The sequence below is a fragment of the Streptomyces sp. NPDC002206 genome (genome assembly GCF_053593595.1).
Window position 1 is genome coordinate 337,618 of record NZ_JBSFCW010000003.1, and the last position, 57,671, is coordinate 395,288.

The following is a 57,671-nucleotide window of genomic DNA, read 5'->3' on the forward strand; positions in this document are numbered from 1 at the left end:
TGGTGAGCCGGGCGGCCGGGTCGCCGCCCGATGCGTCGTAGGGATGCACGGAGCGGTAGGCGTCGATGAAGGACTGGAGTCCGGTGAGATCCGGGGCGGTGTTCTGCTCGTAGTCGATCTCGATGCCGACACCGAGGTCGCTCGCGACTGCGGCGGCGTTCAGGCCGAGTTGGGTGGCGTTCTCGGCGAGCGCCGCGTCCCATGCGTCGGTGTAGGTGATGCCGCCGATGGAGAGCATCACGCGGATACCGTGCGAGGTGAAGTACTGCACGATCTCGCGGGTCATGCCCTTGGGCACGCCGCCCACGGTGGTCGCGTCGTCCGTACGGTGGAGCAGTCGCTGCGGTTCCACAAAGCTGAGTACCACCAGGTTGACGGAGGGGCGTCCGTCGCCGCGGTCGATCAGCCAGTGGTTCTTGGAGTCGAAGTCCGCGGCGCTGCGCACAGTGCCCCAGGTACAGGCGTCGTCGCTGCAGTGCCAGGCGCCGTAGATCTGCGGCGGTGTGGCGGCGGCGGCCGAGGCCGTGGGTGCTTGCGGAACCAGTAGGGCGAGGAGCAGGCCGAGGACGGCGAGCAGGGGCCGGCTGAGCGGCCTGGGGCGGAGTCTGCTGAAGCGGGGCACGTTGGGGCGCATACGGACCTCCGGGGAGGGAGCGGCCGACGGGACGCGGGGGCGGCGCTGGCAGCGTGGCAGGTACAGACCAATCCAGCAAGAGGACGTACGGCGTACTCCCTTCCCTGACGACATACCGACTGGTTAGTCTGCTGGGGAAGTCGGCTGAGAGAGGCGGGACCCGATGAGTACGGTGCAGGGCGCGGGCGTAGTGGTCACCGGAGCCGGAGGCGGCATCGGCGCCGCTCTGGCCCGCAGATTCGCCGCGGAAGGTGCCAGGGTCGTCGTCAACGACCTCGACGAGGCCCGGATCAAGACGCTTGCCGAGGAGATCGGCGGCACCGCCGTCGCCGGTGACGCCTCACGGATCGTGGACGCCGCCCGGGACGCCCTGGACGGCACCGTCGACATCTACTGCGCCAACGCGGGCCTTGCCTCGCCCGGCGACGTCTTCGCCGACGAGGAGGTCTGGGCGGCGGCCTGGGACGTCAATGTGATGGCCCACGTCCGCGCGGCCAGGGCGCTGCTGCCGGACTGGCTGGAGCGCGGCAGCGGCCGGTTCGTCTCCACCGCGTCCGCCGCCGGGCTGCTGACGATGATCGGCGCGGCGCCGTACAGCGTCACCAAGCACGGGGTCGTCGCCTTCGCCGAATGGCTCTCGCTCACCTACCGCCACCGCGGCGTCAAGGTCCACGCGATCTGCCCCCAGGGCGTACGTACAGACATGCTCACCGCCGCGGGTTCGGCCGGTGAGCTCGTGCTCGCCCCCAGTGCCATCGAGCCGGAGGCCGTCGCCGACGCGCTCTTCGACGCCATGGCCGAGGACCGCTTCCTCGTCCTGCCGCACCCCGAGGTCGCCGGTTACTACCGGGCGCGCACCAAGGACACCGACCACTGGCTCGCCAATATGAACCACCTTCAGCAGAAGTGGGAGGAGACCGGCGCATGACCGAGTCCAACACCGACGCCGGGTCCGTCGCCGGGTCCGTCTACGCGGCAAAACCCTGGATTTCCCTGCTCAGCGAGGCCCAGCGGGCCCCCGTCAGCCCTGCCGAGACTGTGGTGCACGCCTTTCGCGCCTCCGTCGCCCGCGCTCCCGAGCACCCGGCGCTCGCCTACTTCGACGGGCGCCTCAGCTACCGCGAGACCGATGCACTCTCCGACTCGGTGGCCGGTCATCTTGCCTCGAAGGGCCTGGAGCGCGGCGACCGGGTCGCGATCATGCTGCAGAACTCCCCGCAGTTCGTACTGGCGCTGCTCGGCGCCTGGAAGGCGGGGGCGACCGTCGTCCCGCTCAACCCGATGTACAAGTCCGGCGAGGTCGGTCACGTACTGAAGGACGCCGAGGTCACGGCGCTGATCTGCGCGGACCGGGCGTGGGAGTCGTATCTGCGGGACACCGCGGCCGCTGCCCCGACCGTACGGATCGCCGTCACCGCCTGCGAGCTCGACCTCCAGAGCCAGAACGACGACCGGGTCCTGAACTTCGAGCGGCTGCCGGCCCCCGAGGACGCCGACGACCTGGTGGCCGTCGCCCGCCGTGGGCTCGCCGCCCCCGGAGGCCGTGAGCTCACCGCCGCCGACGTGGCGCTGATCAGCTACACCTCCGGGACCAGCGGCACCCCCAAGGGCGCCATGAACTCCCACGGCAACATCATGGTCAACGCCGAGCGTCAGCGGACCGGACACCCGGTCGCCGAGGGCTCCTCGTATTTCGCGCTCGCCCCGCTCTTCCACATCACCGGCATGGTGTGCCAGCTGGCCGCCTGCCTCACCAACGCGGGCACCCTCGTGCTCGCGTACCGCTTCCATCCCGGTGTCGTCCTCGACGCGTTCGCCGAGCACCGCCCCGCGTACACCGTCGGCCCGTCGACCGCCTTCATGGCGCTCGCCGCCCACCCCGATGTGACCCGTGAGCACTTCGCCTCGTTCCAGGTGATCTCCTCCGGCGGTGCACCGCTGCCGCCCGCGCTCGTGGAGAAGTTCCGTGCGGGCTTCGGCCCGTACATCCGCAACGGCTACGGCCTCACCGAGTGCACGGCGCCCTGCGCCTCCGTACCGCCCGAGCGGGAAGCCCCCGTCGACCCGGTCTCCGGAACGCTCTCCGTCGGGGTTCCCGGCCCGGACACGATCGTCCGGATCCTCGACGAGAACGGCGACGAGGTGCCGTTCGGCGAACAGGGTGAGATCGCCGTCCGCGGCCCCCAGGTCGTCTCCGGCTACTGGCGGCTGCCCGACGCCTCCGCCGCCGCCTTCCCGGACGGTGAGCTGCGGACGGGCGACATCGGCTTCATGGACCGCGACGGCTGGCTGTACGTCGTCGACCGCAAGAAGGACATGATCAACGCCTCCGGCTTCAAGGTCTGGCCGCGCGAGGTGGAAGATGTCCTGTACACCCACCCGGCGGTACGGGAGGCGGCCGTCGTCGGCGTCCCCGACGCCTACCGCGGCGAGACCGTCCGGGCGTACGTCAGCCTGCGGCCCGGTGCGGTGGTCGAGCCCGGAGAGCTGGGCGCGTACTGCAAGGAGCGGCTCGCCGCCTACAAGTACCCACGCGAGGTCGAGATCCTGGCTGAACTCCCGAAGACGGCAAGTGGGAAGATCCTCAGGCGGGAACTGCGTTCAGCGCAGTAGAGCAACGGACACATCGTACGGAAGGCAGGTGGCGGCAATGGCCAGAACGACGGACGGGAACGATGCCCCGGTCCCGCAGCGGCTGCTGGCCGCCGCCACCCGGCTCTTCGCCGAGCAGGGTTACGACCGTACGTCGGTCCAGGAGATCGTCGAGGCGGCGGGCGTCACCAAGGGGGCGCTGTACCACTACTTCGGCTCCAAGGAGGATCTCCTCCAGGAGGTCTACGCCCGGGTGCTGCGGCTCCAGCAGGAGCGGCTCGACGCCTTCGCCGACGCCGAGGCGCCGGTCGAGCAGCGGCTGCGGGACGCGGCGGCGGATGTCGTCGTCACGACGATCGAGAACCTCGACGACGCGTCGATCTTCTTCCGGTCCATGCACCATCTGAGCCCGGAGAAGAACAAACAGGTGCGGGTGGAGCGCCGCCGCTACCACGAGCGGTTCCGGGCGCTGGTCGAAGAGGGGCAGCGGAGCGGGGTGTTCTCGACGGCGACGCCGGCGGATCTGGTGGTGGACTACCACTTCGGCTCGGTGCACCACCTGTCGACGTGGTACCGCCCGGACGGCCCGCTCAGCCAGCAGGAGGTCGCCGACCATCTGGCCGACCTGCTGCTGCGCGCGCTGCGCCCCTGACGTCGGATCAGAGGCACGGGAGCGGCGTCCGTCCGGTCGGCTCCGGGTTCCCGGTCGGACGACGTGATCTTGACGACGGGGCCGAGCGCTGCCCCGCACGTGCGCCGGGGGGTTCACCCGGGTTGTCGCCACTCCTGTCACAGCAGTCGCGTCCGGCTCGTTCCGCGGAGCGCTTGCGCGCGCTAGCGTGCGTGACCATGACAGTCGGAGCGATCATGGAGGTAGCCGAATGAGCCTGTCCAGACGTGGTTTGCTGGCCGCCGGCAGTGCGGTGGGAGCCCTCGCGGCGACCACTGCCGGAACCGGGACCGCGGCAGCGGGACCCGTGCCCGGGAAGGGGCAGGGCGCCGGGCGCAACCGGCTCCTCACCGGCTTCGACCGGCTGGCCGCGGACGGCTACGCACTGCTGAAGGGGCAGAAGGTCGGGGTCGTCACCAACCCGACCGGGATCACGTCCGATGTGCGCCACATCGTCGATGTGATGCACCCGGACGAGCGGGTGAACCTGGTCGCGGTCTTCGGACCCGAGCACGGCTTCCGCGGCACCGCGCAGGCGGGCGGCTCCGAGGGGCGCTACGACGATCCGGCCACCGGACTCCCCGTCTACGACACGTACTTGAAGAGCGGGCAGCCGCTCGCCGATGTCTTCACCGCGTCCGGCGTGGACACGATCGTCTTCGACATCCAGGACGCGGGCGCACGCTTCTACACGTACATCTGGACGCTCTACGACTGCATGCAGGCGGCGGCGCTCGCGGGCAAGCGGTTCGTCGTGCTGGACCGGCCGAACCCGGTGACCGGGCGGGCGGCGCTCGGGCCGGTCCTCGACCCGGCGTTCTCGACCTTCGTGGGGCGCCGGGAGATCGCGCAGGCGCACGGCATGACGGTCACGGAGCTTGCGCTGCTCTTCAACGCGGAGTTCCTGGCAGACCGGCCGGTCGAGCTGGACATCGTGAAGATGTCGGGATGGCGGCGCTCGGACTTCTTCGACGAGACCGGACTGCCGTGGGTCCCGCCGAGCCCCAACATGCCGACGCCGGACACCGCGCTGGTGTACTCCGGGACCTGCCTCTTCGAGGGCACGAACCTCTCCGAGGGGCGCGGCACCACGCGGCCGTTCGAACTGCTCGGCGCGGAGGGCATCGACCACCGGTGGGCGGCCGCCGCGAACGCGCTCGACCTGCCCGGAGTCGCGTTCCGCGAGGCGTACTTCGCGCCGACGTTCTCCAAGTTCCAGGGGAAGACGGTCGGCGGCGTGCAGCTGCATGTGCAGGACCGGGAGGTCTTCGACCCGGTACGCACGGGGATCGCTCTCCTGGTGACGGCGAAGCAGACGTGGAGCGGGTTCGCGTGGCGCTCGGACAACTGGATCGACAAGCTCACCGGCAACACGCGGGTCCGCACGATGATCGATGCGGGCGCGGACACGGATGAGGTGGTGGGGGCCTGGGCGGCAGATCTCGCCGCGTTCCGGGCGGTACGCAAGAGGTACTTGCAGTACCGGTGAGGCGGACCGGGCGGGTCCGAGGGTTCGGACCCGCCCGGCGAACCGGTTCCGCTCTCGAGCACCGGACGGAGTGGAATGAATGCCTACCGGTGGCCGGGGAACTCCACCACCTGCTGGTACGTCGGACGGTTCTGCCAGTGGATCGCCTTCTGGCTGATTCCGCCCAGCGGACGGTGGATGATCGAGTCCGTGCACCACTGCTCGCCGGCCCCGCAGCTGTCGTCACCGGGGTAGACGTCGGTGGCCGGTTCGGAGGCCGCCTGTTTCAGAGAGGCGAGCAGGGTGTCCCGGCAGCTGCTCAGGTCTCCGTTTCCGCAGTACGTCCTGGCGAGCGGCCCCTTGACCGGCCGGCCGAGGACCTGGCGCAGATCCTTGTCCACAAAGCCCCACCAGCCGTACTGGAACGCCGATCCGCTGTGCGCCCCGCTCGGGCCGTGGCTGGCCGCCGGTGACTCGTCGGTGGCGAGAGCGGCGGTCAGCGCCCCGTACAGGCTGTCGCCGAGACCCGGCTCGAACTCGGCCTCGACCAGCTTCGGCCACCACGCGTCCATGATCCGTACCGCGTCCGCGTCGGTGTACGTGTGCGAGCCGGGGCTGCTCTCCCTGCGCTGCGACCCCGAAGCCCGCCAGGACTCCAACTGCTGGATGACCGCGTCCAGTTCCGGGTCGGTGACCGGCCGGGAGCGGAGCACCTGCAGCAGTTCGGGCAGCAGCTGCTCGCCGCGCAGGTCGGTGAGTGCGGCTTCCGCCATGGCCCGGGTGAGCGAGGCGCGGGTGACGCCGCCCTGCTCCACCAGCTTCGCCACCCGGTCGTCGAGCAGATCGGCCCGGTGCACCGCGCCGAGGCCGAAGCCCGCGGAGGCGTACCCCTCGGCCTGCTTGTTGTTCCAGGAGACGTAGTAGTCCTGGCCGCTGGAGTGCGGGTGCGCGGCGAACGGGGTGTAGACGGCGGTATTGGTGACCGGGTCGTAGCCCTGCCATTCGTACGCCTTCTCGGCCTTGACGGGCAGGGCCGGGTCGACGCCCGCCGCGCGCACCGGGTTCATGCCGCTGTTGTAGTAGGCGGCGGTGCGGGAGTCGGCGTAGAACCAGTTGAAGGCGTAGTCGATGTTGCTCGCCGCCTGCTGGAAGGAGGCTGCGTCCTTCACGTACGCCGGGTCGTTGAGCATCTGGAAGCCGACGATCGAGTCGGCCTCGTGGCGGTAGGTGGTGCGCAGCGAGGTGTACGCGACGGGCTTGCCGCCCACTGTGGCGCGGTGGGTGACGATGCCGTACGCGGTCCGCCACACCTGCATCCGGTAGGAGCCCTTCGCCGTGGAGTCGGCGACGGTCGGTGCCCAGGAGTTGGTGCGCTCCAGCTTCTCCATCGCGGTGCAGGTGCCGTGGTGGAGGTAGTGCGTCGAGTCCTTGGTGGGCGCGGAACCGTCCGGCTCGCACAGCTCGATGGCGTACGTGTCGGTGATGTCCTGGCCGGCCGAGGTGGCGCTCCACGCGTAGTCCTGGCCGCGGCCCATCTGGACGTACATGCCGACACCGGCGAAGGCGACCCCGCGGGCGCTGATGCCGGGGCCCTGGAGCTCCTGGAGCATCATCAGCTGCGGTGCGAAGTAGCCGGTCTGCGGGCCGAAGACGGCGATCGGGTTTCCGCTCGCGGTGTGCTTGCCGGAGACCAGCAGGGCGTTGGACATGCCGCGCTTCTGGGCGCCGGAGCCGGAGCCGGGCAGCGAGCCCTCCGGGATGACGCCGTCGTCGTAGATGCCCTGGGCCTTCCTGAGCGCGGCCGGGGCCTTGACCGGGGCCTTCCTGTCGGTGCCCGCGGAGCCGGTGCGGTCGTGGACGAGCGGCTCGGGGGTGACCGAGCCCGGGTCGGGAAGGGCGGTGCCGCGCGCCTGGGCGGGCTTGCCGGCGTAGGGGAAGGAGGTGCCGTCGTGGACGGTCAGCACCGCCTCGGGGTCGTTCCGCTGCCGGAACGACTCCCAGACCTCGGTGCCCTCGGCGACCCCGTACTTCTGCTGGGCGGACAGCAGCGAGAGCGCCGCCTGCACTTCGCCGCCACCGCCGCCGCCGAACTGCCCGCCGACGACCGAGGCTATGGAGATCAGGTCGGTCAGCTTGAACGGCTGGATCTCACCGATGTTGGTGATCGCGTCGATCTTGCCGGTGAGGACGTACTCGCCGGGGAAGTAGCGGCCCTTCTTGGACTTGTCGCGGTACGCGTTGATGCCGTCGACATACGCCTGCGCGTCGGCCATGGCCTGCTCACCGCGGGAGCCCTCATGGGTCCTGATGTACGCGACCTGGGCTTCGAGATCCGCCTCGGTGTACGGGGCCTGCGGCCAGAACTGCTGCTCGAGCCCCTGGTTGGCGAGTGCGCCACCGGCGAACGAGGTCAGTTCGCCGCGCCCGATGTGCCGGAAGAGGTCCATCAGCCAGAGCCGGTCCTGCCCGGCCGCATACCCGGCGCCGAACTCGGTGCCGTAACGGGTGGTGCCCTTGATGTGCGGGACGCCTGACGCCCTGTCGCGGGTGATGGTGACGTCGTCGCGCGGCGAGGTGACGGACTCGACCTGGTCCTTCGGTACGCCGAACGAGGCGTCGTTGAAGAAGTCGGTCAGCTTCCGGTCGGTGAGTCCGGTGTAGCCGGCCACCAGGCCGTTGTAGCGGTCGAGTTGGTCGTCGCTGTGCGCGGGGTGCGTACCGAACGCCTGGTTGCCGAGGATCTCGACGAGCGTGGCGTTGCCGTTCTCGCCGGGCGGCAGGATGTCGTCGCACTGCCCCTGGCAGTAGTCGGCGACGGGGACGGGTTCCGCCGCCACGGCGCCGGACTGCGGCGAGGCTGCGAGGAGGGTGGTACCGAGGGTGAGAACCGCCGCAATGGTGGCGGCTCTGAACTTGACGGTGCGTGGGGGCATGCGTGCTCCTCCGGGTGGCCGATGCGCCGGAGGTTACTGGCGGTATGACCCGTCGGTAAGGTGAGCATCGGTCACCTTTTCCGAATCGCCACATGCCGCCGTGTGCGAGCCGGATTCGCGCCGGGTCCGGGCCCGTTCGAGCTGCGTCCGACCAGGCCGTCTCGGCCAATGGACGCGAATCGCCTTTCGATGGAGCCGAATCGGGCAGTCGTACGTCCATCCCTTGACGCCGAAGTACGAGCGACGGAGGTGGCAGTTCGATGGCCGGTTTCCGCAGTCTTGCGAGACAGGTCCGCGATCCGCGAAGTGACCTGGCGCTGCGGCGGTACTCGCTGCGCAAGTGCCTGGAGAGGTTCGCCCCCTACGGTCACCGGGCGACCTGGCACCATCTGTGTGCCCGGCACTGGATCGAGCCCGAGGACCGGGCCCCCGACCCGGTGCGGCTGGTGCACGCACTGGAGGAGCTGGAGGAGGCCCGGGCCGTCTGGCTGGGGTACGAGGCGGGGTTCGCCGAGCGCCGCAGGCGGGAGAAGCACGAAGGGCTGCGCCGGCCGGGCGCGTTCGACGACTGGCACCGGCGCACCTGGGGCGGGAACGGGGTGGCGCGCTGCGACGATCCGGCGGTCCATCCGTCCGCGCCGCTGGGCCAGGTGCTGGGCCGGCTGATCGCCGCTCTGGAGTCGGAGCCGGGCACGGCCTGCCCGGTGTGCGCGGGGACCGGGATCGCCTGGCGCCAAGAGCTCAGCCACGAGCCGTGGTCGGGGCCGGTATGCACGGGCTGCGGGATCGTGGTGCCGCAGCCCGTGCTCACGCCGGGGGCGCTGGCGAGAGCGCGGCGCATACGGGCCAGGAACCTGACGTCCGCGGCATGAGGAGCGCCCGCTCCGCCCCGGCCCGCGACTCGCCTACGGGCAGCCCGCCGACCGGCGCTCCGGCATCAGCCGGGAGCCGCTGATCGTGTCCCCGGAGATGTCGTTCGGGTTGGAGAGCACACATGTCTCCAACGACAGACAGCCGCAGCCGATGCAGTCGGTGAGATGGTCGCGCAGCCGGCCCAGCTGCTTGATCCGCTCGTCGAGTTCGGAGCGCCACGCCTCGGACAGCCGCGCCCAGTCGTCGCGGTTCGGGGTGCGCTCCTCCGGGAGCTCGGCCAGCGCGTCGCGGATCGTGGCCAGCGGTATGCCGACCCGTTGCGCCGCACGGACGAAGGCGACCCGGCGCAGCGCATCCCTGCTGTAGCGGCGCTGGTTACCACTGGTGCGGCGGCTGCTGATCAGGCCCTTGGCCTCGTAGAAGTGCAGGGCCGAAACGGCGGCGCCGCTGCGCGCGGAGAGCTGGCCGACCGTGAGTTCATGGAGTGTCTGTGGGATCTGGGGCACCCCTCGAACCCTACGTGCACTCCTCCGGGCCGGTCCGTCGTTGACAGGAACGTCACGCCCAACCATGCTGAGCAAGCGCTTAGACAGTAGCGATGAATGACGGATGCATGACGATGCACGGTCGAGAGCGGGAAGGCAGGACCAGGGACATGGCAGAGCCGAGGATCTTCACGTCCGCGCAGGAGTTGCGCGACGGGGTGGGCGAGCAGCTGGGGCACAGCGACTGGCTGGAGATCGACCAGAAGCGGGTCGATCTCTTCGCCGATGCCACCGGGGACCACCAGTGGATCCATGTGGACCCGGAGCGGGCCGCGGCCGGCCCGTTCGGCACGACGATCGCGCACGGCTATCTCACGCTCTCGCTGCTTCCGGCGCTGGTCCCGCAGATCATGCGGGTCGAAGGCATGAAGATGGGCATCAACTACGGCACCAACAAGGTCCGTTTCCCGGCCACCGTGCCGGTGGGCTCGCGACTGCGGGCGACGGCCGCCCTCCAGAGCGTCGAGGAGGCGGGTGGCGGCGTCCAGGTCACCGCCGTCGTCACGGTCGAGCGCGAGGGTGGCGACAAGCCGGTCTGCGTCGCCGAGTCGGTGTCGCGCTACTACTTCTGAGCCCGCGGAGCGGCACCCGGTCGCGCTACCGCTGGGCCGCGACCATCCGCAGGACGAGGTCGGCGTAGAGCGCGCCGACCTCGTCGGGCGTCCGGCTCCCCTGCGCGCTGAACCAGCGCGCCACATCGATGCATAGCGAGAGCACGGCCAGCGTGGTGCCCGGGATGTCGGGGACGTCGAACTCCCCCGCCTCCACGCCTTCACTGATGATCCGGCGGATCACCGCGTCACTCTTGCGCCGCAGCGCGACGATCTCGGTGCGGTGCTCCGGGCCGAGGGCATCGAGTTCGTACTGGACCACGCGGGCGGTGGTGTGCCCTTCCGCGTGCCAGCGGACGAAGGACCGCACGGCGTGGGCGAGCCGCTCGGACGCCGTGCCTTCGCTGTCCGCGGCCGTCTCCAGAAGCAGCAGGGCCCGGTCGTGACCGATCCTGCTGATCCGGTGGAGCAGCTCTTCCTTCGTCTTGTAGTGGATGTAGAGCGCGGCGGGGCTCATCCCGGCGCGGCCCGCGATGTCACGGGTGGTGGTCGCGTGGTACCCGCGCTCGGCGAAGGCATCGACGGCCGCGACGAGGAGCCGTCTGGCCGCCTCGGGCGTCACCTCGCCCCACGGCGTACTGTCGCCGCCGGTATCCTCCGCCGTGCTCATCGTCACTGACCCCTTCCATTCACCAGGACGCACACCATACCCCGAACCTGAGCAAGCGCTTAGGGGTCCGGCGGCTGAGGGCGTCAGAGCTTCTGGAAGGGGTCGTGCTCGGCGAGGATCTTCTCCAGCCGGGCCTGGTCGACCCGGCTGATGAGCTGCCCCGCCTCCTGGCGGTCCCGGATGACCTTGGCGAGGGTGAAGCAGGACGTGACGAGATAGAGGACGCCGACGGCGAGGAACCCCCGCACCCAGGCGTTCGCGTCGAGGAAGTAGATGCCGAGGGTCACCGCGCCCATCGCCACCCCGAAGGATGCGACGGCCTGTCCGTAGAAGGCCGCGGTGCTCTGCTGCTTGACCGATGTCGTCTCACTCATGAGGGACAGCATCGGCCGCTGCGGCGCCCGGCACATCCGACCCCGTACTCAGTCCGGTACTCAGACGCCCGTTCGGGTGAGACGGCTCAGAAGGCGGAGACACCCGTCAGCGCACGGCCGATGATCAGCTTCTGGATCTGGCTGGTGCCTTCGTAGAGCGTCATCACACGGGCGTCGCGCAGCAGCTTGCCGACCGGGTACTCGTCGATGTAGCCGTAGCCGCCGAAGACCTGGAGGGCGTTGTTCGCTGCGCGGACGGCGGCCTCGGAGGCGAAGAGCTTCGCCTTGGACGCCGCGGTGGCGAAGTCCTCGCCGCGGTCGATCAGGTCGGCGACCCGCCAGGTCAGCAGCCGGGCGGCGTCCACGTCCACCGCGATGTCGCTGATCAGTTCCTGGACGAGCTGGTAGCTCGCGATGGACTTGCCGAACTGCTCGCGTTCGCCCGCGTAGCCCACGGCGGCGTCGAGGGCGGCCTGCGCTATGCCGACGCAGCCGGCCGCGACCGACATCCGGCCCTTGGCGAGCGCGGACATGGCGACGGAGAAGCCCTTGCCCTCGGGGCCCAGGAGCGTGGCGGCGGGGACGCGGACGTCCTCCAGAACCACTTCGGCAGTGGCCTGGCCGCGCAGACCGAGCTTGCCGTGGATGGTGCGGCGGGTGAGGCCGGGGGTGTCGGTGGGCACCAGGAAGGCGGATATGCCCTTGTGGCCGGGGGTGTCGCCGGTGCGGGCGAAGAGCAGTACGACGTCGGCCCAGGTGCCGTTGGTGATGAACATCTTGGTGCCGTTGATGACGTACGAGTCGCCGTCGCGGACGGCCTTCGTCGTCAGGTTCCCGGCGTCCGAGCCGGTGCCGGGCTCGGTGAGGCCGAAGCAGCCGATCGCCTCGCCCGCGGTGAGCCGGGGCAGCCACTGCCGCTTCTGCTCCTCGTCGCCCCAGGTGGCGATGGTCTTGGCGACCAGACCCAGGGAGACCGAGACGATGCCGCGGACCGAGGAGTCGCCGCGGCCGAGTTCCTCGGTGACCAGACAGTACGCCAGGTGATCGCCGCCCGAGCCGCCGTACTCCTCGGGGACGGTCAGTCCGAGGAAGCCGAGGGAGCCCAGCTTCTTGACGATCGACCTGTCGACATTCTCGGCGCGGTCCCATTCGACGACATGCGGCGTGATCTCGCGGGCGACGAAGTCCTTGGCGAGCTGCCGGACGGCTTCCTGCTCCTCGCTGAGCTCCAGGTTCATCCTTCGGTTCTCCCACTTTTAATTAGCACTGCTAGTTTTCCGTTCGCAGGCCCTACTATGTGCCGCATGGCCCGACCGCGCAAGCCCCTCCTCAGCAGAGACCGCATCGTCGAGGCGGCGAGCGCGCTCGTGGACGCCGAGGGGCTCGACGCCGTCTCCACCCGCCGGCTCGCGGCCGAACTCGGGGTCAGCGGACCCTCGCTCTACAACCACTTCCGCAACAAGGACGAGATCCTGGACGCGGTCGCGGACGCCGTCTCCGCTCAGGTCGATCTGTCGATGTTCGACGAGTCCGACGGCCGCGACTGGCGAGCCGCCCTGCACGACTGGGCGGTCTCCTATCGTGCGGCGCTCGCCGAGCACCCGCACATCGTCCCGGTGCTGGCCCAGGGCCCCGGCCGCCGTCCGGCCGGGCTGCGGGTCGCCGACGCGGCCTTCGGTGCGATGGTCCGCGCCGGCTGGCCGCCCGCCCAGGCCACATACATCGGCGCACTGATGCGGTACTTCATCACCGGCTCGGCACTGGGCTCGTTCGCGCGCGGCTTCGTCGACGACGAGACGGCGTACGACCCCGCCGACTATCCGCACCTCGGCCAGGCCCATCTGCTGGCCGACCGCCGTCAGCAGGTCGACGAGGGCGCGTTCGAGACCGGGCTGCGGGCGTTGCTCGACGGCCTCGCCCTGCAGTACGAGCAGGGGCAGGCCGCGGGCACGGTTCGGCCGGCGCCGAAGCATTCCTGACGCATCCTGGGTACATGGCACGCATGGCACCCCACGACCCGGCCGCACCCCGCCTCGCCGCCCTGGCCGCCCTCCTCGCCGACGAGACCCGCGCCTCCTTCTGTCTGGCCCTGCTCGACGGCCGCGCCTGGACGGCGGGGGAGCTGGCGCGGTACGCGTCGGTGGCGCCGTCGACCGCCAGCGAACACCTGGGGAAGCTGATCGCCGGGGGCCTGCTCACCGAGGAGCGGCAGGGCCGCCACCGTTATGTGCGGCTCGCCGACGAACGGACCGCCCATCTCGTCGAGGATCTCGCCGCCCGGGCCGCACCCGGTGACGGGGAGCGGCCACAGACCCTGCGGGCGGCAAGCACGAGCAGCGCACTGGCCCGCGGACGCACCTGTTACGACCATCTCGCCGGCCGGATCGGCATCGCGATCGCGGACGCGATGACCGTGCGGGGGCTGCTGCGGCAGGACACCGGCTTCGCGCTCACCGACACGGGTCTCGGCTGGTTCGCGGAGCTGGGCATCGGGCTGGACACCGGGACGCGGCGTCCCCTCGTACGCAGCTGTCTGGACTGGACGGAGCGCAGGCCGCATCTGGCAGGGGTCGCGGGCGCCGCACTGTGCAGGCACGCCCTGGACGCCGGCTGGTGCGTGAGGATCGGGTCCGGGCGGGCGGTGAAGGCGACCGGGGACGGGGAGCGGGCGCTGCGCGAGCTGCTCGGAATCGAGCCGGAAACAATTCGGTGAGGGCCGAACCGTTCCCCGTTTAGAGTCGGGCCCATGACGACACCCATACCCGCCTCCGCCGCGCCCGCCACCGCGCCCGCGGGCCGCGACCGGCGGGCGATCGCCGCGGCCGGCACCACCGTGGTGCTGTGGGCCTCCGCCTTTGTCTCCATCCGCAGTGCCGGTGAGTCCTACTCGCCCGGTGCGCTCGCGCTCGGCCGGCTGCTCGCGGGTTCGCTGACGCTCGGCGCGATCCTTCTCGTACGCCGCGAGGGGCTGCCGTCCAGGGCGGCGTGGCCGGGCATCGTCACGTCCGGGGTGCTCTGGTTCGGGCTCTACATGGTGGTGCTCAACTGGGGCGAGCAGGAGGTCGACGCGGGCACGGCCGCCATGGTCGTGAACATCGGCCCGATCCTGATCGCACTGCTCGGCGCCCGGCTGCTGGGCGAGGGGCTGCCGCGCAGACTGCTGACAGGGATGGCCGTGTCGTTCGCGGGCGCCGCGGTGGTCGGTCTCTCCATGTCGGGACACGGGAGTTCGTCGGTGCTCGGGGTGGTCCTCTGCCTGCTGGCGGCGATGGCGTACGCGGGCGGGGTGGTCGCCCAGAAGCCGGCACTGCGGCACGGCTCGGCGCTGCAGATCACCGCGTTCGGCTGCATGGTCGGTACGGTCGCCTGTCTGCCGTTCTCCGGTGTGCTGGTCTCCGAGGCGGCCGACGCCCCGGTGTCCGCGACGCTGAACATGGTCTATCTGGGCATCTTCCCGACCGCCCTGGCCTTCACCACCTGGGCCTATGCGCTCGCCCGCACCACTGCGGGACGGATGGGCGCCACCACATATGCCGTCCCCGCGCTGGTGGTACTGATGTCGTGGCTGCTGCTCGGCGAGGTGCCCGCACTGCTCACGGTCGGCGGCGGCCTGCTCTGTCTGGCCGGGGTGGCGGTCTCCCGGAAGCGTCCGCAGACTGGACGCACCCGAAAGAGTCGGGCACAGCCGGTGGAGGGACGCCGTCATGACCCGGAGCGCCAAGGATCCGAGCAGCCGCAGGAAACGGAAGAAGAGGAGCAAGGCTGCCGACGACGCTGACCACAGGGAGGCCGCCCTCGCCTGGGCGGCACGGCACGGCGGCGCCGAGCTCGAAGCCTTCGGCGTGACCGACAGCGGGGACGACGATCCGGTCCTGGTGATGCCCGACGGGCGGGCGCGCGACGCCTGGCGCGAGGACTATCCGTACACCTACAAGCTCGGCCGGAAGGCATACGAGAAGGACAAGCGCGCGCTGCAGATCGAGCTGCTCAAGTTCCAGCACTGGGTGAAGGAGCGCAACGAGCGGCTGGTCATTCTCTTCGAGGGGCGCGACGCGGCCGGCAAGGGCGGCACCATCAACCGCTTCACCGAGCACCTCAACCCGCGTGGCGCACGGGTCGTGGCGCTGGAGAAGCCCACCGAACGCGAACGCACCCAGTGGTACTTCCAGCGGTACACGGCACATCTGCCGAGCGCCGGGGAGATCGTGCTCTTCGACCGTTCCTGGTACAACCGGGCAGGTGTGGAGCGGGTGATGGGGTTCTGCACGACGCGCGAGTACCTCGAATTCATGCACCAGGCACCGGGCTTCGAGCGGATGCTCGCCCGGGACGGCATCCACCTGGTGAAATTCTGGTTCTCCGTCTCCCGCAACGAGCAGCGCAACCGGTTCATGATCCGCCAGATCGACCCGGTGCGGCAGTGGAAGCTGAGCCCGGTCGACCTCGCCTCGCTGGACAAGTGGGACGCATACACGGAGGCCAAGGAGGTGATGCTGTTCCACACGGACACGGCGGACGCGCCCTGGACCGTGGTGAAGAGCAACGACAAGAAGCGGGCCAGGCTGGAGGCGATCCGGCATGTGCTGCACCGCTTCGACTACCCGGACAAGGACACGACGGTGGTCCGCGAGCCGGACCCGCTGATCGTGGGTCGGGCCTCCCGGCTCTTCGAGCAGGGCGAGATGGATGCCCGGCTGCTCACCACGCACCGGTCGGAGGCCGGGCCGACGGCGTGAGCCCGGGCCGGAACACCACCACGAGGGCGCGGCCGCTGCTGCCCGCGATCATGCTGTCGAAGGCCGCCGGGATGCCGTCCGGCGCGATCCGTGCGGTGACCGTCGCGCTTCCTCCCCCGCGTGAGCGGGAGGGTTTCCCGTTACGCCGGTCGGCGTCTCCCCGCGAGGTGTTGCGGGGGTCCACAGCCATCACCTCCCGTCCGGCGCGCTCCGGCTCCGGCACCGGTCGGGGAGGCACCGGTGCCGGAGCCGGAGCAGGTCCGGGAGCCGCGATCAGCCTGAACTCGCTCGTCCCGCAAGGACCTTGATGGAGACAAGGGCGATGACAGCCAGGCCGATGATGTAGGCCGCCACCGCCATCGACGTGCCCGTCGCCTCCAGCAGCAGCACCATCACGAACGGGGCGAGGCCACCACCGAACACCGCCGCGATCTGGTAGCCGAGCGAGGCTCCGGTGTAACGCATCTCGGCCGTGAACAGCTCGGCGAACAAGGCCGCCTGCGGCCCGTACATGATGCTGAGGAAACAGCTGGTGACGAAGGTGCCGACGGCCATCCAGAGCAGCGACTCGGTGTCGATGAGCAGGAACATCGGCACCGCCCACACGGCGAGCCCGGCCGCCCCGAGCGCGTAGATCCGCAGCCGCCCGATGCGGTCGGACAGCGCCGCCGACGCCGGTATCAGGACGAGCTGGGTGAGGCTGATGCAGAGCGAGACCATGAGGACGGCCTCGCGCTTCATGCCGAGCTCACGGGTCGTGTAGTCCAGGACGCCGGTGATGATGATGTAGAAGGTCGCGGTGTTCACGGCGAACGAGCCGCCCGCGAGGAAGACCGTGCCGAGGTGCTCCCGCACGATGGTGCGCAGCGGGGAGCGCGCGGAGCGGCTCGCCTCCTGCTCGGCCAGTTCCTTCTCGGCCTCGCGGAACTCGGGGGTCTCCTCGACGCGCGTGTGGATGTACCAGGCGAGGACCAGCACCAGCAGACCGACCAGGAACGGCAGCCGCCAGCCCCAGGCGGCGAACTCGCTGTCGCTGGTGAAGGCTCCTGCGGCGAGGAAGACGGTGTTGGCGGTCACCACACCGATGGGAACGCCGAGTTGGACGAGGCTTCCGTAGACGCCGCGCTTGCCCTCGGGGGCGTATTCGGTGGCCATCAGCATGGCGCCGCCCCACTGGGCGCCGACCGCGATGCCCTGGGCGACGCGCAGGGTGACGAGCAGCACCGGAGCGGCGATGCCGATCGTCTCGTACGTGGGAAGCAGGCCGATGCCCGTGGTGGCCACGCCCATCAGGGTGAGCGCGAGGACCAGCATGGGTTTGCGACCACGCTTGTCGCCGAGCTGGCCCGCGATGATGCCGCCGAGCGGACGGGCCAGGAAGCCCACGGCAAAGGTCGCGAACGCGGCGAGGACACCGGCGGAGCCGCTGCCTGCGGGGAAGTAGAGGTCTCCCAGGACCAGGGCTGCGGCGATGCCGAAAACGAAGTAGTCGTACCACTCCACCGCGGATGCGAGCGCTGCGGCGGTGGCCACCTTGCGGCGGGCCCGCGTCTCGGTGGGGGTCGGGACGGTATCGGTGGTGCCTGGGGTGGCGGATGGTGACGTGTCCATGCGTGCACACTCCGGTGGGTGCGGGGGACGGGGTGCCCGGCGGGGCTGATCCGCCGGTCCGGGGAACGTACTGACCGGACGGTATGCGGGTCAACGGGTCGCGCAGCAGCAGTTTTTACCTGCATATGACACTCGGACGGCCGCGACGAGGAGGGGCCGGGCATGCCGAAATCCCCGGCCGCCACCGAGGGCGGCCGGGGTCTCTTCCGGGCGTCGGCTAGAAGACCACCAGGGCGCGGCCGCCCTTGCCCGCGATCATGTTGTCGAAGGCCGCCGGGATGCCGTCCAGCGCGATCCGTTCGGTGACCATCATGGCGAGGTCGAACCTGCCGGCCCGGATGTGCTCGGCGAGCACGGGCAGATCGCGAGCGGGGTCGCTGTTCCCGTAGACGCAGCCGGTCAGCGAGCGGCCCCAGTGGAAGATCTCCAGGGCATTGAAGGTCACCTGCTGGTCCTTGCCGCCGATGCCGACGACGGTGGTGCGGCCGCCGCGCCGGGTGGAGTCCCAGGCGCCGCGGATGGTCGCGGGCCGGCCGACGCACTCCACGGCGACGTCCGCGCCCTGTCCGCCGGTGAGCCTGCGGATCGCGCGCGGCGTGGTGTCGGAGGCGATGACGTAGTCGGTGGCGCCGGCCCGGCGGGCGAGCTCCTCCTTCTCCGGGGAGACATCGACGGCGATGATCTTCGAGGCTCCGGCGATGCGGGCGGACTGGAGCACGGCCAGCCCGACGCCGCCGATACCGAAGACGACGACCGTCTCGCCGGCCCGGACCTGCGCACTGTGGTGGACGGCGCCGTATCCGGTGAGGACCGCGCAGCCGAGCAGGGCGGCTTCGGTCAGCGGGATGCCGTCCGGGGCGGGAAGCACACAGTTCGCGGCGACGACCGTCTCCTGGGCGAACGCCGCGACGTTCAGGCCGGGGTGGAGTTCGGTGCCGTCGGCGGTACGGGCGTGGATGTTGCCCGCACCCGTCAGGGCGTCGGCGCAGAGCCAGACCTCACCGATCCCGCAGTGGTGGCAGCTGCCGCAGGACGGCGCCCAGTTGAGCACGACGCCGTCGCCGGGCGCGACATGCGTGACGCCCTCGCCGACAGAGAGGACGGTGCCCGCTCCCTCGTGGCCGAGGACGGCGGGGACGGGCACCCGCATGGTGCCGTTGGACAGCGACAGATCGGAGTGGCAGACCCCGGCGGCGGCGAGACGGATCCTCACCTGGCCGGGTCCGGGCTCCGGGAGTTCGATGTCGGTGACCTCCAGGGGAGCTCCGACGGCGGGCAGTACGGCGGCGCGGACCACGGACCGGCTCCTTGCTGATCGGGGGTGATCGGGGGGTGGTTCAGAACTGGAGGGACTTGGTCTGGAGGTACTCGCCGAGGCCGTGTGAACCGAGCTCCCGGCCGACGCCGGACTGCTTGTAGCCGCCGAACGGGGCGAGCGGGTTGAACCGGCCGCCGTTGATGTCGACCTGCCCGGTGTCCATCCGGCGGGCGAAGGCGACGGCCTCCGCGTCGTCGGCGGCCCAGACGGCGCCCGCGAGCCCGTACACCGTGCCGTTGGCGATCCGGAGGGCGTCGTCCTCGTCCTCGTACTTCAGGATCGAGATGACCGGGCCGAAGATCTCCTCCTGGGCGATGGTCATCTCCGGGGTGACATCGGCGAACACGGTGGGGCTGACGTAGTACCCCGTCGCGAGCGGCGCCTCGGGGCCGCCGGCGACGACGCGGGCGCCCTCCTCGATGCCCTTCTCGATGTAACCGCGCACCCGGGCCCGCTGCTTCGCGTTGACGACGGGACCGACCCGCTCCCCCGGCACGTATTTGGCGACGGCCGCGGCGGCGAGAGCGACGGCTTCCTCGTACCGCTCGGCGTCGACGAGCATCCGGGTCCAGGCGCTGCACGTCTGGCCGGAGTTGGACATCACGTTGGCGACGCCGACGTTGACGGCCTTGACCAGATCGGCCGAGGGCAGGATGACGTTGGCGGACTTGCCGCCGAGCTCCAGCGCGACGCGCTTGACCGCGCCGCCCGCGGTGGCGCCGATCTGCTTCCCGACGGCGGTGGAGCCGGTGAACGAGACCAGGTCGACGTCCTCGTGCGCGGCCAGGGCCTGTCCGGCGACCGGGCCGAGACCGGTGACCAGGTTGAAGACACCGGCGGGCAGGCCGGCCTCCGCGGTCGCCTCGGCGAAGAGCTGCGCGGTCAGCGGGGTGTCCTCGGCGGGCTTGAGGACGATCGTGCAGCCTGCCGCGAGTGCGGGAGCCACCTTGGCGACGATCTGGTGCAGCGGGTAGTTCCACGGGGTGATCGCCCCGACGACACCGACGGGCTCCAGCAGGACGGTGGAGTTGCCGTGCTTCTCCTCGAAGGCGTACGAGGCGGCCAGTTCGGCGAAGGACCCGGCGACCAGGATCGGCACGCCCGCGTGGACCATCTGCGACAGCTGGAGCGGTGCGCCCAGTTCGGCGGTGATCGTGGCTGCGATCTCGTCCTGACGGGCCACCAGGACGTCGCGCAGGGCGGCGATCCGTGCGGCACGCTCGACCGGCGGGGTGGCGGCCCAGCCGGGGAACGCGGCGCGGGCGGCCCGTACCGCGGCGTCTACGTCCTCGGCGGTTCCGGCCGGCACATGGGCGATGACCTGCTCGTCCGCCGGGTTCACGACCGCGATCGTGTCCGCGCCCGCTGCGGGGCGCCACTCCCCGCCGATGTACATACCGTCGTGGGCCTTCATGGCATTTCCTCCCGGGCAGGGGTACGGGCGATGTCGTCCGCCCCCAAACTAGCGGCGTTAGTTTTTTGGCGCCAGAGACGCCCGTCACGTGCGGCCCGACCATTCCCCCGGGGTTCGTCACGCGGTTCAGTAATTCGTCAGTAACGGCCTCCTCCTAGCGTCCCGGATCAGCCCGCCCCCTCCCGTACTTCCCCTGACAACAGGAGCGCGGCGGGCTCCCCCGTACCAGCCATGGAGGAGCACTCCGATGCATCTGCCCCGATCCCCGCGGCGCAGAACCGCCGTGTGGGCTGCGGCCGCGATCACGGCCACAGCCGCACTGTCCGGCCCCGCACCCGCATTCGCACAGTCCGCGGCGGACCCGAGCCCCGTCACCGCCAAGGTCGACTCCGCCGTTCTCGACACTGTCGCGAAGGGCAAGGAGTCGACCTTCTTCGTCGTCCTCGAGAGCCAGGCGGACCTGTCCGCGGCCAAGGGCAAGAAGTCCCACGCGGCCAAGGCGAAGTCGGCGTTCGCCTCGCTGCGCAGCGAGGCGAAGAAGAGCCAGAAGCCGCTGCAGTCCTTCCTCGACAAGGAGAAGGTCGGATACGAGTCGTACTGGATCGCCAACGCGCTCAAGGTGACCGGCGGCGAGAACCTCGTCGACGCCCTGGCGAAGCGCCCTGATGTGGCGAGCATCGTCAAGGAGCACACCTACACGCTCGACACGACCGAGTCGAAGGCGACCGACGCCGCCACCGACGCGGACACCTCCGCCGCCGAGTGGGGCGTCCAGGACATCAAGGCCGACCAGGTCTGGGACCAGTACGACGACCGGGGCGAGGGCATCGTCATCGCCAACGTCGACTCGGGCGTCCAGTACGACCACCCGGCGCTCGTCGGCAACTACCGTGGCAACAACGGCGACGGCTCCTTCACGCACGACTACAACTGGTACGACCCGACGGGCCAGTGCACGACGTCGGCGCCCTGCGACAACAACGGCCACGGCACACACACCATGGGCACCATGGTCGGCGCGGGCGGCGTCGGCGTCGCGCCCGGCGCCAAGTGGATCGCCGCCAAGGGCTGTGAGTCCAGCTCCTGTTCGGACTCCTCACTGCTCGCGGCAGGCCAGTGGATCCTCGCGCCGACCGACCACACCGGCCGGAACCCGCGGCCCGATCTCGCCCCCGACATCGTCAACAACTCCTGGGGCGGCGGTGACACGACCTTCTACCAGGACATCGTCGAGGCGTGGAACGCGGCCGGGATCTTCGAGGCGTTCGCCTCCGGCAACGACGGCGACGGCGTGACCTGCTCGACCGGCCACGCGCCGGGCTCGCAGGCGCCCGCGTACGGCGTCGGCGCGTACGACGTGAACGGGAAGATCGCGAGCTTCTCCGGCTTCGGCCCGTCCAGGCTCGACGGCTCGATGAAGCCGAACATCTCGGCCCCGGGCGTCAACGTCCGCTCCACCTGGCCGGGCAACACGTACAGGGCCATATCCGGTACGTCGATGGCGACCCCGCACGTCGCGGGCGCCGTCGCCCTGCTCTGGTCGTCAGCCCCCTCCCTCATCGGCAACATCGACGAGACCCGCGCGCTGCTCAACCAGGGCGCCGTCGACGTCGACGACACGCACTGCGGCGGCACCGCCGACGCGAACAACGTATGGGGCGAGGGCAAGCTCGACATCTTCGCGTCCGTGGACAAGGCCCCGCACACGGCGGCCGTCGTCACCGGCAAGGTCTCGGACAGGGCAAGCGGCTCCGCGCTCTCCGGCGTCACCGTGAAGGCCTCCGGGTCCGCCTCGACCCGCACCGTGACGACCTCGGCGGACGGCTCCTACCGGCTGACCCTGCCGGCGGGCTCGTACGACTTCGCTCTCAGCGGGTACGGCTACGCGAACGACACCTCGTCCGGTGTCACGGTCGCCACCGGCGAGCAGGTCACCAAGGACTTCACGATGGACGCGGTCGCCTCGCACGCCGTGTCCGGCACCGTCCTGGACGTCACCGGCAAGCCCCTCGCCAAGGCCACCGTCCAGGTCACCGGCACTCCGGTCGCCTCCGTCACCACGGACGCGAGCGGACGCTTCAACCTGCCGAAGGTGGCCGAGGGTTCGTACACCCTGACCGCCGCGCCCACAGCGCCCGTGCTGTGCAACGGCGTCTACAGCGGCAAGCTGACCGTGGACGGTGACGAGTCACTGACCGCCCAGGCGCCCGCCCGTTCCGACGCCGCAGGCAACAGCTGCGCCCCGGCGACGTACTCCTGGATCGGCGGCAGCAGCAAGGTCGCGCTCAGTGGCGACGAGGACGCGAAGACGATCGCGCTGCCCTTCCCGGTGAAGCTGTACGGCGTCTCCTACTCCCACGCGAGCGTCACCACCAACGGCCTGATCAACTTCCTCGAACCGCGGCTCGGCGACTACGACAACGTCGCGCTGCCGTCGGCCGGCAAGCCCAACGGCACGGTCGCCGCCTTCTGGGACGACCTGACCCTGGACAGGAAGTCCAGCGTGCAGACCGCGACCACGGGCACGGCCGGAAGCCGCACGTTCGCGGTCGTCTGGAACAACGCCGCCTTTGCCGACAACACCTCGGCCCGTGTCTCCTTCGAGGCCGTCTTCGACGAGGCCACCGGCTCCGTCACCTTCCAGTACCAGGGCCTGTCCGCCGCCTCGCCCGAGAACGGCGCGAGCGCGACCGTCGGCATCGAGAACCAGGCCGGCACCGACGCCCTCCAGTACTCCTTCAACGAGCCGGTCCTGGGGGACCGGTCCGCCATCCGCATCGCGCAGGGGACCAAGTGATGAGAACAAACTCCCGGCGGGCGCTGCGGCTCGCCTCCGCACTGGTCGCGGCAGGTCTGGCGCTGAGCGCCGCACCGCCCGCGCTGGCCGCCGACGACGGCAACAACCTGCTCACCCTCACGGACAGCCAGGCCGAGAAGCTGGCGGACCACGCCCAGCTGAACGCCTACGCGGATGCCGACCGCGAGACCATCGACCCGCAGGGCGCGAACACCGGATCCGGCACCTCCGGACCGGGCCAGGGCACGGACTCGGGCTCCCACCTGGACGAAGGCACCGGCACGGACGCCGGTACCGACGCCGCCGTGACCATCTCCCCCAAGTCCACGGTGGAAGGCGTACGCGGCCTGGCCGCCTCCGCCCCGGCGGGCAAGGGCGGCGACTACTTCACCCTGCACAGCCTCGGCAACGTCCAGCGCAGCAAGGCCGACGGCACCGCCCTGTGGCGGCGTGACAACGCCTCGCTGTACGCGGACTGGGGGGTCAAGAACTCCCGGCCCTGGCAGGTCGAGCCCTACCCGGCGCGCATCGTGATGGGCTACAACGCGGTGAGCCCGTTCACGCCCGCCTCCGACCAGGGGTACGTGACCGGCGACCTGACCGGTGACGGCGTGGACGACGTGGTGTTCTCGGCGAGCGTGGGCGTCAACCCGTACCGCCCCTTCACCTCTCCCGGCTCCTCGCTGCCCAACGGCACGTTCGTCACGGTCCTGGACGGCAGGACCGGCAGGACGCTGTGGTCGAAGCTGTACGCGTACGCCTACAACGTGAAGCTCGTCGGCAGGACGCTCGTCGTCACGGACGCGCCGTACTACAACCTCAACTCCCCGGCCGCCGCCACCGCCACCGTCTCGGGCATCCGCTTCTCGTACGCCGACGGGGCGCTGACCCCCTCCGCCACCTGGACGTACGACACGGGCGTGCGCGCCGGTACGGCGTGGGGCGCCCTGGAGGACCTCGGCGGCGGACTGGTCGCCGCGTCGTACAACCAGCGCAAGACCGCGACCGCCGCGGGACGCGGCCACACCCTGGTGCTCGACACCGAGGACGGCGCCGTCAAGTGGCAGACGGACAGCGCCCTCTACTCGCGCCAGCTGCACCTGGACACCACGCGCGGACGACTCGTGGCCCTGGAGCAGTCCGACCCCAACGACGGCGTGAAGTACGAGCTGGACTCCTACTCCCTCGCCGACGGCAAGCGCGCCACGCTCGACACCCGGATCAACGCGCTGCCCATCGACATGACGATGGGTGATCTGCGGGGCGACCGGAAGTCCGAGTACGTGGTCAGCGAGTCCACGCTCAGCCCTACGCTGTACATCAACGCCAACACGGTCCGGGTCGTGGACGGCACGGACCCCGGCAGCCTGCTGTGGTCCTCCACCGTCAAGCGCGACGCCGACAACGGCCACGACGGGCCGAGCGCCTGGAGCCTCGACGTCGTCGACGGCAGCCTCGTCACGGCCGCCCAGGACGACACCGGCATGAACACCGCCGAGAACCCCGGCGGCGGGCAGTACGCCTCGCTCACCGTGTTCTCCGGCAGCGGCAACGTGCGCTGGCAGGAGAAGGGCATCGGCGCCTCGCCGATGTTCAACCAGGTCTACCGCGACGCGGACGGCCAGCACATCCGCACCGTCGACCAGAACCAGAACATCCGCACCTACGGGTTCGGCAACGGCAAGCAGCAGAGCCTCCTGCCGCTCCAGGGCGACCTGTCGTCCGCGCAGTCGTCCGACATCGACGGCGACAAGAAGAACGACCTGGTCGTCGGCGGCAAGTCCAACGGCGTGTGGGCCTACTCCGGGCCCTCGCTGACCGCGGGCAAGCCCAAGCTGCTGTGGAAGGCCACCGTCCCCGGCCAGGTGCACGGGATCGAAAAGGGCGACGTCAACGGCGACGGCCACGACGACTTCGTGGTGGCCGCCGACACGGCCGTCGCGGTCCTCGACGGGCGCACCGGCAAGGTCATCGAACGCATCGACGGGGACGGGCAATTCGTCCGCTCCGTGACGGTCGCCGACCTCGACGGCGACAAGCGCGCCGACATCGTCGTGCCGACGGACAAGGTGCGGGCCTACCGCGGTGACGGATCGGCGCTGTGGACGTACGGTGCGCCCGACAGCGCGGGCAGCGTCGTCTTCGGCGACCTCGCAGTGGGCGAGGGGCGGGTGTACGCGCAGTACGCGAACACCGGCTCCCTCCACAAGGAGTCACCCGCGGTCGACGGTGTCGCGCTCGACGCCAAGACGGGCACCGTACGCTGGACCGCCGCGCCGAAGGCCCCGGCCGCGAGTGTGGACGGCAAGCTGTACGGAACCGTCCTGAACCGCGGTGTCTTCACCTCGCCGGAGATCCCGTACGCCGACGGGCACGCGGTCGTCTACACCTGGGTCGCTGTCACCTCAACCACCGCCGAGGGCACGCCGGATGCTTCCAGCCTGCGCACGGTCGTCGAGATCCGTGACAGCCGCACGGGCGAGGTCCTCCACCAGGGCCTGGCCGGAGGCCTCTGGACGGTGGGGAACTTCTTCACCGGGCCCGAGGGTCTCGTCCTCGCGGGGACGGCGTCGTTCCGCACCTTCGCGGCCGGCGGCAAGGACTACTCGATCTTCACGCTGCCGACGACGAACACCGGCGGGTTCCTCACCGGTCCGGGCGGACGGCGCCTCCTCGTCGGTGGCGTCGAGGCCGGCCTCGACCTGTGGGATCCGTCCGTCCTGACGGCCGACCACAACTACCCTGCCGACGTCGGCAGGATCACCTTGATGGGCGCCAGGAACTACTTCTCCGGCGACCTGGACGGTGACGGCGTCGACGAGGTCGTGAACCTCGGCTTCGACGAGACGGGCTTCGACCGCATGACCGAGCTGCTCGGCGGCCGGTATCTGCAGCAGTTCACCGCCATCTCCCAGCTGACGGTGTCCACGCTCTCCTGACGGACACCTCAACTCCGAAGGCCCCCCGGACCTCCGTGCGGGGGGTCTGTGGCGTGTCCGAAGAAGGGAGTTAAAGTGCGCCCTTATGGGTGCGGAAGACACGAACCACAGCGCAGAGCCCATTCCCCCACTGCTGCGACTGCACCTTTTCGGCGGGTTCCGGGTGACTCGCGACCGCGGGCCCGCGCTCGCCGACAAATGGCCCCGCCCCAGCGCCCGAGCCCTCGTGAAACTCCTCGCCGTCTCCCCCGGCCACAGCCTCCACCGCGAGCAGGCCATGGAGATCTGCTGGCCGGACTCCGACACCCAGGCCGCGCTCGGCAGTCTGCGGGTCGCCCTGCACGCCGCCCGCCGCGCCATCGAGCCGGAGCTGGCCCCCCGCGCCTCCTCGTCCTATCTGACCGGCGAAGGCACCCTGCTGCGGCTCGATCCGCACACCGTGGTGATCGACGCCGATCAGGCCGAGAACCTCGCCGAACAAGCCCTGGCCGGGGGTTCGACGGAGGCGCTGACCGCCGCACTCGCCGCGTTCACCGGCGAGCTGCTGCCCGAGGACCGGTACGCGCCCTGGGCCGAGGCCCGGCGCGAGGATCTCTCCGCGATGTGCGACCGGGTACGGCTGGCGCTTGCCGAGGCCCATCTCGCGGACGGCGAGACCGAACTGGCCACCGAGGTGGCGCTGCGTGCCGTGGCCGCCACGCCGGCCGAGGAGCGTGCCCACCGGGTGCTGATCGACGCCTACCTGCGCCAGGGCCTTCGCCGGCAGGCCGTGCGTCAGTACCACCTGTGCCGGGAGGCGCTCGACGCCGAACTCGGCGTGCGGCCCGGCCCGGCGACCGAGCAGCTGTATCTGCTGGCGCTGGACGCGTCCACGGCCGTGATTCCGGCCGCCGCCGTGCCCGTTCTCCCGGCTGCGATACGCACCCCGCCCGGGCCGCCGCTGCGGGGCCGGTCCGACGAACTCGGCGTGCTGCTGGCCGCTGACGGGCCTCCGGTGCGGCTCGTCGGCGGCGAGGCCGGGGTGGGCAAGACGCGGCTGACGGCGGAGGCGGCCCGGCGGGCGGCCGAGGCCGGGACGACCGTGCTCTGGGGCGCGGGTCACGACGCCGAGGGGCACACCCCGTACGGCGTCTTCGTCGAGGCGCTGGATGCCTGGCTGGCCGACCGGCCGTCCGCCGAACGGGCCAGGATCGGCGGCGAATACCCCGAACTCGCCTCACTCCTGCCCACGTTGGGGCAGATCGGGGCGGGCACGGAGCGCAGTCCCGAAGAGCAGCGCGACCGGTTGTTCCGGGCCACGGCCGGGCTGCTCGGAGATCTGGCGGCGGCCGGACCCGTCCTGCTGGTGCTGGACGATCTGCATGCCGCCGACACGGGGTCGTACCAGCTGCTGAGCCATCTGGCCCGGCGGGCGTCGGCCACAGGAGCCGCGTGGCGTTTCGTCGTCACGTACCGCGCGGAGGAGTTCGACGGGACGGACCCACGCCGCACCGCACTGGAAGCGCTGTCCCGCCAAGGGCTCGCCCGCTCACTGGAGTTGGGACGACTGGGACGCGAGGAGTGTCTGGCCGTCGCGGAGGACGCGGGTGCCAGGACCGGTCTCGACCGGGTCTGGCAGCTCTCGCTCGGTAATCCGCTGTTCGCCCTGGAGCTCGCCCGCTCCGCTCAGGACGGCGCGGACACCGCCGGGCTGAGCGCCCCGGAGGGCGTCCGTCAACTGGTGACCGCTCGCCTTGCGCGGCTCGGGCCCGCGGCACGCCGGGTCGTCGAGGCCATCTCCGTGGCCGGCGGCGGGGCCGCACTGGGCGAGATCCTGGATGTGGCGGAGCACGGCCTGCATCCGCCGCTCTCGTCCGCCGAGGCGACCGACGCCGTGGACGCGGCGGTCGCCGCCTCGGTGGTGGCGGAACGGCCGGTGGTGGTCGGTGGCCGGCCGCTGCCCGGCCTCGCCTTCCGCCACCCGCTGGTGCGACTGACCTGTTACGACGGCCTGTCCGCCGCGCGCCGCCGACAGCTGCATTCGGCGTACGCGGAGGCGGTGCTGAGGCGGCGCCCCGACGCCGTCGACACGCTGGCCTCGCATCTGACCCGGGCCGACGACCCACGTGCCACCCAGTACCTGCGGCAGGCCGCCGAACGCGCCGCGGCCCTCTGCGCCAATGACACCGCCGACCGCTACTACGCCGAACTGACCGCCCGGCTCGACGCGATGGCCGCCGATGCGGCCCAGGCCCGGATCGACCGCGGAGCCGTCCTGCGACGGATGGCCCGGTACCAGGAGGCGGCCACCGTACTGCGCGAGGCGCTGGCGGACATGGTCCGGCGCGGCGACGAGGACGGCCAGGTGCTGGCCGCGGCCCGGCTGACCGAGGTGCTGGCGAAGCATCGCGGCACCGACGAGGGCGAGGAGCTGCTGCGTACGTACCCCCCGGGCCCGCACACCCCGCCGCCCACCACCGCGACGCACCATCTGGCAGCGGCGGTCGTGCGGTTCGTGGGCGGCCGGTACGAGGCCGCCCACGCCTCGGCCCGCAGGGCGCAGGAGGCCGCCGAGGCGGTGCGGGGCAGCGAACGCCGGGGGCTGCTGGCCAGGTCCCTGGGGAGCCAGGCGACCGCGCTCGGCCTCGCGGGCCGGTTCGCGCAGGCCCGCGCCGCGGCCGATCTGGCGCTGCCGCATGCCGAGGCGTACGGGGACCAGGAACTGCTGGTCACCATCCTCTCCGTGCTGCGGGAACACGCGCGCCGGTCCGGCCGGCTCGGCGAAGCGGTCTCCATCGGCCGGCAGGCACTGAGCCTGGCCGAGCACACCGGCGATCCGACAACGGTGTCCTTCGAGCGCGCCAATCTGGCTGAACTGCATCTGCTTCTCCGGGAGTTCGCCGAGGCACGGGAACAGGCCGAGGCGGCCGTCCGGGATGGAGAACCGAGTCCCGCCTGGTGCACCCCGTACGCTCTGGCCGCTCTGGCCCGCGTCCGGATCAGAACCGGTGAGCCCGGCGCGGCGGAGCTGCTGGCGCGGGCGGGGCGGACCGCCGAGGCGCAGCGCGACCGGCAGGCCGTGCACGAGGTGCGGACGGCGGACGCCGAACGCCTGGTGCGCGAGGGTCGCCCGCAGGAAGCCCTCACTCTGCTGGCCGACGACAGCGACCCGTCAGCGGCGCCTCTGCTGGCCTGGGCGGAACTGCTGTCGGGTCACCCGGAGCGGGCGGCGCGGCGGGCGGCGGCGGAGACGCTGCGGGCGGCGCGGGTCGGCGAGCGGCTGTCGGAGACCGAGTCCCGCACGGTGCATGCCGCCGCGCTCGCGGCGCTGGGCCGGGAGCGGGCGGCTTGCGAGGAGTTCGAGCGGGCGGCGACCCTGGCCAGGGAACTCCCCTATCCGGCTGGGGCGTTCGCGGTGGACGAGGCCGGCGGGACGGACTGGACCGCCCGTTCCGCACCCCCTGGCTGACCAGCGGTCCGCTGCCGCGGGGACGGCTGCCGTCAGGCGAGCTCCGCGGGCTCCGCGCCCGGACGCTCGAACTGGGTGCGGTACAGCTCCTCGTACCGGCCGCCGGACGCGAGGAGTTCCTCGTGGGTGCCCCGCTCCACGACCTGCCCGTTCTCCACGACGAGGATGAGATCCGCCGTCCGCACGGTGGACAGCCGGTGGGCGATCACCACCGCGGTGCGTCCCTGGAGGGCTTCGGCCAGTGCCTCCTGGACGGCCGCTTCGGAGGTGTTGTCCAGATGGGCGGTGGCCTCGTCGAGGATGACGACGCGCTGGCGGGCCAGCAGCAGCCGGGCGATGGTCAGCCGCTGGCGTTCGCCACCGGAGAGGCGGTATCCGCGTTCACCGACGACGGTGTCGAGCCCGTCGGGGAGTGAGGCGACCAGGCCGTCCAGGCGTGAGCGGCGCAGAGCGTCCCAGAGGTCTTCCTCGGTGGCTTCGGGGCGGGCGAGGAGGAGGTTGGCGCGGACCGACTCGTGGAAGAGGTGGCCGTCCTGGGTGACCATGCCGAGCGTGTCGCGCAGCGTGTCGGCGGACAGGTCGCGTACGTCGATGCCGCCGATGCGTACGGCGCCCTCGTCCGTGTCGTACAGCCGGGGCAGCAGCTGCGCGATGGTCGATTTACCCGCGCCGGACGACCCGACGAGAGCCACCGTCTGGCCGGGTTCGGCACGGAAGGAGACGCCGCGCAGCACTTCGGTGCCGCCGCGGGTGTCCAGGGTGGCGACGTCTTCGAGCGAGGCGAGGGAGACCTTGTCGGCGGAGGGGTAGCCGAAGCGTACGTCGTCGAATTCCACGGACACCGGCCCCTCCGGGACCGCCCGTGCGTCCGGCTTCTCCTCGATGAGCGGCTTGAGGTCGAGGACCTCGAAGACCCGCTCGAAGCTGACGAGCGCGCTCATCACCTCGACGCGCGCCCCGGCGAGGGCGGTCAGCGGCGCGTACAGCCGGGTCAGCAGCAGGGCGAGAGCGACCACCTCGCCGGCATCCAGCCGGCCGCGCAGTGTGTAGTACCCGCCGAGCCCGTAGACGAGGGCGAGCGCCAGCGCCGATACGAGGGTGAGCGCCGTGATGAACGCGGACTGGGCCATGGCCGTGCGGACACCGATGTCTCGCACTCTGGCCGCCCTGGCGGCAAATTCCGCGGATTCGTCGGCGGGCCTGCCGAAGAGCTTGATCAAAGTGGCGCCGGGCGCGGAGAAGCGCTCGGTCATCCGGGTTCCCATCGCCGCGTTGTGGGCGGCGGCCTCCCGCTGGAGTCTCGCCATCCGCACACCCATCCGGCGTGCGGGCAGTACGAACACCGGCAGCAGGACCAGCGCGAGTGCAGTGATCTGCCAGGAGATGCTGAGCATCACACCGAGGGTGAGAAGGAGGGTGACGACGTTGCTGACGACGCCCGACAGGGTGTTGCTGAAGGCGCGCTGGGCGCCGATGACGTCGTTGTTGAGGCGGCTGACGAGCGCGCCGGTGCGGGTGCGGGTGAAGAAAGCGATCGGCATGCGCTGCACATGGTCGAAGACTGCGGTCCGCAGATCGAGGATGAGCCCCTCACCGAGGTTGGCCGAGAGCCAGCGGCCGACCAGCCCGAGCCCGGCCTCCGCGACGGCGATCACGGCGATGAGCACGGCCAGCCGCGTGACGGTGCCCGCCTCCTTGCCGGTCACGATCGCGTTCACGACGCGGCCGGCGAGCACGGGGGTGGCGACAGCGAGCAGCGCCGTCGCCACGCTCAGTACCAGGAACAGGGCGACCCGGCGCCGGTGCGGACGGGCGAACGCGGCGATACGCCGCAGGGTGTTCCGGTCGAAGGGGCGTCGGTCCTGCTGCGCGTTCATGACGTTGTGGAGCTGCGTCCACGCGGTGGCTTCCATGCTCATGGGAAGACCGTACGACCTCCACCGGACTTGAGGTCAACGCCCAGGTTCACCAGCTGCCCGGAACCCCTGGAGGGTGCCCGCACTGCCCGCACAGTCCCGCCCGGCCCGCGCCACACTTCCGGGCGTACGGCGGGACTCTGCCGGCGTCTTCTAGACGTCGAGTCCGGGGATGTCCTTCGGCAGGGGGCAGATCCGGCGGCCGTAGTGGTCGAAGACGTACAGATGCGCGAGGTCGACCAGGAGCGGGACCTGTCCGCCGATGCGCAGCCGCATGTCGGGGCCGGTACGGACGACCAGGTCGCTGGCCGTGATCGCGGGGCGGTCGGGGGTACGGGTGGCGGGGTGCCCACGGTCGGGCTCCGGCTCGTCGAGGGCGACGACGGGGCCGCTGATGTGGCCGGTGGCGCGCTCCCTCAGCCGTTCCAGTACGCCCACCCCACCACCGGAACCACCACCGATTCCGCTGCTGCCGACGGCGCGGCGGCGACGCGGGGCGACTCTGTCGGGGCGGGCCGATTCGAGGTCGGGCACCACGGCGGGCTGCGACCCCGTATTGAGGTGGACCAGTGCCTCGTGCCCCTGGTACTCGACGTGTTCGACGATGCCGCTCAGCGCGACCTCGCCGGGGCGGGCCTGGCTGGGCGCAGCGATCCTCGCCGCCTCCGAGCGCAGTCCGACAATGATCTGGCGGCCTTGCTGGATGCGGAGCAACTGGTGGTCGGGGCTGAGCGGTTCGGGCAGTGGCAGCCGCTGGCGGCCGAGGTCGATCGACATGCGCCCTTCGAGGGGGGCGTGGACGACGGCCTGGAGGAGGTTGATGCGCGGGGTGCCGACGAACGCGGCGACGAAGACGTTCTCCGGCAGGGCGTAGACCTCACGCGGCGGGCTGACCTGCTGGAGCCGTCCGCCGCGCATCACGGCGACCCGGTCACCGAGGGACATCGCCTCGGCCTGATCATGCGTCACATAGACGGTGGTGACGCCCAACTCCCGGGTGAGCTGCGAGATTTCGGCCCGCAGGTGGTTGCGCAGCTTCGCGTCGAGATTGGAGAGCGGTTCATCCATCAGGAACACCGAGGGCCGGCGCGAGATGGCCCGGCCCATGGCGACGCGCTGGCGCTCACCGCCGGAGAGCTGACCGGGGTAGCGGTCGAGGACGCTTTCGATGCCGAGCATCCTGGCCGTGTTCTCGACGCGAGCGGTGTGGTCCTGGCCGGGGTTCTCCAGCTTCAGCGGGAAGCCGATGTTGGCCCGGTTGGTCATGGTCGGGTAGAGCGCGAAGTTCTGGAACACCATGGCCATGCCGCGCTCGCGGGGCGCTACGTGGTTGGCCGGTTCGCCATCGAGCAGCAGCTCGCCCTCGGTGATCTCCTCCAGGCCGGCGATCATGCGGAGCACGGTCGACTTGCCGCACCCCGAGGGGCCGAGCAGGACGACGAACTCGCCCGGGTCGATGGAGAGCGAGAAGCGGTCTACGGCACGCTGGGTCCGTCCGTACGCCTTGCTGACGTTGTGCAGGGAGATGGCGCGAGTCATGTGTGGGTCCGCCCGGGAGGATGGTGAGGTGGAGCGGTGGGGAGCGGCTGCAACGCGCTGAAATTAGCCCACTACCCGGGGTGCTGGGAATGACTCGTGCAAAGGTTGCGCAGTACTGGGGTGGGTGAGCCGGAAGCTTCAGGTGCGATTCTGGTTCACGGCGGGCAGTTCGGACCTGGGAACGGGTGCGGGTGCGGGAACGGCCGGGGTCGCATCGGCGGTCCGGGCGCGCCCTCCGCGCATCCCCAGCCCCGCCGCCGCGAGCAGAAGCGCACCCAGCATCACGAACGGCGCGGCGGTGCCCGCCACTCCGGCGATCACACCGGCGGACGCGGGGGCCGCGACCTGGCCGAGCCGGTTGCCGGTCAGCCGGAGCGCGAGCGCGGTGGAGCGGGCCTCCGCCGGGGCCGCCTGGACGACGGTGGTCATCGACAGGGGCTGGCCGACCCCGAGACAGAAGCCGAGCACGGCGAGCATCGTGGCCAGCGCCCAGACGGGGACCGGCAGGGCGATGCCCGCGCAGAGCAGCCCGGCCAGCAGACAGGTCGTGGTGAGCAGTGCCGTACGGCCCAGGAGGCGCAGCATCGGCGTCATCACCAGGCGGCAGGCGATGGTGGCGGCGGCCCGCAGGCTGAGCAGCAGCCCGATGGTGGCGGGGGCGATGGAGCGGTTCTCACCGACGACGGGCAGATAGGCGGTGAGGATGTCGGTCGCGGAGAGCACGGCGAGGCTGATGAAGATGCCGGCCGGAACGCCGCGGGTACGCAGGATGCGGCCGACGGGCACCTTGTCGGCCCGGGCCGCCGCGCGGGCGTCCGGCGCCGTGCGGTGTTCGATGCGCCAGAGCGAGACGAAGGACGCGGCGGCGACGGCCGACGAGACGACCAGGGCGAGTGCGCTCGTACGGGCCAGGGCTCCGTCCCGCTCGGAGATCACGTACCCCGCGGCGATCGGCCCGATGAGCTGGCCGAGCGAGGCGCCGATGGTGAAGTGGCCGAAATTTCGGTCCTGTTCGGCGGGGGCGGACTGACGGGCGACGATCGACTGGGCGCCGATCACGAAGCAGAGATGGCCGAGCCCCATCACACCGCTCCACGCCGCCATCGCCGGGAGGGAACCCGCCGTACCGCTCAGGGCGCAGCCGCCGGCGATCAGGACGACGCCCAGGGGCAGCAGGGGGGCGCACCGGCCGTGGTCCGTCCGGCGGCCGAGCGGGACGGCGGCGAAGAGCGGGAGGAGTGCGTACACCCCGGTGATCACGCCGATGGCGCGCTCGTCCGCACCGAGCGAGAGAGCCCGGTAGGAGACGGCGGGCCGCGCCATCGACACCGCCCCCTGCGCGAAGGCGAAGGCGATGACGAGGCGCAGCAGCCAGCTCCTGCCGGGCTCTTCCGTGTCTGCCATGGATCAGATGATGCCGAAGAGGAGGCCGGCGCCGAGCACCACCAGTGAGGTGAGCGCGGCCCATTTGACGGTGAACCTGGTGTGGTCGCCGAATTCGACCTTCGCCATGCCGACGAGCACATACACGGCGGGGACCAGCGGGGACGACATGTGGAGCGGCTGGCCGACCAGGGAGGCGCGGGCGATCTCCAACGGGGAGACGCCGTGGGCGGCGCCGGCCTCGGCGAGCACGGGGACGACGCCGAAGTAGAAGCCGTCGTTGGACATGAAGTAGGTGAGCGGGATGCTCAGGATGCCGGTGATGATCGCCATGTGCGGGCCCATGCCGTCCGGGATCGCGCCGACGAGCCAGTCCGCCATGTGCTCGACCATGCCGGTGCCGGAGAGCACTCCGGTGAATACGGCAGCGGCGAAGACCATGCCGGACACGTTGAGGACGTTGTCCGCGTGGGCCGCGATGCGGGCCCGCTGGTCGGGCATGTGGGGGAAGTTGACGGTGAGGGCGAGGGCCGCGCCGAGCAGGAAGAGCACCGGGATCGGCATCACTTCCATGATCATCGCGGTGAGGAGGGCGACGGTGAGCCCGGCGTTGAACCAGTAGAGCTTGGGCCGCAGGGTGGCACGGTTCGGGTCGAGACCCTTGAAGCCCTCGTCGTCGTCCGCGTCGCCGTGGGCCGCTGCCGTGGGCTCGGCGTCCGCGCCCGTACCGGCTCCACCCGAGGTCTTACGGGTACGGTCGCTGCCGCCGGCTGCGCCGCCCGCACCGACGAGGACCGTCCCGGGCTCCTGGACCACGGCCTCGTCGAGGGTGAGGAAGCCCAGCCGCTTGCGCTCGCGCCGGCCGAGGACGACCGCCAGGAGGATGACCGCGAGCAGTCCGACGCCGAGCGCCGGGATCATCGGGACGAAGATGTCGCCCGCGTCCAGCTTGAGCGCGGTGGCGGCGCGGGCGGTGGGGCCGCCCCAGGGCAAGGTGTTCATGACACCGTTGGCCGTGGCGGCGACACCGGTCATCACGACGAGGCTCATCTTGAGGCGCTTGTAGAGCGGATACATCGCCGAGACGGTGATCATGAACGTGGTGGACCCGTCGCCGTCCAGCGAGACGATCGCGGCGAGCACCGCCGTACCGATGACGATCCGCATCGGGTCGGCCTTGCAGAAGCGCAGGATGCCCCGGACGATCGGGTCGAAGAGGCCGACGTCGATCATCACACCGAAGTAGACGATGGCGAACATCAGCATCGCGGCGGTCGGGGCCAGGTTGCCCACGCCGTCGATCACGTAGTCACCGAGCTTGGCGCCCTGTCCGACGGCGACACAGAAAAGTGCGGGGATCAGGACCAGCGCCGCGATGGGCGACAGCTTCTTCATCATGATCAGGACCAGGAAGGTCGCAATCATGGCAAAGCCGAGGATTGTCAGCATGTGGGATACCTATCGTTCACCCTTGAACTCCCACCGGAGTCGGCGGTCCGGATGACGTTAGGGCGCGTCTTGCTGCGTTAACAAGACGTTGACATGTGAGCAATACGAGCAAAACCCCAGGTCAATGGCCAGGTGAGGTGCTGGGCGCCACCGCGACGGGGATGCCGTTGAGGACGGCGGTGCCGGACAGCGGGTCGAGCAGGGTGCCGTCGAGGAGCTGGTTGACGTTGACTCCGGGGACGGCGGAGGCAACAGACGTCCGGGTGCCGGGCCGGTCGTGGCCCCAGCCGTGCGGGAGGCTCACCACTCCGGCCCGGATCCCCTCGGTGATCTCCACGGGTGCGGTCAGTGCGCCGCCGGCCGCAGTGATCGTGGCGGGGGTGCCGTCCGCCAGTCCGAGCCGAGCCGCGTCGGCCGGGTGCATCTGGAGGGTGCAGACATTCGAGCCACCACCGAGCGAAGCGACGTTGTGCATCCAGCTGTTGTTGGAGCGCAGATGGCGGCGGCCGACGAGGACGAGCGAGTCGGCTCCCGGCCGGTCGGCGAGGGCGCTGCGGAGCCTCGGCAGATCGGCGGCGATCGCCGCGGGTAGGAGCTCGATGCGTCCGCTGCGGGTGGTCAGGACCTGCGGGACACGGGGCCGGAGCGGGCCGAGATCGATGCCGTGCGGGTGGGCGAGCAGCCGGTCCAGGGTGAGGCCGTCGGAGTCGGCGCCGAAGCCTTCGCCGTACGGGCCGAGGCGGAGCATCAGGTCGAGGCGGCGTTCCGGCCCGGTGCGGCCGGTGAGCGCGGCGGCCAGTTCGGCGGGGGTGCGGCCGTGCACGGGCGAGAGAGGATCGGCGACGGCCTTGGCCAGCACCCGATCAATGATCACGGTGTCCACGGCAGCCACGGCGGACCCGTCGGCTCCGCGCATCCCGGAGACGGCGAGGACGAGCCGGGCGAGGATCTCGCTCTCGTCGAGGAGGCCGTCGTCGAGCGCGACGGCAGGGCGGGTGTAGCGGACCTGGTTGCGTACGGCGAGTGCGTTGAACGCGAAGTCGAAGTGGGCGCTCTGCGACGGCGGCGGCGGCGGCAGCACCACATGGGCGTGGCGCGAGGTCTCGTTGAGGTACGGGTCGACGCTGACCATGAAGTCCAGCCCGGCCAGGGCCCGGTCCAGTCGGTCGCCGTCGGGTGCGGAGAGCACGGGGTTGGCGGCGAGGACGATCAGGGCGCGGATCCGGTCGTCCCCCGGGGTCTCGATCTCCTCGGCGAGTGCGGCGACGGGCAGTTCACCCTTGGCCTCGGGGTGCCCGGAGACCCGGCTCGTCCAGCGTCCGAGGGCGAAGCCCTTGCCGGGGGCGGCGGGCCGGGGGGCGCGGGCGGTGGCGGAGAGCGGGAAAAGGGCGCCACCGGGGCGGTCGAGGTTGCCGGTGAGGATGTTGAGGACGTCGACGAGCCAGCTGGCGAGGGTGCCGTGCGCCACGGTGCAGCTGCCGATGCGCCCGTAGACGGCGGCGGTGGGGGCGGCGGCCAGCTCCCGGGCGATCGTACGGATGGTCGCGGCGTCCACGTCACACGCCTCGGCGACCGCCTCGGGGGTGAACTCCCGTACGACGTCGGCTACTTCGTCGAGCCCTTCGAGATGGTCGGCGAGCGCACCGGGGTCGGTGAGCTTCTCCTCGAAGAGTACGTGGGTGAGTGCGGCGAGCAGGAGTGCGTCGGTGCCCGGGCGGATGGCGACATGCCGGTCGGCGAGGCGGGCGGTCCGGGTGCGGCGGGGGTCGACGACGGTGAGGGTGCCGCCGCGACGACGCAGCGCCTTGAGCCTGCCGGGGAAGTCGGGGGCCGTGCAGAGGCTGCCGTTGGATTCGAGCGGGTTGGCGCCGAGGAGCAGCAGATGGTCGGTGCGGTCGATGTCCGGCACCGGGATGGCGTTCGGGTCGCCGAAGAGCAGTCCGCTGGAGACATGTTTGGGCATCTGGTCGAGGGTGCTCGCGGTGAAGAGGGCGCGGGTGCGGAGCGTGGTGAGCAGGGCGGGCGGGTAGAGCGCGCCGGCCATGGTGTGCACGTTCGGGTTGCCGAGGACGACACCGACGGACTGTTGCCCGTGCTGCTCGGTCAGTGCGGGCAGGGCTGCCGCGATCGCATCGAACGCCTCGCTCCAACTGACCTCCTGCAGCACGCCGTCCTTGCGGACGAGGGGGGTGCGGAGCCGGTCGGGGTCTGCGTCGAGCCCGCCGAAGGACGCGCCCTTGGGGCAGATGAAGCCCCGGCTGAAGACGTCGTCCCGGTCGCCGCGGGCGCCGGTGACCCGTGTCCCCTCGATGGTGAGGGTGAGTCCGCAGGTGGCTTCGCACAGGGGGCAGATGCGCAGGGCGGTGCGGGACTCGCGGGAACTGCTGGAGTCGTGCGGCATGGGCCCTCCCCGGGGCGGCGACAGCGGTGGCGCGGAGACATGGGCAAGCACGGCCGAGCATACCGACCGGTAGGCATGGTGGGGAGGTGTTGTCGCGACGATGTTGCCGGGCAGGGGCAGGGGTCGCGTCGGATTTCCGCGAAGCGCGGTGCGGTGCCGTGCAGTGGGTTGCGCTGCCGCGGGGTGCCGTGCGGCGCCGGGTTCAGTCCAGGACCCGGGCCAGGTACGCCTGGATCAGGACGCGGGTCTCGGCAACGATGGCCTGATCGCCCGACGGCTCGGTGCGGAAGGCGAGTTGGAGGAGCGCGTCGGCGGCCTCGACGCAGACCAGGATCGTCCGGAGCAGATCTTCGTCAGGGGTGCGTCCCAGATGACCGGAGAGCAGGTGGGCGAGCCGGTCCGCGACGCGATGGTTGGCGTCGGAGGCCGGGTCGTCCACGGGGGCCGGAGCGCCGAAGTCGACGAGCGCGAAGCCGGGGACGGAGCGCTTCATCTCGAGGTATTCGTCGAGCACGGCGTTGATGGCGCTGCGCCAGTCGGCAGCCGGGATGGCGGCCAGGCGGCCGGTGATGCGCTCCGCGTAACTGTCCAGGTTGCGCCGGGCCAGGGCGTCGGCGAGGGCGCGCTTGTTGGAGAAGAACCGGTAGACGGATCCGATCGGGACTTCCGCGCGGGCCGCGACGGCCCGGGTGGAGAGCTGCTCGTAACCGGTCTCGTCGAGGAGTTCGGCACAGGCGTCGAGTATCCGGGAGAGGCGTTCGGCACTGCGCTGCTGCACGGGGGCGCGGCGGAGGTTCGTATTCGCATGGGGCACGGGCTCCATGATGCCGTGGCTCTCCTCTGCGGGAGGGGCGGGTGCGCACCTGCGGTCAGGCGAGGAGGAGGGTCAGCCCGCCGATGGTGTACGCGATCATCAGGGCCAGCAGGGGGAGTTGCCCCGCGACGGCGCGAGCGGGCGGGAAGAGGCGGACGGACCGGTCGTGGGCGGCGACGACGCCGAGGACGTGCCCGACGACGATCGCGACGACCTGGAGCGTGGCGATGCCGCCGGGGGTCAGGGGCGGTTCGGGCGGGACCGGGTTGTCAGTGCCGAGTGCCACCATGACTGTGTGTGGACACTCGGTGACGAAGAGTGTGAAGTAGTGGGCGACGAGGTAGCCGAGGGCGATCGGGACGAGCGAGTGCGCGAAGGCGGTGAGGGGGTGGCGGAGTTGACCGGAGATCAGCCGGGTGGCACCGGTGCACAGGGCATACAGGGTGGCGACGAGGGCGACGGCGGCAAGCAGTCCGAGCGTGGCCGCGGTGGTGCGGCCCAGGGGTGAGGTCTGGACGGTGGTGATCCAGGACGGGGCGTCGGAGAAGCCGTCGTAGGCGGTGGAGCCGAGCATGACGCAGACGGTGGCGACAAGACCGGGGATCTGGGGGACGGCGTCGAGTCCGTTGAACGGGGAGCGCAGGACGAGTCGGCGGTCGGCGGGCCGGCGGCCGAGGGGGGAGAGCCGGGCGAGCAGTCCTGAGTAGACCTCGAAGGCGTCGGCGTGGTCGAACCAGCGGGCGCCGTGGCGGGCGGCGCCCGCGAGGTGGACAACGCCGTGGAGCACGAAGAAGAGAAGGAGGGCGGTGGACGACGCGGGGTCGGGGGCGACGAGTTCGAGCCAGGTGAAGGCGAGGAGTCCGGCCGCGGCGGGCCACAGACCGAGACGTACCGGGAGTGGCCGGCCTGCAGCCGGGTCGCGGCCGAGTGCGCGGCAGACGAGGAGGTGGAGCGTGCGCAGGGGGTTGAGGAGTCGCCAGACGGGACCGAGGAGGAGCGAGGCGGGGACGAGCCCGACCCAGAGGAGCACATAGACGGTGCCCGCGGCCGGGTTGCGCTCCGGCCCGTTCGGGCCGAGGAGGAGGTGGAGGAGGACGAACAGGGCGGCAGCCAGGCCCACGACGCGCGCGACCGTACGGGTGGGGTGGGCGTCGGCAAGGCGCTGGAGGGCGACCGGGAGCGGGCGCCCCGCCCGGTCCCCACGGAATCGGGAGGCGGACCAGAGCAGGCCGAGGGCGAGAAACGAGACGAAGAGGGCGGCGAACGCACCGGCGAACGCATAGAAGGGGGACAGCGGCAGGTCGTGCTGGGAGCCGATGCCGTGAGCGAGGACGCTCACCGTACGACGAGCTGGGTCAGGAGCAGTGCGGACTCATGGGTCTCGACCTCGAAGAGCCCGGTGCGATCGGCAGTGAGGGTGAGCGTGGTGGTCCGTCCGGCGGGCAGGTGCGCTTCCCTGTCGTAGCCGTGGATGTGGAGGGTGTCGACGTGGTCGGTGCGGACGCGCAGCTCGATGCGCTGCCCCTTCTCGATCTCGATGCGGCCGGGGGCGGGGCTGACCTTGCCATGAGAGATGACGATCTTCAGAGTCCGGTCGGGGCGGGGCTCTGCGGGCGTACCGACGGGAGGAGTGGTGGTGAGCGGAGTGGTGGCCTGGATCGGTGTGGAGTGCACGGCCCAGGCGGTGTGATCGTCGGCGTACAGCCGGACCGTGAGGGTGCGGCCGCCGCCCGCACCGCGGACGAGCGAGTCGGGGAGGTGGTACCAGGGGCCGTAGAGCCGGGCCAGTGGGTGACCGTCGAGGAGGAGCAGGGCGTGCCCGCGTCCGAGGAGCGCCGCGCCGCCGACGCTGTCCGGGGTGAACCTGAAGTTCTGTACGGAGAGATGGACGTTCCACCCGTCCTCGGAGTCCGGCCGTACGGCGACGGTCACCGCGGGGGCGCCCTCGGCGTCGACCTGCCGGAGCCGGTGACCGGATCCGTCGTCGGCGGCAAGGAGCCGGCCGACGCTGCCGCTGGCCTGTTCATGACTGGTACCGGGTCGGTGGTGGGTGGTCGCCCGCCCGCCACAGGCACTCGCACCGCCCACGAGGGCGCCTGAGACGAGGAGGGCGACGGTGAGCCGGAGGAATGCCGTGGGCGCCGTGCCCCTGTTGAGCGCGTTGAGCCTGTTGAGCCGCAGGGGGCTGGGGGATCGCTTCATGATCCGTCCCGGTCCGGTGCGGAGCGGCCGGACCCGGAATGCGTGTCCGGACCGGAATCCGCCGATCCGGACCCCGCATCCACACCGGCTCCCGTCCCGTCGCCGCCATGTCTGTCCGCCGCATCGGCATTCGCGTCTGCGCCCGGCCCCGGGTCCGTCCTCTTCCGTACCGCCCGTTCACCGTGAAGCGCCGAGGCCACCACCGCCCACACCACCCAGATGACGCCGAGGAGGCCGCGCACCCAGGCCGGGCCGATCGGGATCCACGGGATCATCAGGACGGCCTTGTCGAAGGCGTCGAGCAGGGTCAGGACGCCCAGCACCATCGTGGTCCAGCCCAGTCCGGGCCGCTCGCCGCGCAGTACGAGCCCGATGCCGGTCCACCATGCCCCGGTCAGCAGCAACCCCACCGCGGGCAGACAGGAGGACGCAAACCCCGTCGTCGCACCGGCCACATCCAGCCCGAGGCCGATCGCGCCGAGCAGCGTGGCCGCTGTGGCGAGCCGGCTGTGCCGCAGGCGGCGCCACCACAGCACCCCGCCGACCAGCACGAGAGCCAGGGCGGCACCCAGCGCGATCTGTACCTCGATGCGCTCGATGCCGCGTGCGCCGTACCAGTCGCAGCCGGCCGGCAGCCGCCGCGCCTGCACGTTGTAGTCGGCACAGACCAACAATTGGGCGAGTTTGACCGGTTCGCCCACCAGTCGATCGGTGCGGCCGGAGACCGCGCCGCGCGCCTCCCCGCACTCGGGCAGCGAGCGCGGTGTGGACGGTCCGGTGTCCGACTGCCAGCAGTTGCCGTCGCCCTGGCCGTCCCACCACACATCGGTGCGGTTGGGCCGGGAACGGCCCGCCTTGTCCGTGCCGAGGTGGTTGCCCGCGTACCGGTTGTGGTGCGAGGTGTCGACCTGCTTCGCCAGGGCGTTCTCGCCGCGAATGAAGGCGGGGACGGCACTCAGGAAAAAGGCGGCGCGCTGCTGTCCGTAGATCCAGTTGTTCTCGTAGATGTTCCAGTTGCCGCCCGCGGTGATGATGCCGGTACCCGGCGGCATGGAGATCTGCGGGCAGACGACACCGTCCTCGTAGCCGCGCTCCACGGGCGGTTTGGCGCAGGTGCCGTCGGCGACGTACGGGTAGTAGTCGGCGTTGTTGTCGTGGATCAGGTTGCGTTCGAAGCGTGCGTGGTTCTGCGGGAGGCCGGGGTGGCCCGGGAAGGCGCTGTCCATCGAGGCGCCGCCCATGTTGTGGTCGAACTCGTTGTCGTGGACGTAAACGGAATCGCCCGCGGTGCCGGAGTAGCCGACCATGTTGTGGTGGCTCCGGCAGCCGGTGATCTCGATGGAGTAGCGCGGCACGTCGTAGCCGTATCCGTCGTTGATGTCCGACGCACTGCCGGGATAGATGCCGGAGTCGCCGTTGCCGTACGACTCGCAGTTCTTGTACAGCCCGTGGTCACTGGCGAAGGTGAGGAAGCCGTACTCGTCGTTCCACCTGGTGAGGACGTCGTCGATGACGAAGCCGTCCTGTGCCAGCACGTACAGCGAGTTGAACGTGGTGCGCTGGGCGGTGAAGTTCTTGAAGTAGATGCCGTCGGAGCCGTCCGCGCGGATCGCGTTGAGCTTCTGGTACTTGGCGTCGATGACGACGTCGGTGCGCTCCGCCCCGGTCCCCTCGATCTGGAGCTGCTTCTTGCCGAGGATCGCCACCAGGTTCTGATTGTGCGGACACTGCTTCTGCTGCGCGTACGACAGGATCTGGTAGCCGAGCTGAGAGTTGGGCGCCTTGAGCCTCGCGCACTCCCCCGTCGGCCTGGGCAGCGAGGGCTCCTCCTCGTAGAGGCCGGGCAGGATCGCGATGTTCATGCCGGGTCTGCCGACCTTGTCGACGGCCTGTTGCAGATGGCGGTAGCCGGACTTCCGGCACCGGTCGAAGAGTTCGAGGTTGCGTGCCCGGAGCTTCGCCGGAAAGCCGGATATCCGGCGTTCGAAGTCGGCCCGGTCGCTCTTGCAGACCAGCAGATCGGGTTCGCCGGCGCGGTGGACCGGGACGCTGCCGGAACCGTCGGGCAGGGTGACCGGCCGTTCCTCGTGCGCCTGGGCGGCCGGGGCCGCGAGGAGTGCGGCAGCCAGTGCCACCAGGACCACCAGAAGTCTTCGTGTCCACGACATGTGCGGGAGAGTAGAGCATTGTTCAACTTTTGGAACCCCTTGTGCGCGACGGACCAAAAATTTTCCGGCACGGCCCCGCCCGGATCCGCGGCGCGCCACCGCCCCGCACCGTTGACGTGCCTCGATCTGATTCCTACGGTGACCCATAGGATTTCTTCGGCACCGGGAGCGCGGCATGGGCGGCACCAGCGGCATCGAGCAGGCGAGGAAGACGGCGGAAGCGCTTGCGCACTCCGCCGGTTTCGGCAATGAGCACAGCTCCGAGGCGGTCCCGGGGGCGCTGCCGCACGGCCGTAACTCGCCTCAGCGAGCGCCCCTCGGGCTCTACGCCGAGCAGCTGAGCGGCTCGGCCTTCACCGAACCGCGCGCTCACAACCGCCGTTCATGGCTCTACCGGATCCGCCCCTCGGCCGCCCATCCGCCGTTCGTCCGGATCGACAACGGTGCGGTGCGCACCGCCCCCTTCGCCGAGTCCGTCCCCGACCCGAACCGGCTGCGCTGGGACCCGCTGCCCGAGCCCGCGCCCGGTACGGACTTCCTGGCAGGCCTGTGGACCCTCGGCGGCAACGGCGACGTCACCCAGCGCACGGGTATGGCGGTGCACCTCTACCACGCCAACACGGCCATGACCGACCGGGTGTTCAGCGACTCGGACGGCGAACTGCTGATCGTCCCGGAGCGTGGCGGCCTGCTGCTCCGTACCGAACTGGGCCTGCTGCGCGCCGACCCCGGCCACATCGCACTGATCCCCCGCGGCGTCCGCTTCCGCGTGGAACTCCTCGACGACTCCGCCCGTGGCTACGTCTGCGAGAACTACGGTCAGCCGTTCACCCTCCCCGACCTCGGACCGATCGGCGCCAACGGCCTCGCCAACGCACGGGACTTCCTCGCCCCCGTCGCCGCGTACGAGGACGAGGACCGCCCGGTCCAGGTGATCAACAAGTTCAGCGGCAACCTCTGGTCCGCGACGTACGACCACTCGCCGCTCGATGTGGTCGCCTGGCACGGCAACCACACCCCGTACGTCTACGACCTGCACCGCTTCAACGTCATCGGCTCCATCAGCTACGACCACCCCGACCCGTCGATCTTCACGGTGCTGACCTCGCCCTCCGACACCCCCGGTCTGGCCGGTGTGGACTTCGTCGTCTTCGCACCGCGCTGGCTGGTCGGCGAGGACACGTTCCGCCCGCCGTACTTCCACCGTAACGTGATGAGCGAGTACATGGGGCTGATCGAGGGCGCGTACGACGCGAAGACGGCCGGCAAGGGCGGCTTCGTACCGGGCGGCGGCTCGCTCCACAACATGATGTCGGCGCACGGCCCGGACCGGGAGACCTTCGACCGGGCGAGCGCGGCTGAGCTGAAGCCGCAGAAGATCGACGACGGTCTTGCCTTCATGTTCGAGACCCGCTGGCCGGTCACGGCGACCGGGCAGGCGGCAACCGCCGACCATCTGCAGCGCGGGTACGACGACGTATGGCAGGGTCTCGAACGCAACTTCCGGCCATAGGCGAAGCCCGCCCTTCCCAGCCCCCGCTCGTCGCGTCCGCAGTGTCGCAGTACGGAGAGTCCAGGTGACCCAGGTGCCCCAGGTGACGGCCTTCGCCCCCGACTCGCTGGTCCTGAACCGCAAACTGCCGCTGTGGTACCAGGTTTCGCAGTCGCTGCGCGCCTCCATACTCGGCCGCGCCCAGGACGCCTCGCTGCGGCTGCCGACCGAGGAACAGCTCGCCGCGCACTACGGCGTCAGCGTCCTCACGATGCGGCAGGCGCTCAAGGAGCTGGAGACGGAGGGGCTGATCAGCAGGCACCGGCGGCGCGGCACCTTCATCGAGCCGCGCGCCCGGCGGGTGTCGCCGGTGCGGCTGCTCGGCTCGATCGATGCGATCGTCGCCCAGCAGTCGGGCGAGCGGACCACGGTTCTCGGCCATGGTCCGCTGGCACTGACAGGCGATCTCGTGGAGTACTTCCCGGAGTGCACGGAGGTGGTCGGCTACCGGCGGCTGCGCTGCGACGGCGACAGCGGTGAGCCCACCAACTGGGCAGAGAACGCCGTGCATCCCGAGGTCGCGGCCCGGCTCGATGCCGCCGATCTCGAACGCTGGCCGATGACCAAGGTGCTGCGCGACCGAGTCGGCGTCCGGATCGCGCGGATCACGGACACGGTCGAGGCACGGCTCGCCGACCCGGCCACCGCCGAGCTGCTCCAGGTCCCGCTGCTCAGCCCGATCCTCTTCTACACGGGGGTGACGTACGACGAGAGCGGCCGGGTGGTGGATGTGGCGCAGATCCGGTACCGGGGGGACCGGTTCTCCTTCTCGGTGACGGTGGAAGCGCACTGACCCGCCACCCTCCCGCGTCACGCCGTTACGATGCCGGGGGCGGGCAGACGTGGCGACGGGGAGGACGACACGGTGGCAGCACGGGCGGGCGCCGGAGCCGGCGGGGACGACGACATCCCGTTGCTCGACGACCTCATGCCATGGTCCGTACGACCTCTGCGGACCGGGCGCCAGTGGGTGACGGCTCCGGACACCGCTTCCCTCAGAGCCCGTTGGGCGCGGCTGGTTCGCGCCGAGGGAGCCGAGCGCGAACGGCTCTTCCGGCCCACCCGTTCCCGTACCCCGCAGACTCCGGTCGCGGCGCTGCCCGGACAGTCCACCTCCACCGCCCGGTTCGCCCGGGAGTCCGGCCCGTGCCCCGAGCCGGTACGGATCCTGCACGGCCCGTTCGACGAGCAGTGGCTGATCCCCGACCACCGGCTGATCGACGCCGCCCGCCCGGAGCTGTGGCGGGTCGCCGACAGCCACCAACTTTTCGCCGTCGAGCACGGGTACGTACCGCAGGACGCCGGTCCCGCCCTCTCGGTGACGGCGCTGCTGCCCGACGGCCACTCCCCGGCGGGCCGCCCCGGCCGGATCCGACCGCTTTTCCGGCGGCCCGGTGGACTGGAACCCAATCTGGCGCCCGGTCTGCTCGGGCTGCTGCGCGCCCGGCACGGGGACGCGGTCACCGCGGAGTCCGTGCTGGCGTGGATCGTCACGGCGGCCCGCCCCTCCCCCGCCGGGTGTGTCGTACCGCTGCCCGCCGACACCGAACGATGGTGGGCCGGGGTGGAGCTGGGCCGGGAACTGTTGCGGCTGCAGCTGCGCGGCGCCCGTGGCGGGGAGCGCCCGCGGTTGCCCGGCGGGCGGCGCCCCTATGTGCGGGCCGCGGTACCGGCCGCGCCGGGCACGCTGGAGTACGACTCCGATGACGAGGCTCTCCTGCTGGGTACGGGACGCATTTCGCCGGTACCGGCGGGGGCCTGGGAGTTCCGGGTGGGCGGGGTACGGATGCTGGAGCTGTGGTTCGAGCGGCGGACGGTGGCGGACGGGGCGGACGGTCTGGAAGCGATCCGGCCCCGGGACTGGCCCCAGGAGTGGACCTCGGAGCTGCTGGAACTGGTCACCGTGCTGGCGCTGCTCGCCGAACTCCGGCCCTGCCAGCAGGCGTTGACCGACGGCACGCAGTTCACCACCGGCGACCTCCGGGCGGCCGGTGTCCTGCCGGTCGCGGCGACGGCCCGGCGGCCCGCGTCGGTGCTCGACCACCGGGAGGAGGGGCCGGACGGGCAGTTCGCGCTGCTGTGAAGGCATCGGGGCGCATCCGCGCTACCGGTCGAACGAGTCCAGTACCCGGTGCAGTGCCCGGTCGAAGACCCCGTCCAGATCGATCGGCCCGGGGTCCTCGGCGAATCCCGCCGCCATCCGCGGATACTTCCCGGTCGCGATCTGGCTGATCAGATAGCCGGTGCGCGCGGCGTGCTCCTGCTCCTCGGACCAGGGCAGCGACCGACTGCGCTCCGCCGTGGCGATCTCGTTGGCGACATAGGTGGTCACCACGCCATTGACCATGGCGATGAGTTCCATCTTCTCGCCGAACCGTGCGTCGACCCCGTCCAGGCAGCTGAGCGTGTACTCCAGATACCGCAGCGCGTTCGGGCTGAAGCCGTACACGGGTGACATGAGCCGCGGCACCCAGGTGTGGCGGTGCATCATCTCGCGGGCCTGATGGGCCAGCGCGATGAGATCGGCACGCCAGTCGCCGGACGGCTCCGGGAACTCGTACCCACCGCTGACCGCGTCGAGCATCAGCTCGTACAGGTCCTCCTTGCGGGGCACGTAGTTGTAGAGCGACATCGTGCCGCAGCCGAGCTCCGCCGCGACCTTCCGCATGGACACCGCGTCGAAGCCCTCCGCATCGGCGATACGGACGGCGGCTGCCGCGATGTCGGCGCGGCTGAACGCGGGCCTGGGGCCGCGGCCCGCACGCTCGGGGCGCGCCCAGATCACTTCGGGTACAGCGGGTCGCCCCACCATCGATCATCACCTCTCTCACCATCCTAGTTACGTACACCGTACGTAGTGCGCTACGGTGGGACACATGACAACTACGTACGCTGTACTTAGTGAAGGTCTGGAGAAGCACTACGGCGATGTCCATGCGCTGCGCGGACTCGATCTCGCTGTCGCCGAGGGCGCCGTCTGCGGAGTGTTGGGGCCGAACGGCGCGGGCAAGACCACCGCTGTCCGGGTGCTCACCACATTGACGGCCCCGGACAGCGGCAGCGCCAGGGTCGCGGGGCACGACGTGGTGCGCGAGGCGGGCTCGGTACGCGCGGCGATCGGCGTCACCGGGCAGAACGCCTCGGTCGACGGCGAGCTCACCGGCCGACAGAACCTGCGGCTCTTCGCCAAGCTCCTGCGGTTCCGCGGCGAGGCCGCGCGCATCCGCGCCGACGAACTCCTGGAACGCTTCGAGCTGACCGACGTCGCCGACCGCCCGGCCCGCACCTACTCCGGCGGCATGCACCGCCGCCTCGACCTCGCCGCCAGCCTGCTGACCCGGCCGAGGGTGCTCTTCCTGGACGAGCCGACCACCGGACTCGACCCGCACAGCCGCAACCAGATCTGGGCGGCGGTACGCGAACTGGCCGGCCGGGGCACGACCGTCCTGCTCACCACGCAGTATCTGGAGGAGGCCGATCAGCTGGCCGACGACATCGTGCTGATCGACCGGGGCCGGACCGCCCACCGCGGCACCCCCGCCGAGCTGAAGGCCCTCATCGGTTCGTACGCCGAGGTGGTCGTCCCCCGAGCATCGGCGCTGATCCCGGCGGCGGCCGTCCTCGACCAGCTCACCGGCGCCGAACCGGTGCTCGACCACGAGCGCCGCACCGTGGGCGCCGTCGCGACCGACACCACGCTCACCCTCCCCCGTATCGTCCGCGAACTCGACGCGGCCGGCGTACCGCTGATCGATGTGAGCCTGCGCCCGCCGACGCTCGACGAGGTCTTCCTCCGCCTGACCGGCCGCGGCGACGGCCGCACCTCCCCGCCCCTGAAGGAGACGGCAGCATGAGCAGCACCGTACTGGCCCAAGAGCAGCGCACCGGACCCGCCAAGAGCACCCCGATCGCCGACAGCCTGGCCGTGCTGGGCCGCCATCTGCAGCGGATCAAAGCAGCCCCGGGCGTAGTGATCCTGACCCAGACCATGCCGATCACGATGCTGCTGTTCTTCGGCTACGTGTTCGGCAGCGCCCTGGCCATGCCCGGCCAGGAGTACCGCGCGTTCCTGGTGCCGGGTCTGCTCGCGTCGACGGCGGCCAACGGCATCATGACCGGGATGTTCCAGTCCGCGCAGGACTGCCACCGCGGGGTGATGGACCGGTTCCGCACACTGCCGATGAGCCGGCCCGCCGTACCGTTCGGCCAGACCGCCGCCGATCTGCTGACCACGGCCATCGGCATGGTCCCGCTGATCCTGGTCGGACTCGCGGTCGGCTGGCGGATCGAGGGCGGCCCGCTCGCCGCCCTGGGCGCCTTCGGACTGCTGCTGCTCCTCCGGTTCGCCACGTCGTGGGTGGGCTGCTGGCTGGGCCTGCTGATCCGCAACGAGGAGGTGGCCGGCCAACTGGGCAGTGCCACCTTCATCCTGCCGCTGCTGTCCAGTGCGTACATCCCGACCGACAACCTGCCGGGCTGGCTGCGGACGGTCGCGGAGTGGAACCCGATCAGCGCCATGGCCGCAGCCACCCGCGACCTGTTCGGCAACGCATCACCGTCCGCCGACGCCGCCTGGCCGGTCGCCCACCCGGTGGCGGGCACACTCGCCTGGTCGGCGGTACTGCTCGCGGTCTTCGTACCACTGGCCGTACGGCGCCATGCGCGCGGCGGCGAGTGACCCGGGCCGGCTCCGGCGGCCCTGAGCACCGTTCCCGCCGCCGGGCAGGCGTCGCCCGGTGCCGTGGCGCCGGGGCATGCCGCGCACACGCCCGGCGCCCGCCCTCTACTTCTGTGGTGTCAGTTCCGGTCCCAGCGAGGAGAACTTCTCGTGCGACACGACCCGCTTCGGCGGCCAGGTGATGTTGTTCGGCGGCCACTTCTGTCCGGTCTTCTTCAGGAACCAGGCCGGCGGCTCGTACATCGGCGGCTCATAGCCCTCCGGCAGCGCCGTCTTCCACTCCAGCCCCTTGGTGCGTTCCGCGAACTCGGCCTTGATCGCCTTCAGCCGCTCCGGCTGCGTGAGCAGATCGACCGCGGTCGCCGCCAGGTACTTCGCCGCCGCGAGCACCGCCGCCTGACCGGGAGCGGCGGCCGCGCACGCGGCCGTGGACCAGGTGTGCATCTTGGTGCCGATCGGGGCCAGGGCCGCGCCCATCGACACGGTCGGCACATTCCAGCTGATGTCCGCGACATCGGTCGAACCGCCGCCCATGAAGACCGGGTTGGGCGGGGTGAGCGCGCCGACCTTGTCGTGCATGCCGGCGGCCGGCAGTCCGAGTGACTCCTGGAGTTCCTTCGCCAACGCGTGCGCCTCGTCGGTGAACGCGGGCGGACCGATCTGCGTCATGTTCTCGTGCAGCAGTTCGGCGAAGGACTTCGACGGCAGCTGGTTCCAGCAGGCCGAGGTGATCCGGTGTCCGACCGTGGTCTGGCTGGCCTTCGCCGCCGCTTCGGAGACCGCGATCACCTTGTCGAGCAGCACCTGCACGCGGGCCGGGCTGCCTTCGCGTACGTAGTACGAGATCTCGGCGATCTCCGGGGTGACATTGGGGATGTCTCCACCGTTGTTTATCACCCAGTGGAGCCGGCCCGACGGGGCGAGGTTCTCCTCGCGCAGGAATTCCGACATCGTCGCCATCATCACGGCGGCGTCCAGCGCGCTCTTGTTGCCGAGCGGGGTGCCGCCGTGTCCGGCGACCCCGAGGAAGGTGAACGTCACCGCCGTCATCGCGGTGGTGGTGCCCCAGCCGGTGGCGTTGGCCGTGGACGGATGCCAGTCCAGGAAGGCGTCCAGGCCGTCGTACACGCCCTTGCTGACGGCGTACGTCTTGCCGATCAGTGTCTCCTCGGCCGTCGAGCCGAAGAACTTCACGGTGACCGGAAGCCGGTGCTTCTCCGCGGCCTGGGCGACGGCTGCCGCGGCGGCCGCCGCGGCCGTTCCCAGCGCACTGTGCCCGCAACCGTGTCCGGGGCCGTAACCGGGCGCGAACGGGTCGTGGATGTACTCGCGCGGGTCGTGGTGGCCGACGCCCTTGTTCTGCGAGAGCCCGGGCAGCGCGTCGTACTCCCCGCTGAAGCCGAGGACCGGGCCGCCGCTGCCGTAGCGGAACGTGGCGGTGAACGCGGTCGGGAAGCCCGCGGTGCCGAACTCGATGTCGAAGCCCGCCTTCTCCAGGAATCCGGCCTCGGCCAGTGAGGAGTTCCATTCGCGCAGGCTGAGCTCGGCGTGGTCCCAGATCTCCGCGTTGAGCCCGGTGATCCGGCCGCTGTTGCCGTCGATCCAGCCCATCGCCGCCTGCTTGGCCGGGCTGTCCTGCGCCAGTCCCTTCGGAGCCTCGTAACCGTCGTCCGTCGCGGCGTCGGTCGCCTCGGCGGCCGCGGCCATCGCCGGGTCGGCGTCGGCCGCCATCACTGCGCTGGTCACCCCTGCCGCGCCGAGCATCTGCATGATCCGTCTCCGGCTGAGGACCGGACCGGCCGCCATGGCTGTTTCGTGCGCGTGCTCGTGCTGATCGTGCAGGTCACACATGTACGCCTCCGGGGGTGAGGTGCCGTGTACGTGCCAAACGATCAGCACCCTGGCCCGGGAAGTTTTCGACGTCAACATCTCGTGATGAAAAAGTTGTTACGTACACGGGCTCGCCCGCACCCGCCGTCGGCCCGTACGGCGCACAACGGGAGTGGCACCGACTCCGCGAACCGGCACCCGAGTTGGCGGGCAATCCGGGCGGACGTCGCCGGCCGTGCTCCCGCCGATCACGGTGCCGGGGCGGCGCGGCACCGGGGACGGGAGCCGGGAACGGGAACCGTACCGGCGCTCGGCGAGCACACCGAAGCGCTGCTGCGGGCCGCGGGGATGACGGACGAGCAGGGAGCAACGCTGCGCCGGGACGGTGTGATCGCCTGAGCGGCCCGAGCGGTCGGCCGGTTCAGTCAGGGACGGGCGACCGGTCAGGGGCCGGATCGGTGGTGACGGGCCGTCGGGTCAGTGGCGGCCGCCGAAGAGCGAGCGCCGCAGCCGCCGCAGCGGCGCGAAGAGCGAGACACGCGCGCTCCTGCTCCGGCGGGTGCGCGCGGCGTCGCGCGAGGTGAGCTCGAGCATCAGCAGCGTCGCTTCCGCACTCTCGCGCTGCGGGACGGCGGGACCGCCGAGCACTGCGAGATGGCGGTCGAGGCGCGAACTGGTCGCGCTGCTCCCACATGTGATGGCAGGCACACGCGGCCTGCTGCGCATCGCTATCTGTTCCATGTCACTCCCCACCCGTACGAGGGCACCCGGCCCGGGCAGGTTAACCCTATCCCCCCACTATGACACTCGTGTATCCCGGTCGCCGGATTGAGCACACACATACGGAGGTTGACGACCGGACTCATAATTCGCTCGATTCCAGGGCGAGTTGGACAGATCGGGAGCAGTTGCACCGCAGCGGCGGATTGTTGCGCAAGGGGGTCTGGAACGGGCCGGTCTGAGCTAGCGTGGAGAGGTTTCCGCCGTGCTGCCGCCACTCCTGCGGATGGGGGATCACCGTGAGCGAAGTGCCGGGCGACGACCGACTGATCGCGGGCCGCTACCGCCTGCTGGGCCCCCTGGGCCAGGGCGGGATGGGGGTCGTGTGGCGGGCGCGCGACGAGGTGCTGGGGCGAGAGGTCGCCGTGAAGGAGGTCCGCGCCCCGTCGGGGCTCGCCTCCTCCGACGTACAACGGCTGTACGCGCGCCTGGAGCGGGAGGCGTGGGCGGCGGCCCGGGTCTCGCACCGCAATGTGGTGACCGTCTACGACGTGGCGACCGAGGACTCCCGCCCGTGGATCGTGATGGAGCTGATCCGGGGGCTTGCACTGTCCGAAGTGCTGGACGCCGAGGGTCCGATGACCCCTCAGCGGGCCGCGCGCATCGGCGCGGAGGTGCTGGCCGCGCTGCGCAGCGCCCATGCCTCCGGGGTGCTGCACCGTGATGTGAAGCCCGGCAATGTGCTCCTCGCCAACGACGGGCGGGTGGTGCTGACGGATTTCGGTATCGCCATGGTCGAGGGGACGTCCGCACTCACCATGACGGGTGAGCTGATCGGTTCGCCGGAGTTCCTCGCACCGGAACGCGCACTGGGGCGCACGCCGGGGCCCGAGTCGGATCTATGGTCGCTCGGAGTGCTTCTGTACGCCGCGACCGAGGGCAATTCGCCGTTCCGTCAGAACACACCGCTGAACACCCTCCGGGCGGTGGTCGACGAAGAACTGCCGCCGCCCCGGCGGGCCGGCCCGCTCGCCCCGGTCGTCGAGGGGCTGTTGCGCAAGGATCCCGCCGAGCGGCTCTCCGCCGAACAGGCCGAGCACCAGCTGCGCATCATCGCGGCGGGCGGGGCGCCGCGCGTTACCGGGGCGGGTACGCCGGATCCGTACGGTCCGACGACGACGGCCGGCACCCTCACACCCCGGGCACCCCTTCCCGTACCACCACCGCCCTCCCCGGACCTGTCCACGACGGCCGAAGTCACCCCCGCCGGGCCGCCGCGCCGGGCGGTCGCACTGCTCGCCGTGGGCGTGGCGGTGCTGCTGCTGGCGGTCGGCGGGATCATCTGGACGCTCGCGGACCGGGGCGACGACGGCGACACGGGAGGTGCCACGGGCAGCGGCCCGGGTGCGACCAGCAGCGCTCCGCACACGACGCCCGCCGCACAGGAGGCGCCCGGATCCGCCGGAGCGCAGGGCGGCAGCAGCTCCACCGGCGACGGCGACACCGCGGGCAAGGCCGTAGGCGGCGCGAGCAGCCACAGCAGTACGAGCAAGCCGCCGCCGCAGACCGTGACGGTTTATCTCACCTCGGTGCGCGGCAGTTACGAGGGCAGCTGTCCTCCCCCGCACGCATCGGCGCCTGCGGTCGAGGCGACCGTCACGGTGGGGCGTACGCCGGTGGAGGTCGAGTACCGGTGGGTGCTGAAGGACGGTACGAGTTCCGATCCCGGCTGGCAGTCGCTGTCCTTCGGTTCCGGCGACGGGCGCGCGAAGCAGGTGTCGCACACAGAACTGACGTACCAGCAGGACACCACGTACCACGGAACGATCACGCTGGAGGTCAGGAGTCCGGTCGCGGTCACCTCGAACGGGGTGGAGTTCTCGGTGACCTGCCGGACGGAGACCCCGTCGAACGGGGCCTCCTACCCGGCGGAGGAGTGATCCGGGCGGTCCGCCCGGGTCAGGCGGCGGAGCTGAAGGCGGGCAGGTAGCCGCCCGACTGTCCGGCTGCGGTGGGGTGGTACGACTCACCGATGTTGAGCCAGTTGACGCTGTGCAGCCATGCGCTTCCCGAGCAGATCTCGTGCCCGGTGAACCTCCCGGCGACATCGCTGAAGGTGAAGCCGTGGTCGGCCGCGCGCTTGGCGGTTGCCGCGTTGAGGTAGTCGGACGCGCTGTTGATGGCGGAGCGCTCGGTCTCGCTCAGACCGGCGATGCAGCTGCCGCCGAGCTTGTAGAAGCGGGGGTAACCGAGGACGACCACATGGGCGGACGGCGCCTTGGACCTGATCGCCGTGTACACCGAGTTGAGCTTGCCGGGCAGGGTGGTGTCGACGTAGCTGCGGGCTGTGGCGATCCGGCTGAGGCAGGTGGACTCCGACTGGAGCACACAGGTGGTCATGACATCGGCGAAGCCTGCGTCGTTGCCGCCGATGGAGATCGAGACGAGGTCGGTCGAGGAGTTGAGCGGGGAGAGCTGTCCGGCCGTCACATCGTCGGTGCGGGCACCCGAGCAGGCGGTGAAGGCGAACGACGCGGGCGAGTTGGCGCTCGCCCAGAGGTTGGGGTAGGCCTTGGTGCTGCGCTTGCAGTCACCACTGGCACTGTCATAGCTGCCGGACCCGACCCCGGAGGAGTACGAGTCGCCGAGGGCAACGTAGTCGACGGCCAGGACGGACGATGCGGCGTTCGCGGTGGCTGCCCCGGTGAGGGCAAGTACGGCACCGAGCAGGAGCGAGGACGAGAACGCCACAAGTCTGGACATTTTCATAGAACCTCCCTTGGACCGAACCGGCAGGATCTCTGCCTACTCAGTGGTAGCAGCAGCATCGTCGGTCCGGAAGTGTCCATGCCAAGTCGATCGGATGAGCGCTTCCTGACGACCTCCTGAGGCTGCATCACACCGGAATCCGGCATCTTTCGCACCAACGGACAAAGCGGCTGCCGCGGAGTGAACGGCCCATGTGCGGGCCGGTTGACGGGAGGTGGCGAAACCTGGGTGCGTCGGGTGCCTGCGTGCCGGATCATGGGCGCCATGTCTGCCAACCCTGAGGCCGCTCTGCCGATCCGGCTCACCGTCGACGACAGCGATTCCCCTGCCGATGTCGTCGACGCGCTGTTCCTCGGCCGCTTCGCGACGGGCGAGCAGCCGTACTCGCACAGTTCCTCCCTCGACCGGGTGAAGTCCGGGGCGACGCTGCTGCCGCCCGCCGCCAAGGTGCTGCGCGCCGCCCGTGACGACGACCGCAGCGCCACACTCGCCGAGGGCGACGGCTGGACGCTCCTCATCTCGCGGTGGAACCGCGGCGCCGACGTCACCGTCACCGCGACCACCCCCGAGCTGGCGCAGCAGATCCTCGATCAGGCGACGGACGGCGCCCAGGACGAACCGGAACCGCAGCCCGAGAATGTGACGATGGGCTTCTGGTACGTCTCCCCGCGCCGCGGCCCGCACCGCACCACCCGGCAGATCGCCGCCGGCACATGGGGCGAGGTGCGCAACAACTACACGGCACCGGTGGCCGACGCCATGGACCGGCTGATGAAGGTGACCCCGGACGACATCGCGGGCCGGCTGCTCCTGCTGCACGGCCCGCCCGGCACCGGCAAGACATCGGCGCTGCGCACGCTGGCGCGGTCCTGGCGGGACTGGTGCCAGGTCGACTGCGTACTCGATCCGGAGCGGCTCTTCAACGACGTCGGCTATCTCATGGACATCGCGATCGGCGAGGACGACGGCACGACGAAGGGCCGGTGGCGGCTGCTGCTCCTGGAGGACTGCGACGAACTGATCCGCGGCGAGGCCAAGCACACGGCGGGCCAGGCGCTGTCCCGGCTGCTGAACCTCACCGACGGGCTGCTGGGCCAGGGCCGCAATGTGCTGGTGGGGGTGACGACCAATGAGGACCTGGAACGGCTCCACCCGGCGGTGGTCAGGCCGGGCCGCTGCCTGGCCCGGATCGAGGTGGGCCCACTGAGCCGCCGGGAGGCGGTGTCCTGGCTGGGTACGGAGGAGGGGCTCGGTCGGGAGGGCGCGACGCTGGCCGAGCTGTACGCACTGCGGCGCGGCACCGGGCCGGCGTCGGTACCGAAGCAGGACGCGGGGGCGGACGCGGGACTGTACCTCTGAGGTGTTGTCCTCAATCGCCGGACAGGCTTGAAATCAGGCCCGTCCGGCACTTGGGCACAACCGTTGAGCCCGTCCGGCGCCTGAGGACAACTTTCGGGCCCGTCCGGCACTCGATGGCGGAACGGCCACCGAACGGCCCCGGTTCGCCCTGTCACCCCTGGTACGCCACCCGTACCGCATCCTCCACCAGCGACGCGGCCCGGGCGCGGGACAGCCCGAGCCGCTTCGCCTGCTCCGCGTACTCCCGCGCCGCCGCTGCCGCCTTGCGGTCCGCCGTATCGCCCGCGGCGGCGATGAACGTACCGTTGCGCCCGCGGGTCTCGATCACCCCGTCCGCCTCCAGGGCCCGGTACGCCTTGGCGACGGTGTTCGCGGCGAGGCCGAGCTCCTCGGCGAAGCCGCGTACGGTCGGAAGTCTGTAGCCGACGGGAAGTTCGCCGGACCGGGCCAGTTCGGCGATCTGCGTGCGCAGTTGCTCGTACGGGGCGGTGCCGGCGTCCGGATCAAGCGCGATCTTCAAGGTCACGGACCGATTCTCCCCCACCGACGGAAATTCGGAGGCGACCGGGCCGGACCGCCGCGTACCGTCCGGCGCATGACAGTCATCGTGCGCGACTTCCTGCCCACCGATGCCGAGGCCTGGGTACGGGTGCGGCGAGCCGCACTCCCGTACATGGTGACCACACCCGAGCAGGTCGTCTTCGAGCAGGCGACCGCCCACCCCGACAAGCGGTACCGGCTGCTGATCGCCGAGGAGGACGGGGAGATCATCGGCACCGCGCAGGTCGGTATCGCCTATGACAGCCCGGAATCCGGCCAGGGCTTCTGCAACCCCTACACGCTCCCCCGGCGCGCGGGCCGCGGGGCGGGCTCGCTGCTGGTGCGCACCGCCGAGGAGTATCTGGCCGATGCGGGGGCCGTCGCCGTCTACACCTGGGTGCTCGACGAACCGGCGAACCGGGTCTTCGCCGAGAAGCGCGGCTATACGCCGAGCCGCCCGGCGCACTTCCTCCATCTCGACCTGGCGCACGGCTCCCTGCCGCCCCGTCAGGAGCTCCCGGCCGGTGTGGAGCTGCGTACGGCCGCCGACTTCGCCGACGACCCGCGGCCGCTGTTCGAGGCGGACGCCGAGTCCACGGCGGACGAGCCGAGCGACACCCCGGCCGAACTCGCGGACTACGAGGACTGGCTGCAGCACACGTGGAACAACCCCGGTCTCGACCGGGAACTCACCTCGGTCGCGGTGGTGGACGGCCAGGTGGCGGCGTTCAGCGCGGCGAACACCGACGGTCTGACCCGCTACTGGTCGGGGATGACG

Annotated in this window: 44 protein-coding genes and 1 pseudogene (2 of these 45 only partly in view); 22 read left to right on the forward strand and 23 right to left on the reverse strand. The window is 70.9% G+C overall.

Annotated elements, in window-relative coordinates; genetic code table 11:
* Window positions 1–634, reverse strand: partial view of a hypothetical protein gene (locus tag ACWCP8_RS09680; RefSeq protein ID WP_451115156.1) — the 5' portion only. Its footprint begins 494 nt before the window's first position; 634 of the gene's 1,128 nt are visible here — the first part of the coding sequence; its start codon is at window positions 632–634; the stop codon falls past the left edge of the window.
* Between the two features lie 163 nt (window positions 635–797).
* Between ACWCP8_RS09680 and ACWCP8_RS09685 the strand changes: the two genes are divergently transcribed.
* The 4 genes from ACWCP8_RS09685 to ACWCP8_RS09700 all read left to right on the forward strand — a co-directional run bounded on the left by ACWCP8_RS09685 (window position 798) and on the right by ACWCP8_RS09700 (window position 5,385).
* Window positions 798–1,562, forward strand: coding sequence for an SDR family oxidoreductase (locus ACWCP8_RS09685; protein ID WP_326602737.1), 765 nt, complete (start codon window positions 798–800; stop codon window positions 1,560–1,562).
* A complete protein-coding gene (locus tag ACWCP8_RS09690; RefSeq protein WP_451115158.1) occupies window positions 1,559–3,247 on the forward strand; it encodes an AMP-binding protein in 1,689 nt (562 codons plus the stop codon). The genes ACWCP8_RS09685 and ACWCP8_RS09690 overlap by 4 nt, the downstream gene beginning before the upstream one ends.
* A gap of 37 nt (window positions 3,248–3,284) precedes the next feature.
* Window positions 3,285–3,878, forward strand: coding sequence for a TetR/AcrR family transcriptional regulator (locus ACWCP8_RS09695; RefSeq protein WP_267006010.1), 594 nt, complete (start codon window positions 3,285–3,287; stop codon window positions 3,876–3,878).
* Between the two features lie 229 nt (window positions 3,879–4,107).
* Entirely contained in the window at window positions 4,108–5,385 is a 1,278-nt protein-coding gene (locus ACWCP8_RS09700; protein WP_352266502.1) for an exo-beta-N-acetylmuramidase NamZ family protein, read from the forward strand.
* An 83-nt stretch (window positions 5,386–5,468) separates the two neighbouring features.
* Here the strand turns inward: ACWCP8_RS09700 and ACWCP8_RS09705 are convergent, their stop codons facing one another.
* Window positions 5,469–8,297 carry a penicillin acylase family protein gene (locus ACWCP8_RS09705; RefSeq protein ID WP_451115161.1) on the reverse strand — a complete coding sequence of 943 codons (2,829 nt, stop codon included), beginning with the start codon at window positions 8,295–8,297 and terminating at the stop codon, window positions 5,469–5,471.
* 260 nt (window positions 8,298–8,557) lie between these two features.
* Here ACWCP8_RS09705 and ACWCP8_RS09710 point away from each other — a divergent pair, with 260 nt between their 5' ends.
* Window positions 8,558–9,169: a hypothetical protein gene (locus ACWCP8_RS09710; protein ID WP_356005403.1), complete on the forward strand. Its 612-nt coding sequence runs from the start codon at window positions 8,558–8,560 to the stop codon at window positions 9,167–9,169.
* Window positions 9,170–9,202: 33 nt separating this feature from the next.
* Here ACWCP8_RS09710 and soxR read toward each other — a convergent pair whose 3' ends face one another.
* A complete protein-coding gene (soxR, locus tag ACWCP8_RS09715) occupies window positions 9,203–9,676 on the reverse strand; it encodes a redox-sensitive transcriptional activator SoxR (RefSeq protein ID WP_352266505.1) in 474 nt (157 codons plus the stop codon).
* 149 nt (window positions 9,677–9,825) lie between these two features.
* Here soxR and ACWCP8_RS09720 point away from each other — a divergent pair, with 149 nt between their 5' ends.
* Window positions 9,826–10,287 (forward strand): MaoC family dehydratase, encoded by a 462-nt coding sequence (locus ACWCP8_RS09720; RefSeq protein ID WP_352266506.1) that lies wholly within the window; start codon window positions 9,826–9,828, stop codon window positions 10,285–10,287.
* A 25-nt stretch (window positions 10,288–10,312) separates the two neighbouring features.
* On the opposite strand, the gene ACWCP8_RS09725 is transcribed toward ACWCP8_RS09720, so the two are convergent.
* The 3 genes from ACWCP8_RS09725 to ACWCP8_RS09735 form a co-directional block, all read right to left on the reverse strand.
* Window positions 10,313–10,936, reverse strand: a complete 624-nt coding sequence (locus ACWCP8_RS09725; protein ID WP_267006002.1) for a TetR/AcrR family transcriptional regulator — start codon at window positions 10,934–10,936, stop codon at window positions 10,313–10,315.
* Window positions 10,937–11,019: 83 nt separating this feature from the next.
* Window positions 11,020–11,310 carry a YiaA/YiaB family inner membrane protein gene (locus ACWCP8_RS09730; protein WP_267006001.1) on the reverse strand — a complete coding sequence of 97 codons (291 nt, stop codon included), beginning with the start codon at window positions 11,308–11,310 and terminating at the stop codon, window positions 11,020–11,022.
* An 86-nt stretch (window positions 11,311–11,396) separates the two neighbouring features.
* Window positions 11,397–12,548: an acyl-CoA dehydrogenase family protein gene (locus tag ACWCP8_RS09735; RefSeq protein WP_352266507.1), complete on the reverse strand. Its 1,152-nt coding sequence runs from the start codon at window positions 12,546–12,548 to the stop codon at window positions 11,397–11,399.
* A gap of 66 nt (window positions 12,549–12,614) precedes the next feature.
* Between ACWCP8_RS09735 and ACWCP8_RS09740 the strand changes: the two genes are divergently transcribed.
* The 4 genes from ACWCP8_RS09740 to ppk2 are packed head-to-tail and all read left to right on the forward strand — an operon-like array spanning window position 12,615 to window position 16,046.
* Entirely contained in the window at window positions 12,615–13,289 is a 675-nt protein-coding gene (locus ACWCP8_RS09740; RefSeq protein WP_451115165.1) for a TetR/AcrR family transcriptional regulator, read from the forward strand.
* Between the two features lie 14 nt (window positions 13,290–13,303).
* Window positions 13,304–14,023, forward strand: a complete 720-nt coding sequence (locus ACWCP8_RS09745; RefSeq protein ID WP_326602746.1) for an ArsR/SmtB family transcription factor — start codon at window positions 13,304–13,306, stop codon at window positions 14,021–14,023.
* Window positions 14,024–14,056: 33 nt separating this feature from the next.
* Window positions 14,057–15,088, forward strand: a complete 1,032-nt coding sequence (locus ACWCP8_RS09750) for a DMT family transporter (RefSeq protein WP_352266509.1) — start codon at window positions 14,057–14,059, stop codon at window positions 15,086–15,088.
* On the forward strand, window positions 15,015–16,046 hold the full coding sequence (ppk2, locus tag ACWCP8_RS09755) for a polyphosphate kinase 2 (RefSeq protein WP_330243995.1): 1,032 nt from the start codon (window positions 15,015–15,017) through the stop codon (window positions 16,044–16,046). The genes ACWCP8_RS09750 and ppk2 overlap by 74 nt, the downstream gene beginning before the upstream one ends.
* A 273-nt stretch (window positions 16,047–16,319) precedes the next feature.
* Here ppk2 and ACWCP8_RS09760 read toward each other — a convergent pair whose 3' ends face one another.
* From ACWCP8_RS09760 to ACWCP8_RS09770, 3 genes are all read right to left on the reverse strand, one after another.
* Window positions 16,320–17,657, reverse strand: a complete 1,338-nt coding sequence (locus ACWCP8_RS09760; protein WP_356002810.1) for an MFS transporter — start codon at window positions 17,655–17,657, stop codon at window positions 16,320–16,322.
* Window positions 17,658–17,874: 217 nt separating this feature from the next.
* On the reverse strand, window positions 17,875–18,954 hold the full coding sequence (locus tag ACWCP8_RS09765) for a Zn-dependent alcohol dehydrogenase (RefSeq protein ID WP_451115168.1): 1,080 nt from the start codon (window positions 18,952–18,954) through the stop codon (window positions 17,875–17,877).
* 40 nt (window positions 18,955–18,994) lie between these two features.
* Window positions 18,995–20,389, reverse strand: a complete 1,395-nt coding sequence (locus ACWCP8_RS09770) for an aldehyde dehydrogenase family protein (RefSeq protein WP_451115170.1) — start codon at window positions 20,387–20,389, stop codon at window positions 18,995–18,997.
* 247 nt (window positions 20,390–20,636) lie between these two features.
* On the opposite strand from ACWCP8_RS09770, the gene ACWCP8_RS09775 reads away from it, so the two are divergent.
* The 3 genes from ACWCP8_RS09775 (at window position 20,637) to ACWCP8_RS09785 (ending at window position 29,573) form a co-directional block, all read left to right on the forward strand.
* On the forward strand, window positions 20,637–23,186 hold the full coding sequence (locus tag ACWCP8_RS09775; protein WP_451115172.1) for a S8 family serine peptidase: 2,550 nt from the start codon (window positions 20,637–20,639) through the stop codon (window positions 23,184–23,186).
* Complete coding sequence (locus tag ACWCP8_RS09780; RefSeq protein WP_451115174.1) at window positions 23,186–26,125, forward strand: FG-GAP repeat domain-containing protein; 2,940 nt, start codon at window positions 23,186–23,188, stop codon at window positions 26,123–26,125. The genes ACWCP8_RS09775 and ACWCP8_RS09780 overlap by 1 nt, the downstream gene beginning before the upstream one ends.
* A gap of 85 nt (window positions 26,126–26,210) precedes the next feature.
* Window positions 26,211–29,573 (forward strand): ATP-binding protein, encoded by a 3,363-nt coding sequence (locus ACWCP8_RS09785; RefSeq protein ID WP_451115176.1) that lies wholly within the window; start codon window positions 26,211–26,213, stop codon window positions 29,571–29,573.
* A gap of 32 nt (window positions 29,574–29,605) precedes the next feature.
* Here the strand turns inward: ACWCP8_RS09785 and ACWCP8_RS09790 are convergent, their stop codons facing one another.
* The 9 genes from ACWCP8_RS09790 to ACWCP8_RS09830 form a co-directional block, all read right to left on the reverse strand.
* On the reverse strand, window positions 29,606–31,492 hold the full coding sequence (locus ACWCP8_RS09790; protein WP_352266516.1) for an ABC transporter ATP-binding protein: 1,887 nt from the start codon (window positions 31,490–31,492) through the stop codon (window positions 29,606–29,608).
* Window positions 31,493–31,642: 150 nt separating this feature from the next.
* Window positions 31,643–33,028, reverse strand: a complete 1,386-nt coding sequence (locus tag ACWCP8_RS09795) for an ABC transporter ATP-binding protein (RefSeq protein WP_352266517.1) — start codon at window positions 33,026–33,028, stop codon at window positions 31,643–31,645.
* 138 nt (window positions 33,029–33,166) lie between these two features.
* Window positions 33,167–34,432, reverse strand: coding sequence for an MFS transporter (locus tag ACWCP8_RS09800; RefSeq protein WP_382830533.1), 1,266 nt, complete (start codon window positions 34,430–34,432; stop codon window positions 33,167–33,169).
* A gap of 3 nt (window positions 34,433–34,435) precedes the next feature.
* Window positions 34,436–35,860 carry a CitMHS family transporter gene (locus ACWCP8_RS09805; RefSeq protein ID WP_352266519.1) on the reverse strand — a complete coding sequence of 475 codons (1,425 nt, stop codon included), beginning with the start codon at window positions 35,858–35,860 and terminating at the stop codon, window positions 34,436–34,438.
* A gap of 121 nt (window positions 35,861–35,981) precedes the next feature.
* Window positions 35,982–38,261, reverse strand: coding sequence for a molybdopterin oxidoreductase family protein (locus tag ACWCP8_RS09810; protein ID WP_451115182.1), 2,280 nt, complete (start codon window positions 38,259–38,261; stop codon window positions 35,982–35,984).
* Between the two features lie 202 nt (window positions 38,262–38,463).
* Window positions 38,464–39,084 carry a TetR family transcriptional regulator gene (locus ACWCP8_RS09815; RefSeq protein ID WP_451115184.1) on the reverse strand — a complete coding sequence of 207 codons (621 nt, stop codon included), beginning with the start codon at window positions 39,082–39,084 and terminating at the stop codon, window positions 38,464–38,466.
* A gap of 46 nt (window positions 39,085–39,130) precedes the next feature.
* Window positions 39,131–40,414, reverse strand: coding sequence for a hypothetical protein (locus tag ACWCP8_RS09820; protein WP_451115186.1), 1,284 nt, complete (start codon window positions 40,412–40,414; stop codon window positions 39,131–39,133).
* Complete coding sequence (locus tag ACWCP8_RS09825) at window positions 40,411–41,277, reverse strand: hypothetical protein (protein ID WP_451115188.1); 867 nt, start codon at window positions 41,275–41,277, stop codon at window positions 40,411–40,413. The genes ACWCP8_RS09820 and ACWCP8_RS09825 overlap by 4 nt, the downstream gene beginning before the upstream one ends.
* Window positions 41,274–43,445 carry a right-handed parallel beta-helix repeat-containing protein gene (locus tag ACWCP8_RS09830; protein WP_451115190.1) on the reverse strand — a complete coding sequence of 724 codons (2,172 nt, stop codon included), beginning with the start codon at window positions 43,443–43,445 and terminating at the stop codon, window positions 41,274–41,276. Before ACWCP8_RS09830 ends, ACWCP8_RS09825 begins: the two co-directional genes overlap by 4 nt.
* Before the next feature lie 175 nt (window positions 43,446–43,620).
* On the opposite strand from ACWCP8_RS09830, the gene hmgA reads away from it, so the two are divergent.
* The 3 genes from hmgA to ACWCP8_RS09845 all read left to right on the forward strand — a co-directional run bounded on the left by hmgA (window position 43,621) and on the right by ACWCP8_RS09845 (window position 47,080).
* Window positions 43,621–44,958: a homogentisate 1,2-dioxygenase gene (hmgA, locus tag ACWCP8_RS09835; protein WP_451115192.1), complete on the forward strand. Its 1,338-nt coding sequence runs from the start codon at window positions 43,621–43,623 to the stop codon at window positions 44,956–44,958.
* A gap of 64 nt (window positions 44,959–45,022) precedes the next feature.
* Window positions 45,023–45,790, forward strand: coding sequence for a GntR family transcriptional regulator (locus ACWCP8_RS09840; protein WP_267005979.1), 768 nt, complete (start codon window positions 45,023–45,025; stop codon window positions 45,788–45,790).
* A gap of 72 nt (window positions 45,791–45,862) precedes the next feature.
* Window positions 45,863–47,080, forward strand: a complete 1,218-nt coding sequence (locus tag ACWCP8_RS09845; RefSeq protein WP_451115194.1) for a type ISP restriction/modification enzyme — start codon at window positions 45,863–45,865, stop codon at window positions 47,078–47,080.
* 21 nt (window positions 47,081–47,101) lie between these two features.
* Here ACWCP8_RS09845 and ACWCP8_RS09850 read toward each other — a convergent pair whose 3' ends face one another.
* A complete protein-coding gene (locus ACWCP8_RS09850; protein ID WP_352266526.1) occupies window positions 47,102–47,809 on the reverse strand; it encodes a TetR/AcrR family transcriptional regulator in 708 nt (235 codons plus the stop codon).
* Window positions 47,810–47,873: 64 nt separating this feature from the next.
* Between ACWCP8_RS09850 and ACWCP8_RS09855 the strand changes: the two genes are divergently transcribed.
* The gene (locus tag ACWCP8_RS09855; RefSeq protein ID WP_352266527.1) at window positions 47,874–48,851 is read left to right on the forward strand and encodes an ATP-binding cassette domain-containing protein; all 978 of its coding nucleotides are present in this window, start codon (window positions 47,874–47,876) and stop codon (window positions 48,849–48,851) included.
* On the forward strand, window positions 48,848–49,675 hold the full coding sequence (locus ACWCP8_RS09860; protein ID WP_356002853.1) for an ABC transporter permease: 828 nt from the start codon (window positions 48,848–48,850) through the stop codon (window positions 49,673–49,675). Before ACWCP8_RS09855 ends, ACWCP8_RS09860 begins: the two co-directional genes overlap by 4 nt.
* A gap of 105 nt (window positions 49,676–49,780) precedes the next feature.
* Here the strand turns inward: ACWCP8_RS09860 and ACWCP8_RS09865 are convergent, their stop codons facing one another.
* A complete protein-coding gene (locus ACWCP8_RS09865; protein ID WP_451115197.1) occupies window positions 49,781–51,526 on the reverse strand; it encodes an amidohydrolase in 1,746 nt (581 codons plus the stop codon).
* Window positions 51,527–51,737: 211 nt separating this feature from the next.
* Here ACWCP8_RS09865 and ACWCP8_RS09870 point away from each other — a divergent pair.
* Window positions 51,738–51,904, forward strand: a pseudogene (locus ACWCP8_RS09870) (CoA transferase); the annotation flags it as partial.
* Window positions 51,905–51,982: 78 nt separating this feature from the next.
* Here ACWCP8_RS09870 and ACWCP8_RS09875 read toward each other — a convergent pair.
* The gene (locus ACWCP8_RS09875) at window positions 51,983–52,246 is read right to left on the reverse strand and encodes a hypothetical protein (protein ID WP_352266530.1); all 264 of its coding nucleotides are present in this window, start codon (window positions 52,244–52,246) and stop codon (window positions 51,983–51,985) included.
* Between the two features lie 278 nt (window positions 52,247–52,524).
* On the opposite strand from ACWCP8_RS09875, the gene ACWCP8_RS09880 reads away from it, so the two are divergent.
* Window positions 52,525–54,165: a serine/threonine-protein kinase gene (locus ACWCP8_RS09880; protein ID WP_451115200.1), complete on the forward strand. Its 1,641-nt coding sequence runs from the start codon at window positions 52,525–52,527 to the stop codon at window positions 54,163–54,165.
* 19 nt (window positions 54,166–54,184) lie between these two features.
* On the opposite strand, the gene ACWCP8_RS09885 is transcribed toward ACWCP8_RS09880, so the two are convergent.
* Complete coding sequence (locus tag ACWCP8_RS09885; RefSeq protein ID WP_352266532.1) at window positions 54,185–54,994, reverse strand: SGNH/GDSL hydrolase family protein; 810 nt, start codon at window positions 54,992–54,994, stop codon at window positions 54,185–54,187.
* A 264-nt stretch (window positions 54,995–55,258) separates the two neighbouring features.
* On the opposite strand from ACWCP8_RS09885, the gene ACWCP8_RS09890 reads away from it, so the two are divergent.
* Window positions 55,259–56,353, forward strand: coding sequence for a DUF5925 domain-containing protein (locus tag ACWCP8_RS09890; protein WP_451115202.1), 1,095 nt, complete (start codon window positions 55,259–55,261; stop codon window positions 56,351–56,353).
* A 151-nt stretch (window positions 56,354–56,504) separates the two neighbouring features.
* Here the strand turns inward: ACWCP8_RS09890 and ACWCP8_RS09895 are convergent, their stop codons facing one another.
* Window positions 56,505–56,879, reverse strand: a complete 375-nt coding sequence (locus ACWCP8_RS09895; protein ID WP_352266534.1) for a GntR family transcriptional regulator — start codon at window positions 56,877–56,879, stop codon at window positions 56,505–56,507.
* A gap of 69 nt (window positions 56,880–56,948) precedes the next feature.
* Here ACWCP8_RS09895 and ACWCP8_RS09900 point away from each other — a divergent pair, with 69 nt between their 5' ends.
* Window positions 56,949–57,671 carry the 5' portion of an N-acetyltransferase family protein gene (locus ACWCP8_RS09900; RefSeq protein ID WP_451115204.1) on the forward strand. Its footprint extends 198 nt past the window's final position, so only the first 723 of its 921 coding nucleotides appear in the window; the start codon lies at window positions 56,949–56,951; its stop codon lies off the right edge, out of view.

Excerpts from the sequence above, each read along its gene's own strand:
- ACWCP8_RS09860 (WP_356002853.1), top strand. The coding sequence starts at position 48,848 with ATGAGCAGCACCGTACTGGCCCAAGAGCAGCGCACCGGACCCGCCAAG.
- ACWCP8_RS09685 (WP_326602737.1), top strand. The coding sequence starts at position 798 with ATGAGTACGGTGCAGGGCGCGGGCGTAGTGGTCACCGGAGCCGGAGGC.
- ACWCP8_RS09695 (WP_267006010.1), top strand. The coding sequence starts at position 3,285 with ATGGCCAGAACGACGGACGGGAACGATGCCCCGGTCCCGCAGCGGCTG.
- ACWCP8_RS09785 (WP_451115176.1), top strand. The coding sequence starts at position 26,211 with ATGGGTGCGGAAGACACGAACCACAGCGCAGAGCCCATTCCCCCACTG.
- ACWCP8_RS09885 (WP_352266532.1), bottom strand. The coding sequence starts at position 54,994 with ATGAAAATGTCCAGACTTGTGGCGTTCTCGTCCTCGCTCCTGCTCGGT.
- ACWCP8_RS09690 (WP_451115158.1), top strand. The coding sequence starts at position 1,559 with ATGACCGAGTCCAACACCGACGCCGGGTCCGTCGCCGGGTCCGTCTAC.
- ACWCP8_RS09855 (WP_352266527.1), top strand. The coding sequence starts at position 47,874 with ATGACAACTACGTACGCTGTACTTAGTGAAGGTCTGGAGAAGCACTAC.
- ACWCP8_RS09780 (WP_451115174.1), top strand. The coding sequence starts at position 23,186 with ATGAGAACAAACTCCCGGCGGGCGCTGCGGCTCGCCTCCGCACTGGTC.
- hmgA (WP_451115192.1), top strand. The coding sequence starts at position 43,621 with ATGGGCGGCACCAGCGGCATCGAGCAGGCGAGGAAGACGGCGGAAGCG.
- ACWCP8_RS09775 (WP_451115172.1), top strand. The coding sequence starts at position 20,637 with ATGCATCTGCCCCGATCCCCGCGGCGCAGAACCGCCGTGTGGGCTGCG.
- ACWCP8_RS09700 (WP_352266502.1), top strand. The coding sequence starts at position 4,108 with ATGAGCCTGTCCAGACGTGGTTTGCTGGCCGCCGGCAGTGCGGTGGGA.
- ACWCP8_RS09790 (WP_352266516.1), bottom strand. The coding sequence starts at position 31,492 with ATGAGCATGGAAGCCACCGCGTGGACGCAGCTCCACAACGTCATGAAC.
- ACWCP8_RS09850 (WP_352266526.1), bottom strand. The coding sequence starts at position 47,809 with ATGGTGGGGCGACCCGCTGTACCCGAAGTGATCTGGGCGCGCCCCGAG.
- ACWCP8_RS09815 (WP_451115184.1), bottom strand. The coding sequence starts at position 39,084 with ATGGAGCCCGTGCCCCATGCGAATACGAACCTCCGCCGCGCCCCCGTG.
- ACWCP8_RS09740 (WP_451115165.1), top strand. The coding sequence starts at position 12,615 with ATGGCCCGACCGCGCAAGCCCCTCCTCAGCAGAGACCGCATCGTCGAG.
- ACWCP8_RS09875 (WP_352266530.1), bottom strand. The coding sequence starts at position 52,246 with ATGGAACAGATAGCGATGCGCAGCAGGCCGCGTGTGCCTGCCATCACA.
- ACWCP8_RS09825 (WP_451115188.1), bottom strand. The coding sequence starts at position 41,277 with ATGAAGCGATCCCCCAGCCCCCTGCGGCTCAACAGGCTCAACGCGCTC.
- ACWCP8_RS09750 (WP_352266509.1), top strand. The coding sequence starts at position 14,057 with ATGACGACACCCATACCCGCCTCCGCCGCGCCCGCCACCGCGCCCGCG.
- ACWCP8_RS09770 (WP_451115170.1), bottom strand. The coding sequence starts at position 20,389 with ATGAAGGCCCACGACGGTATGTACATCGGCGGGGAGTGGCGCCCCGCA.
- ACWCP8_RS09710 (WP_356005403.1), top strand. The coding sequence starts at position 8,558 with ATGGCCGGTTTCCGCAGTCTTGCGAGACAGGTCCGCGATCCGCGAAGT.
- ACWCP8_RS09805 (WP_352266519.1), bottom strand. The coding sequence starts at position 35,860 with ATGCTGACAATCCTCGGCTTTGCCATGATTGCGACCTTCCTGGTCCTG.
- ACWCP8_RS09735 (WP_352266507.1), bottom strand. The coding sequence starts at position 12,548 with ATGAACCTGGAGCTCAGCGAGGAGCAGGAAGCCGTCCGGCAGCTCGCC.
- ACWCP8_RS09745 (WP_326602746.1), top strand. The coding sequence starts at position 13,304 with ATGGCACGCATGGCACCCCACGACCCGGCCGCACCCCGCCTCGCCGCC.
- ACWCP8_RS09705 (WP_451115161.1), bottom strand. The coding sequence starts at position 8,297 with ATGCCCCCACGCACCGTCAAGTTCAGAGCCGCCACCATTGCGGCGGTT.
- ACWCP8_RS09725 (WP_267006002.1), bottom strand. The coding sequence starts at position 10,936 with ATGAGCACGGCGGAGGATACCGGCGGCGACAGTACGCCGTGGGGCGAG.
- ACWCP8_RS09720 (WP_352266506.1), top strand. The coding sequence starts at position 9,826 with ATGGCAGAGCCGAGGATCTTCACGTCCGCGCAGGAGTTGCGCGACGGG.
- ACWCP8_RS09810 (WP_451115182.1), bottom strand. The coding sequence starts at position 38,261 with ATGCCGCACGACTCCAGCAGTTCCCGCGAGTCCCGCACCGCCCTGCGC.
- ACWCP8_RS09890 (WP_451115202.1), top strand. The coding sequence starts at position 55,259 with ATGTCTGCCAACCCTGAGGCCGCTCTGCCGATCCGGCTCACCGTCGAC.
- ppk2 (WP_330243995.1), top strand. The coding sequence starts at position 15,015 with ATGACCCGGAGCGCCAAGGATCCGAGCAGCCGCAGGAAACGGAAGAAG.
- ACWCP8_RS09795 (WP_352266517.1), bottom strand. The coding sequence starts at position 33,028 with ATGACTCGCGCCATCTCCCTGCACAACGTCAGCAAGGCGTACGGACGG.
- ACWCP8_RS09865 (WP_451115197.1), bottom strand. The coding sequence starts at position 51,526 with ATGTGTGACCTGCACGATCAGCACGAGCACGCGCACGAAACAGCCATG.
- ACWCP8_RS09760 (WP_356002810.1), bottom strand. The coding sequence starts at position 17,657 with ATGGACACGTCACCATCCGCCACCCCAGGCACCACCGATACCGTCCCG.
- ACWCP8_RS09730 (WP_267006001.1), bottom strand. The coding sequence starts at position 11,310 with ATGAGTGAGACGACATCGGTCAAGCAGCAGAGCACCGCGGCCTTCTAC.
- ACWCP8_RS09830 (WP_451115190.1), bottom strand. The coding sequence starts at position 43,445 with ATGTCGTGGACACGAAGACTTCTGGTGGTCCTGGTGGCACTGGCTGCC.
- ACWCP8_RS09800 (WP_382830533.1), bottom strand. The coding sequence starts at position 34,432 with ATGGCAGACACGGAAGAGCCCGGCAGGAGCTGGCTGCTGCGCCTCGTC.